54 protein-coding genes and 1 tRNA gene (1 of these 55 cut by a window edge) are annotated in these 55,882 nt (G+C 68.7%); 31 read left to right on the forward strand and 24 right to left on the reverse strand.

Annotation, left to right across the window (positions count from 1 at the left end; translation table 11 throughout):
• On the reverse strand, positions 1 to 232 hold a 232-nt coding region (locus tag AC1DF4_RS00005; protein ID WP_476910980.1), incomplete at its 3' end, for a DUF72 domain-containing protein.
• A 28-nt stretch (positions 233 to 260) separates the two neighbouring features.
• Positions 261 to 650: a hypothetical protein gene (locus tag AC1DF4_RS00010; protein ID WP_476910981.1), complete on the reverse strand. Its 390-nt coding sequence runs from the start codon at positions 648 to 650 to the stop codon at positions 261 to 263.
• 9 nt (positions 651 to 659) lie between these two features.
• On the opposite strand from AC1DF4_RS00010, the gene AC1DF4_RS00015 reads away from it, so the two are divergent.
• The 5 genes from AC1DF4_RS00015 (at position 660) to AC1DF4_RS00035 (ending at position 4,849) form a co-directional block, all read left to right on the forward strand.
• Positions 660 to 2,453, forward strand: coding sequence for a glycoside hydrolase family 15 protein (locus AC1DF4_RS00015; protein ID WP_476910982.1), 1,794 nt, complete (start codon positions 660 to 662; stop codon positions 2,451 to 2,453).
• Between the two features lie 107 nt (positions 2,454 to 2,560).
• A complete protein-coding gene (locus AC1DF4_RS00020; RefSeq protein WP_476910983.1) occupies positions 2,561 to 2,869 on the forward strand; it encodes a YegP family protein in 309 nt (102 codons plus the stop codon).
• Positions 2,870 to 2,912: 43 nt separating this feature from the next.
• Complete coding sequence (locus tag AC1DF4_RS00025; protein WP_476910984.1) at positions 2,913 to 3,623, forward strand: HAD family hydrolase; 711 nt, start codon at positions 2,913 to 2,915, stop codon at positions 3,621 to 3,623.
• 28 nt (positions 3,624 to 3,651) lie between these two features.
• Entirely contained in the window at positions 3,652 to 4,023 is a 372-nt protein-coding gene (locus tag AC1DF4_RS00030; protein ID WP_476910985.1) for a hypothetical protein, read from the forward strand.
• Positions 4,024 to 4,087: 64 nt separating this feature from the next.
• On the forward strand, positions 4,088 to 4,849 hold the full coding sequence (locus AC1DF4_RS00035) for an SDR family oxidoreductase (RefSeq protein WP_476910986.1): 762 nt from the start codon (positions 4,088 to 4,090) through the stop codon (positions 4,847 to 4,849).
• A gap of 18 nt (positions 4,850 to 4,867) precedes the next feature.
• Here AC1DF4_RS00035 and AC1DF4_RS00040 read toward each other — a convergent pair whose 3' ends face one another.
• Positions 4,868 to 5,275: a sterol carrier family protein gene (locus AC1DF4_RS00040; protein ID WP_476910987.1), complete on the reverse strand. Its 408-nt coding sequence runs from the start codon at positions 5,273 to 5,275 to the stop codon at positions 4,868 to 4,870.
• Between the two features lie 459 nt (positions 5,276 to 5,734).
• Here AC1DF4_RS00040 and AC1DF4_RS00045 point away from each other — a divergent pair, with 459 nt between their 5' ends.
• The 4 genes from AC1DF4_RS00045 (at position 5,735) to AC1DF4_RS00060 (ending at position 11,507) form a co-directional block, all read left to right on the forward strand.
• Entirely contained in the window at positions 5,735 to 7,015 is a 1,281-nt protein-coding gene (locus AC1DF4_RS00045) for a glycosyltransferase (RefSeq protein WP_476910988.1), read from the forward strand.
• Positions 7,012 to 8,874: a right-handed parallel beta-helix repeat-containing protein gene (locus AC1DF4_RS00050; protein WP_476910989.1), complete on the forward strand. Its 1,863-nt coding sequence runs from the start codon at positions 7,012 to 7,014 to the stop codon at positions 8,872 to 8,874. Before AC1DF4_RS00045 ends, AC1DF4_RS00050 begins: the two co-directional genes overlap by 4 nt.
• Positions 8,871 to 10,025, forward strand: a complete 1,155-nt coding sequence (locus AC1DF4_RS00055; protein ID WP_476910990.1) for a right-handed parallel beta-helix repeat-containing protein — start codon at positions 8,871 to 8,873, stop codon at positions 10,023 to 10,025. Before AC1DF4_RS00050 ends, AC1DF4_RS00055 begins: the two co-directional genes overlap by 4 nt.
• A 72-nt stretch (positions 10,026 to 10,097) precedes the next feature.
• Positions 10,098 to 11,507 carry a UDP-glucose dehydrogenase family protein gene (locus AC1DF4_RS00060; protein WP_476910991.1) on the forward strand — a complete coding sequence of 470 codons (1,410 nt, stop codon included), beginning with the start codon at positions 10,098 to 10,100 and terminating at the stop codon, positions 11,505 to 11,507.
• 27 nt (positions 11,508 to 11,534) lie between these two features.
• On the opposite strand, the gene AC1DF4_RS00065 is transcribed toward AC1DF4_RS00060, so the two are convergent.
• The 3 genes from AC1DF4_RS00065 to AC1DF4_RS00075 all read right to left on the reverse strand — a co-directional run bounded on the left by AC1DF4_RS00065 (position 11,535) and on the right by AC1DF4_RS00075 (position 15,573).
• Entirely contained in the window at positions 11,535 to 12,680 is a 1,146-nt protein-coding gene (locus tag AC1DF4_RS00065) for a right-handed parallel beta-helix repeat-containing protein (RefSeq protein WP_476910992.1), read from the reverse strand.
• Between the two features lie 173 nt (positions 12,681 to 12,853).
• Positions 12,854 to 13,870 carry an asparaginase gene (locus tag AC1DF4_RS00070; RefSeq protein ID WP_476910993.1) on the reverse strand — a complete coding sequence of 339 codons (1,017 nt, stop codon included), beginning with the start codon at positions 13,868 to 13,870 and terminating at the stop codon, positions 12,854 to 12,856.
• Between the two features lie 35 nt (positions 13,871 to 13,905).
• Positions 13,906 to 15,573 (reverse strand): molybdopterin-dependent oxidoreductase, encoded by a 1,668-nt coding sequence (locus tag AC1DF4_RS00075; RefSeq protein ID WP_476910994.1) that lies wholly within the window; start codon positions 15,571 to 15,573, stop codon positions 13,906 to 13,908.
• Positions 15,574 to 15,892: 319 nt separating this feature from the next.
• Between AC1DF4_RS00075 and purD the strand changes: the two genes are divergently transcribed.
• The gene (gene purD, locus AC1DF4_RS00080; protein ID WP_476910995.1) at positions 15,893 to 17,203 is read left to right on the forward strand and encodes a phosphoribosylamine--glycine ligase; all 1,311 of its coding nucleotides are present in this window, start codon (positions 15,893 to 15,895) and stop codon (positions 17,201 to 17,203) included.
• 2 nt (positions 17,204 to 17,205) lie between these two features.
• The gene (locus tag AC1DF4_RS00085; RefSeq protein ID WP_476910996.1) at positions 17,206 to 18,180 is read left to right on the forward strand and encodes a phosphoribosylaminoimidazolesuccinocarboxamide synthase; all 975 of its coding nucleotides are present in this window, start codon (positions 17,206 to 17,208) and stop codon (positions 18,178 to 18,180) included.
• On the opposite strand, the gene AC1DF4_RS00090 is transcribed toward AC1DF4_RS00085, so the two are convergent.
• A complete protein-coding gene (locus tag AC1DF4_RS00090) occupies positions 18,177 to 19,469 on the reverse strand; it encodes a helix-turn-helix domain-containing protein (RefSeq protein WP_476910997.1) in 1,293 nt (430 codons plus the stop codon). The genes AC1DF4_RS00085 and AC1DF4_RS00090 overlap by 4 nt on opposite strands.
• A gap of 144 nt (positions 19,470 to 19,613) precedes the next feature.
• Here AC1DF4_RS00090 and AC1DF4_RS00095 point away from each other — a divergent pair, with 144 nt between their 5' ends.
• Complete coding sequence (locus AC1DF4_RS00095) at positions 19,614 to 19,856, forward strand: hypothetical protein (RefSeq protein WP_346927190.1); 243 nt, start codon at positions 19,614 to 19,616, stop codon at positions 19,854 to 19,856.
• 142 nt (positions 19,857 to 19,998) lie between these two features.
• Here AC1DF4_RS00095 and AC1DF4_RS00100 read toward each other — a convergent pair.
• The 5 genes from AC1DF4_RS00100 to AC1DF4_RS00120 all read right to left on the reverse strand — a co-directional run bounded on the left by AC1DF4_RS00100 (position 19,999) and on the right by AC1DF4_RS00120 (position 27,368).
• Positions 19,999 to 20,075, reverse strand: a tRNA-Pro gene (locus AC1DF4_RS00100).
• Between the two features lie 125 nt (positions 20,076 to 20,200).
• Positions 20,201 to 22,030, reverse strand: coding sequence for an ABC transporter ATP-binding protein (locus AC1DF4_RS00105; protein ID WP_476910998.1), 1,830 nt, complete (start codon positions 22,028 to 22,030; stop codon positions 20,201 to 20,203).
• Positions 22,027 to 23,859: an ABC transporter ATP-binding protein gene (locus AC1DF4_RS00110; RefSeq protein WP_476910999.1), complete on the reverse strand. Its 1,833-nt coding sequence runs from the start codon at positions 23,857 to 23,859 to the stop codon at positions 22,027 to 22,029. Before AC1DF4_RS00110 ends, AC1DF4_RS00105 begins: the two co-directional genes overlap by 4 nt.
• A 273-nt stretch (positions 23,860 to 24,132) precedes the next feature.
• Positions 24,133 to 25,080 carry a metallophosphoesterase gene (locus tag AC1DF4_RS00115; RefSeq protein WP_476911000.1) on the reverse strand — a complete coding sequence of 316 codons (948 nt, stop codon included), beginning with the start codon at positions 25,078 to 25,080 and terminating at the stop codon, positions 24,133 to 24,135.
• Positions 25,077 to 27,368 carry a transglycosylase domain-containing protein gene (locus tag AC1DF4_RS00120; protein WP_476911001.1) on the reverse strand — a complete coding sequence of 764 codons (2,292 nt, stop codon included), beginning with the start codon at positions 27,366 to 27,368 and terminating at the stop codon, positions 25,077 to 25,079. Before AC1DF4_RS00120 ends, AC1DF4_RS00115 begins: the two co-directional genes overlap by 4 nt.
• A gap of 37 nt (positions 27,369 to 27,405) precedes the next feature.
• Here AC1DF4_RS00120 and AC1DF4_RS00125 point away from each other — a divergent pair, with 37 nt between their 5' ends.
• From AC1DF4_RS00125 to AC1DF4_RS00140, 4 genes are read left to right on the forward strand one after another with little or no spacing between them, the layout of a single operon-like run.
• Positions 27,406 to 27,561 (forward strand): DUF4177 domain-containing protein, encoded by a 156-nt coding sequence (locus AC1DF4_RS00125; protein ID WP_003797879.1) that lies wholly within the window; start codon positions 27,406 to 27,408, stop codon positions 27,559 to 27,561.
• A gap of 2 nt (positions 27,562 to 27,563) precedes the next feature.
• Positions 27,564 to 28,133 (forward strand): RidA family protein, encoded by a 570-nt coding sequence (locus AC1DF4_RS00130; RefSeq protein ID WP_476911002.1) that lies wholly within the window; start codon positions 27,564 to 27,566, stop codon positions 28,131 to 28,133.
• A gap of 16 nt (positions 28,134 to 28,149) precedes the next feature.
• Positions 28,150 to 29,061, forward strand: a complete 912-nt coding sequence (locus AC1DF4_RS00135) for an NUDIX hydrolase (protein WP_476911003.1) — start codon at positions 28,150 to 28,152, stop codon at positions 29,059 to 29,061.
• A gap of 23 nt (positions 29,062 to 29,084) precedes the next feature.
• A complete protein-coding gene (locus AC1DF4_RS00140; RefSeq protein WP_476911004.1) occupies positions 29,085 to 29,486 on the forward strand; it encodes a VOC family protein in 402 nt (133 codons plus the stop codon).
• Between the two features lie 73 nt (positions 29,487 to 29,559).
• On the opposite strand, the gene AC1DF4_RS00145 is transcribed toward AC1DF4_RS00140, so the two are convergent.
• Entirely contained in the window at positions 29,560 to 30,237 is a 678-nt protein-coding gene (locus AC1DF4_RS00145; protein ID WP_011693220.1) for a Crp/Fnr family transcriptional regulator, read from the reverse strand.
• Positions 30,238 to 30,442: 205 nt separating this feature from the next.
• Here AC1DF4_RS00145 and AC1DF4_RS00150 point away from each other — a divergent pair, with 205 nt between their 5' ends.
• Entirely contained in the window at positions 30,443 to 31,627 is a 1,185-nt protein-coding gene (locus tag AC1DF4_RS00150) for a MarP family serine protease (protein WP_476911005.1), read from the forward strand.
• A 33-nt stretch (positions 31,628 to 31,660) separates the two neighbouring features.
• Here the strand turns inward: AC1DF4_RS00150 and AC1DF4_RS00155 are convergent, their stop codons facing one another.
• Positions 31,661 to 32,728: a DUF2332 domain-containing protein gene (locus AC1DF4_RS00155; protein ID WP_476911006.1), complete on the reverse strand. Its 1,068-nt coding sequence runs from the start codon at positions 32,726 to 32,728 to the stop codon at positions 31,661 to 31,663.
• A 2-nt stretch (positions 32,729 to 32,730) separates the two neighbouring features.
• Entirely contained in the window at positions 32,731 to 33,204 is a 474-nt protein-coding gene (gene aroQ / locus AC1DF4_RS00160) for a type II 3-dehydroquinate dehydratase (protein ID WP_476911007.1), read from the reverse strand.
• A gap of 198 nt (positions 33,205 to 33,402) precedes the next feature.
• On the opposite strand from aroQ, the gene AC1DF4_RS00165 reads away from it, so the two are divergent.
• Entirely contained in the window at positions 33,403 to 34,380 is a 978-nt protein-coding gene (locus AC1DF4_RS00165; protein WP_476911008.1) for an SMP-30/gluconolactonase/LRE family protein, read from the forward strand.
• Positions 34,381 to 34,497: 117 nt separating this feature from the next.
• On the opposite strand, the gene acs is transcribed toward AC1DF4_RS00165, so the two are convergent.
• Complete coding sequence (gene acs, locus AC1DF4_RS00170; RefSeq protein ID WP_476911009.1) at positions 34,498 to 36,528, reverse strand: acetate--CoA ligase; 2,031 nt, start codon at positions 36,526 to 36,528, stop codon at positions 34,498 to 34,500.
• A 297-nt stretch (positions 36,529 to 36,825) separates the two neighbouring features.
• Here acs and AC1DF4_RS00175 point away from each other — a divergent pair, with 297 nt between their 5' ends.
• The 5 genes from AC1DF4_RS00175 (at position 36,826) to AC1DF4_RS00195 (ending at position 41,187) form a co-directional block, all read left to right on the forward strand.
• Positions 36,826 to 37,491: a hypothetical protein gene (locus tag AC1DF4_RS00175; protein WP_476911010.1), complete on the forward strand. Its 666-nt coding sequence runs from the start codon at positions 36,826 to 36,828 to the stop codon at positions 37,489 to 37,491.
• A complete protein-coding gene (locus AC1DF4_RS00180; protein WP_476911011.1) occupies positions 37,488 to 37,973 on the forward strand; it encodes a hypothetical protein in 486 nt (161 codons plus the stop codon). Before AC1DF4_RS00175 ends, AC1DF4_RS00180 begins: the two co-directional genes overlap by 4 nt.
• Before the next feature lie 204 nt (positions 37,974 to 38,177).
• Positions 38,178 to 39,545 (forward strand): hypothetical protein, encoded by a 1,368-nt coding sequence (locus tag AC1DF4_RS00185; RefSeq protein ID WP_476911012.1) that lies wholly within the window; start codon positions 38,178 to 38,180, stop codon positions 39,543 to 39,545.
• 176 nt (positions 39,546 to 39,721) lie between these two features.
• Complete coding sequence (gene nth, locus AC1DF4_RS00190) at positions 39,722 to 40,492, forward strand: endonuclease III (RefSeq protein ID WP_476911603.1); 771 nt, start codon at positions 39,722 to 39,724, stop codon at positions 40,490 to 40,492.
• A complete protein-coding gene (locus AC1DF4_RS00195; protein ID WP_476911013.1) occupies positions 40,489 to 41,187 on the forward strand; it encodes an NUDIX hydrolase in 699 nt (232 codons plus the stop codon). The genes nth and AC1DF4_RS00195 overlap by 4 nt, the downstream gene beginning before the upstream one ends.
• On the opposite strand, the gene AC1DF4_RS00200 is transcribed toward AC1DF4_RS00195, so the two are convergent.
• Together AC1DF4_RS00200 and AC1DF4_RS00205 are read right to left on the reverse strand one after the other, a co-directional pair.
• Positions 41,176 to 41,370 carry a YegP family protein gene (locus tag AC1DF4_RS00200; protein ID WP_441406437.1) on the reverse strand — a complete coding sequence of 65 codons (195 nt, stop codon included), beginning with the start codon at positions 41,368 to 41,370 and terminating at the stop codon, positions 41,176 to 41,178. The two genes, AC1DF4_RS00195 and AC1DF4_RS00200, sit on opposite strands and share 12 nt — an antisense overlap.
• 140 nt (positions 41,371 to 41,510) lie before the next feature.
• Positions 41,511 to 43,235 carry a bifunctional 3'-5' exonuclease/DNA polymerase gene (locus tag AC1DF4_RS00205; protein ID WP_476911014.1) on the reverse strand — a complete coding sequence of 575 codons (1,725 nt, stop codon included), beginning with the start codon at positions 43,233 to 43,235 and terminating at the stop codon, positions 41,511 to 41,513.
• 230 nt (positions 43,236 to 43,465) lie between these two features.
• Here AC1DF4_RS00205 and ssd point away from each other — a divergent pair, with 230 nt between their 5' ends.
• From ssd to AC1DF4_RS00240, 7 genes are all read left to right on the forward strand, one after another.
• Positions 43,466 to 44,485 (forward strand): septum site-determining protein Ssd, encoded by a 1,020-nt coding sequence (gene ssd, locus AC1DF4_RS00210; RefSeq protein WP_476911015.1) that lies wholly within the window; start codon positions 43,466 to 43,468, stop codon positions 44,483 to 44,485.
• The gene (locus tag AC1DF4_RS00215; protein WP_476911016.1) at positions 44,482 to 45,840 is read left to right on the forward strand and encodes a TadA family conjugal transfer-associated ATPase; all 1,359 of its coding nucleotides are present in this window, start codon (positions 44,482 to 44,484) and stop codon (positions 45,838 to 45,840) included. The genes ssd and AC1DF4_RS00215 overlap by 4 nt, the downstream gene beginning before the upstream one ends.
• Complete coding sequence (locus AC1DF4_RS00220; RefSeq protein WP_476911017.1) at positions 45,837 to 46,664, forward strand: type II secretion system F family protein; 828 nt, start codon at positions 45,837 to 45,839, stop codon at positions 46,662 to 46,664. Before AC1DF4_RS00215 ends, AC1DF4_RS00220 begins: the two co-directional genes overlap by 4 nt.
• 26 nt (positions 46,665 to 46,690) lie before the next feature.
• Complete coding sequence (locus AC1DF4_RS00225) at positions 46,691 to 47,278, forward strand: type II secretion system F family protein (protein WP_476911604.1); 588 nt, start codon at positions 46,691 to 46,693, stop codon at positions 47,276 to 47,278.
• Between the two features lie 198 nt (positions 47,279 to 47,476).
• Entirely contained in the window at positions 47,477 to 47,785 is a 309-nt protein-coding gene (locus tag AC1DF4_RS00230) for a DUF4244 domain-containing protein (RefSeq protein WP_476911605.1), read from the forward strand.
• Between the two features lie 107 nt (positions 47,786 to 47,892).
• Positions 47,893 to 48,276: a TadE family type IV pilus minor pilin gene (locus tag AC1DF4_RS00235; RefSeq protein ID WP_476911018.1), complete on the forward strand. Its 384-nt coding sequence runs from the start codon at positions 47,893 to 47,895 to the stop codon at positions 48,274 to 48,276.
• A 167-nt stretch (positions 48,277 to 48,443) separates the two neighbouring features.
• On the forward strand, positions 48,444 to 48,737 hold the full coding sequence (locus AC1DF4_RS00240; protein ID WP_476911606.1) for an Rv3654c family TadE-like protein: 294 nt from the start codon (positions 48,444 to 48,446) through the stop codon (positions 48,735 to 48,737).
• 112 nt (positions 48,738 to 48,849) lie between these two features.
• On the opposite strand, the gene AC1DF4_RS00245 is transcribed toward AC1DF4_RS00240, so the two are convergent.
• Positions 48,850 to 51,237, reverse strand: coding sequence for a DEAD/DEAH box helicase (locus tag AC1DF4_RS00245; RefSeq protein WP_476911019.1), 2,388 nt, complete (start codon positions 51,235 to 51,237; stop codon positions 48,850 to 48,852).
• Between the two features lie 59 nt (positions 51,238 to 51,296).
• A complete protein-coding gene (locus AC1DF4_RS00250; protein WP_476911020.1) occupies positions 51,297 to 51,989 on the reverse strand; it encodes a GNAT family N-acetyltransferase in 693 nt (230 codons plus the stop codon).
• Between the two features lie 194 nt (positions 51,990 to 52,183).
• On the opposite strand from AC1DF4_RS00250, the gene trhO reads away from it, so the two are divergent.
• Positions 52,184 to 53,077: an oxygen-dependent tRNA uridine(34) hydroxylase TrhO gene (gene trhO / locus AC1DF4_RS00255; RefSeq protein ID WP_476911021.1), complete on the forward strand. Its 894-nt coding sequence runs from the start codon at positions 52,184 to 52,186 to the stop codon at positions 53,075 to 53,077.
• Between the two features lie 49 nt (positions 53,078 to 53,126).
• Here trhO and AC1DF4_RS00260 read toward each other — a convergent pair whose 3' ends face one another.
• The 4 genes from AC1DF4_RS00260 to srmL form a co-directional block, all read right to left on the reverse strand.
• Complete coding sequence (locus AC1DF4_RS00260) at positions 53,127 to 53,660, reverse strand: DUF6023 family protein (protein WP_476911022.1); 534 nt, start codon at positions 53,658 to 53,660, stop codon at positions 53,127 to 53,129.
• Positions 53,661 to 53,732: 72 nt separating this feature from the next.
• Positions 53,733 to 54,308 carry a hypothetical protein gene (locus AC1DF4_RS00265; RefSeq protein WP_476911023.1) on the reverse strand — a complete coding sequence of 192 codons (576 nt, stop codon included), beginning with the start codon at positions 54,306 to 54,308 and terminating at the stop codon, positions 53,733 to 53,735.
• 63 nt (positions 54,309 to 54,371) lie between these two features.
• Complete coding sequence (locus tag AC1DF4_RS00270; protein ID WP_476911024.1) at positions 54,372 to 54,833, reverse strand: hypothetical protein; 462 nt, start codon at positions 54,831 to 54,833, stop codon at positions 54,372 to 54,374.
• Positions 54,834 to 54,899: 66 nt separating this feature from the next.
• Positions 54,900 to 55,882, reverse strand: partial view of a PheS-related mystery ligase SrmL gene (gene srmL, locus AC1DF4_RS00275; protein ID WP_476911025.1) — the 3' portion only. The gene runs 175 nt beyond the window's last position; 983 of the gene's 1,158 nt are visible here — the last part of the coding sequence; the start codon falls outside the window, past its right edge — the gene reads right to left on this strand; the stop codon is at positions 54,900 to 54,902.

The following is a 55,882-nucleotide window of genomic DNA, read 5'->3' on the forward strand; positions in this document are numbered from 1 at the left end:
CCTTGACGGACAGCAGGAAACCATTCGGAAGCCGTTGACGCCAGCCGGCGAAGGAGGTGTCGCGGGGCCAGCGGTAAAAGCTGGCGTTGAGCTCCAACGTGGTGAAGCGGGCAGCGTAGTGCGCCAGCCGATCCTTCGCCGGCAGCCCCGGCGGGTAGAGCACATTCTCCCAGTGGTCATAGCTCCACCCGCTGGTCCCGATGTGCACTGTTCCGTGGTGGCCGTTGTCCATCTCGTCCGTCCCGTCTGGCTTTGCCTGCCTAGACTTCCCCCGCCCACACTCCGGCCCGCGGGGCGAAGGCGTTCTCCCAGCGCGCCCGCTCAGTGACCGGCAGCGGTCCGCGCTCGACGGCGGCTGCCGCGGCCTCGAGATTCGCGGTCCGGGAGGTCCCCACAATCGCCGTGCTCACCCCGGGGGTGAATGCCGAGAAGCGGAGGGCGGTTCCCTGCCAGTCGTCGGACTGCATGGCAACTAAGACTCCGGCGCTGGCCGCCCAAGCGAGTGCCTCGTTCGCGCCGCTGTAACCGGGGACCCGGACTTTGCCGATGTGCCCGGCGCCGAAGCCGAGGGCCGAGACTTGCAGGGACGAAGCTCCGAAGTGCGTATCAGCATCTACGGATCCTAGTCCCCAGGGAATCGGGTGTGGCACTGTAAGCCCATGGCGCGCATTGAGGATTACGCACTGGTCGGCGATCTGCACACCGCGGCCCTGATCAGCACCGGGGGCTCGATCGATTGGCTCTGCCTGCCGCGGTTCGACTCGCCGGCCTGCTTCAACGCCCTGCTGGACACGCCCAGGGCCGGGCGCTGGCTGCTGGCGCCGGAGGGCGGCGGTGAATGCACCCGCAGGCACTACCGCAAAGGCACTCTGATCCTGGAAACCGAGTGGGAGACACCCTCCGGAAAGGTCAAGGTCATCGATCTCATGCCTCCACGCGACGGAGTGGCGGACATCGTGCGGGTTGTGGTGGGCATCCGAGGAACAGTCAGGATGCGCGGTGAGCTGATCCTGCGTTTCGACTACGGCCACATCGTGCCCTGGGTCCGCCACGACGAGCACGGGATCCACGCGGTGGCCGGCCCCGATGCCGCGTACCTGGTGACCGAAGCGCCCCTGCGGGGCGAACGCCTGCAGACCATCAGCGACTTCACCGTCAAAACAGGGGACCGCGTGCCGTTCGTCCTGACCTGGACCCCGAGCCACCTGGGCCGTCCCCGCGCGGTGGACCCGGAGCAGGTCCTGGCGTCCACCGAGGCGTTCTGGCGGCACTGGTCAGCAAAGTGCACAGTCACCGGGCCTTACCGTGCGGCCGTGCAGCGCTCCCTGATCACGCTGAAAGCGCTGACGTTCGCCCCCACCGGAGGAATCGTGGCGGCCGTGACGACCTCCCTGCCGGAGGAACTGGGCGGCGAACGTAACTGGGACTACCGCTTCTGCTGGCTCCGCGACGCCACCCTGACGCTCCAGGCGCTGCTCGCGGCGGGGTACACGGAGGAGGCCGCCTCCTGGCGCGACTGGCTGCTGCGGGCAGTGGCGGGAGACCCCAAGGATCTGCAAATCATGTACGGCATCCACGGCGAGCGCCGCCTGCCCGAGATGGAGCTGCACTGGCTGCGGGGATACGAGGACTCCGCCCCGGTCCGGATCGGGAACGGCGCGGCCGGACAGCTGCAGCTTGATGTCTGGGGGGAGGTGCTGGACTGTTTGTCCCTGACCCGGAATTCGCTACTGACCAGCACCGACGAGTCCTGGGACGTGCAGCTGGCCTTGATGGACCACCTGGAGACCGCCTGGGAGGAGCCCGACAACGGGCTCTGGGAGATGCGCGGGCCGCGGCGGCACTTCACCCACTCCAAGGTGATGGCGTGGGTGGCAGCCGACCGGATGGTCAAGGGCGTCCGGGACTTCGGGCTGCCCGGACCGGCGGACCGCTGGGAGGAACTCCGGGACACCATCCACGCGGACGTCATGGCCAAGGGCTTCGATGCCGCACGAAATACGTTCGTGCAGTCTTACGGGCGGCCCGAGCTCGACGCGAGCCTGCTGCTCATCGCGCGCGTCGGGTTCCTGCCCCCGGATGACCCGCGCATGCTCGGCACGATTGACGCAGTTCAGCGTGAACTCACCCACGACGGATTCCTGCGGCGCTACAAACCGGCCGAATCCGACGACGGCCTGCCCGGCGGGGAGGGGGTGTTCCTCGCCTGTTCGTTCTGGCTCGTCGAGGCCCTCCTGGGGGCCGGCCGGCACCACGAGGCCCGCGAACTGTTCGAGCGGCTCCTGGCGCTACGCAACGACGTCGGGCTCCTCAGCGAGGAATGGAGCGTCGAGGACGGAAGGCAGCTGGGAAACACCCCCCAGGCCTTCAGCCACTTCGCGCTCGTGATGAGCGCGCTGGAACTGCATGAAGACGGCGCACGCCGCAGCGACACACCGCTCCCGGGCCGTTGACCAGAAGGCTGCGCGGGCAGTTGAAGCTTACGATGGTGTTCGTCCAGACCTTAGATAAGTATACTTACTAATATCCCAGCGTGGGGTAGAGGATAGAGGAGTGTGCGATGGCTGGATATTTCGAACTCGTGGACGCGCCCGACGGCGGCTACCGGATCCGCATGCTTGACGGGGCAGGCACCCTGATGGCTGTCACAGTCACCTTTCCCACCAAGAGGGCAGCCGTCGCCGGTATCGCCCAGGCCCGCGAAATTGCCGGCACGGGGCTCATCCGGGACCGCAGCGCCGGCGGGCAGGCCGCACCCGCGGGATTCCTGACGAGGATGAACCGACGGACCGCGGGAGGCACCAGCCGCGGAACCACCCTGTCCGGCGGATCGCTGGCCGCCGGAAAGCGGGCGCGGGCTCATCACTGACTCGAATCCGGACGGCCCCCTCGGCGCGGGCCCCGCAGACTCTATGACCGCCACGACACCCCGCTCCGGACGCAAGGGCGCCGTGCTCTTCGACGTCGACGGCACCCTGGTCGACTCGACGTACCTCCACACCATGGCCTGGTTGCAGGCCTTCCGGCAGGCCGGGTACGACGTTCCGATGGCGAGCATCCACCGCTCGGTCGGGATGGGCGGGGACAGGATACTCGCCAAACTGCTGCCCGCCGACCGGGACACCGGCGAGGACAGCACCATCATGACCTCGCACGCCGCCGTGTTCTCCACCTTCTGGCCCGCCCTGCGCCCGCTGGACGGCGCCCGCGAACTGCTGGCTCGCTGCCACGATGGCGGGCTCGCCGTCGCGCTGGCATCCTCCGCCCGGGAACGCGACCTTGAAGTGCTCCGCGCCACGATCGGCGCCGATGCCTTCATAGACGCCGCCACCTGCTCTGCTGACGCGAAGGAGAGCAAGCCGGCACCGGACATCCTCGTCGCCGCCCTCGCCGCCGTGGGTGTGCCGGCCGCGGACGCCGTCTACGTAGGCGACGCCGTGTGGGACGTCTATGCCGCCGGCAAGCTCGGCGTCCCCGCCATCGGCCTGACCTGCGGTGGCACCAGCGAGGCGGAACTGCGGGACGCCGGCGCCGTCGAAATTTATCCGGGTCCGCGGGCGCTGCTGGAGAACCTCCGGGACAGCGTCATCGGACAGCTCGCCGCCCGCGTCCAGCGGAGCTAGCGGGGCCGCCGGCGGTTACAGTGTTCCCATGAATCCATCGGGGGACGATGCAGCAGGGGACGTCCCAGTAGGGGACGGTCCGGCAGGGGACAGGCAATCCGGGCCGTCGCGCGCCACACGGCTGGCCCGGGTGGCTGTGCCGCTCGTGGCCCTGGCCCTGATGTTGGCGGGAGTCGTCCTGTTGTCGGTGCCCGTCCGGCAGGAGAGTTTCGGCTGGTTTGCCTACGCCCCGCTGTCCCAGCAGACCTTCGTCCCGCAGGGCATGCTGATCATGGACAGGGAGAAGTGGACGGGCGTGGTGCTGACCGGAGTGGGCCTGTTGGTGCTGGCGTTCTGGTCGGGCTTTCGTGCCGGCCGCCGTACCCCTCGGCGCGGGCACGGCCAGACCTCCGCGAGATGACACTTGGCCGCAATGTTGGCGCGGAACACTGCCGTGAAATGCGAACTCGGCATACGCTAGCCGCATGACACGACAGCACCTGCCCGGCCGCGTAGCCATAGTCACCGGCGCCGGATCGGGGATCGGCCGGGCGGTAGCCCGGCTCATGCTCGCCGACGGGTACAGGGTGGTGCTGGCGGGCCGGCGGGAAGCGCAGCTGCTGGAGACCGGCGCGGGACATGCCCAGGCGCTCGCCGTGCCGTGCGATATCACCGTGCCCGACGACGTCGAGCGGCTTTTCGCCGCGGCCCTCCAGCACTGGGGCCGTGTGGATGTGCTCTTCAACAACGCCGGTGTGTTCGGTCCGGCCGCCTCCGTGGACGAGATCAGCCTCGCGGACTGGGACGCCACCGTGGCGGTGAACCTGACCGGCTCCATGCTGTGCGCCGCTGCCGCCGTACGGGCCATGAAGGCGCAGTCGCCGCAGGGCGGGCGGATCATCAACAACGGATCGATCGCCGCGCACTCACCCCGGCCCCGGACCGTGGCCTACACAGTCACCAAACACGCCATGACGGGGCTGACCAAGAGCATCGAACTCGACGGCCGCGGCTTCGGCATCACGTGCGGGCAGATCGATATCGGCAACACGGCCACGGAGCTGATGGACACGATCGGCGTCGGCTCCGGGGCCGTTCAGGCCGACGGCAGCAGCCGTGTTGAGCCGACCTTCCCGGTGGACGACGCCGCCCGCGCGGTGTTGCTGATGGCCGGGATGCCGCCGTCCGCCAGCGTCGGGTCCCTAGTGATCACGGCCGCCGGGATGCCGTTTATCGGACGCGGTTAGCCGGGGAGGCCGGCCCGCTCACAGCGGCAGCAGCCCGGACAGGTCGGCGCGCAGCCCCGAGGCGGCCACGCGTCCGGCGTCGACGGCGTCTGCCCAGCTCAGGTGCCCGCTGACCATCGCGAGCCAGGTGGCGGCGTCGCACTCAATGACATTCGGGGGAGTGCCGCGGGTATGTCGCGGGCCCTCCACGCACTGGGTCACGCCGAAGGGCGGAACCCGCACTTCCACCGAGTTCCCGGGCGCCCGCGCGGTGACCTCCTCCAGGGTGTAGCGGACCGCCGTCGCAAGAGTGCTGCGGGGGACAGATGCGCCCGTTTCCGGGGCATCACTTCCGGCGGAATCCGGCACGCGGGTATTGGCTGCCTGCCACGCTGCGAGGGCCGCGCGGCCCTCATCGAGGGCTATCCGGCGGCGTTGTACAACCATTAATTTGCCTCCTGTCTGTCGCAAAGCAGCTAACGCGGCCGACGCCTCTGTTGAGGGCCGCCGGGCGGTTGCCTATTCCACCCTACCCCTCACGCAATTCACAACCTGTAAACACCCTTGACAACTATTCGGCCATTAGTAGCAGTGAAAGCGAGTAGCTACCCTCAATTGGACCTAGGTAATGCCCCACGCAAATACCAGTAGGGCGCCCTGCTAATCGCGTACGTAAATCCCTAGCGTGGCTTGCCGCCGTAAGCCCATGCTCGAAGTGCAGCCAGCCGAAGTGACGGCGGCAAACGGACGGCGCGGACGGGGCCACAAAGTGGTTCGTCGGGCGCGGCGCAGGACACCTGGCCGGAAGTAGTGGCACTTATTGCATCGAACGGCGCATCGAACGACATTGGGGGGCAATAGTCTTTAGCGTCCCTTCTCTCATTCGCACCGCAGTGAAGGCCGATTATGCGTTCTTTTAATATTCCGCAAAATCAAACCAAAACCACATTCGATTGGTCCGCCCTCAGCGATTTCTACACCGAGGCATCACCATACTTTCCCGTGGCCGTGGCCGGAGCCATTGTCTGGGGCCTGTGGCTGTACCGCTTAATTCTCTCGCACCGGGCCCGGCCGGTGGTGAACGATTTCGAGGCCACGACCTCCGTGATCGTCCCGTCCTTCCACGAGGATCCCGACATCCTCATGAGCGCCCTCGAATCCTGGCGTCAGCAGCGGCCTGACGAGATCATCATTGTCCTCGACGTCGAGGATCTCGAGGCGTACCGCCGCATCACGGCGCTGGGGGACAAAACCATCAGGCCGGTGCTGTTCCACCACGTGGGCAAGCGGTCAGCCCTGGGCGCCGGTGTGCGGCTCGCCCAATACGACCTCCTGGTGCTCACGGATTCCGACACCTGGTGGAAACCGGACCTGCTCCGGAACGTCCAGATGCCGTTCGCTGATCCCCGGGTCGGCGCCGTCGGCACGCACCAGAACGTCTACCAGCGGGACACAAGCATCTGGCGGCGCATCGCGGACTGGATGGTCAACCTCAGGTATCTCGACTACGTGCCGGCGATGGGCCGCGCCGGGGCGGTGCCGTGCATTTCGGGCCGGACGGCCGTCTACCGCCGTGAAGCCGTGATGCTGGTCCTGGAGCATCTGGAAAACGAGTACTTCATGGGCCGCCGGTGCATCTCCGGCGACGACGGCCGCCTGACCTGGCTGGTCCTGGCCTCCGGGTACAGGACGGTCCACCAGTCCACCGCGCAGGCACTGTCCATGTTTCCGTCGACCTTCGGCGCCTTCGTCAAGCAGCGGGTCCGCTGGAGCCGGAACTCCTACCGCTGCTACCTGACGGCGATCGCCATGGGCTGGCTGTGGCGCGTCCCGTTCGTCACCAAAGTGACAGTGCTGCAGATCCTCTTGACGCCCGTGACCATGGGGCTGACGGTCTTCTACCTGGTCTTCAACCGGCTGGACCCGACGCCGCTGGGTTTCGCGGCCGCCGCGTGCTGGCTGCTGCTGGGCCGGGGCATCCGGGGCATCTCCCACCTGCGCCGGGAGCCAAAGGACCTCCTGATCCTGCCCGTCTTCGCCCTCACAGTGATCCTGGTTGCGCTGCCCATCAAGGTATACGCCTTCGCCACGATGAACAGGCAGGGCTGGCTCACCCGGCACACGGACCAGGTCGGCGGCGACGGCCAGGACGCCCGGAGCCTGGCGCCGGGGGCGGCCTCGACATGAGACCCACCAGGCAGGGACTGCTCGTCACCCTCGCCGCCGTGCTCCTCGCGGGGTCCGGCACGCTGATCCTGCAGGCCGACAGGCTGTTCAACCAGCGCCCGCTCGATCCCGTGGGCCGGAACGAGATCGCGGCCAACGGCAACGTCCAGGGCGAAATCTACCCCGGGGATCCGGCCCGCGAAGCGCAGCTCGTTGAACGCGAAGACGAACGGCTCATCTACGTGCGCACCGTCGCTTCGGTCGCCCGGTGGCGGGTGGACGGGCTGGAGGGCGCCTTCCGCCTCCGCACCGGCTCCACCTACACCCTGGTTCTGCCGGCCCGGCCCGAACCGTACACCCTGGCCGATCTCGAGGTCCTCACGCCCAAGGGCTTTGTCCGTCAGCCGGACGGCGCCTACGTCCTGTCCGAGAGCGTCGTCGTCCTGCCGGGGGCGAATCTTTCCCTGCTCGCCCCCGACAGCCCGGAGGGACTCGACATCCGGCTGGAGAGCACCCGGGACCACTTCGTCTCCATTGTTGCCCTGGGCGGGTCCCTCACAGTGGCCGGCTCGGCGACGGCGGACGTCCGCGTCACCAGCTGGGACAGCGCGGAGCAGGCCATCGACACGAGCACCGCTGACGGCCGCGCTTACATCCGAGTCCTTGGCGGACATGCCTCGCTGGCCCGCGCCAACATCTCCAACCTGGGGTTCTGGAGCGGCAACACCGGCGGCCTCTCACTGACCGGAACGGACGACGTCGGGGCGTTCCAAAGCGGTCCGCCCACGGCGGAGCAGGCCACAGAGGCAGCTGCCGCCGGCGGGGCGCAGGTGCTTCCCGAGGACGCCCTGTCCGCCTGGGCCGCCAGGGAACAGGAATACAGCGTGGTGACCGCCGGCATCGATGACGTCACCATCGACGGCAACGCCTTCGGCCTGTTTGTCTCCAACGCCCGGGACATCATCATCGAGGACTCGGCCATCACCGGGAGCCTCGTGGACGGCCTTGTCCTGCACCGCGCCGTCACCGATGCGCAGATCACCCGGACACGATCATCGGACAACGCTGTGGATGGCTTCACGGTGGCCAGCTCCACCACGCGGGTCCTGATGGAGGAGGTCACGGCGGAGCGCAACGGCCGCAACGGAATTTCATTCGACGGCCGGCCCCTCGCAGACGGGCCCAACGCCGTCGGCACTGCCGTGATTCCCTACGGCGGCAACCGCGTGACGGAAAGCTCGGTGGTGGGAAACGCCCGGTACGGGATAGAGCTCAGCGGCGGCAGCAACCTCGACGTCGAGAACAACCGCATTGCTGCCAACGAGGTGGGGGTGGTGGTCAACCACGGCGCCAGCGGCGTCGGCATCAGCCGGAACGAGTTCAGGGACCAGCGGCTCCAGGCCGTGGCGGTCCGGGACGCGCACGCCTCTGCGGCGGTGTACCGGAACACCATCACCGGCGGGGACACCGGAATCTACGTCCGGAACGCCCGGGCCGACATCACCGCGAATACGCTGGGCTCCATATCGAACCACGGAATCACTCTTGTTGGAGAGGTGGGCGGCACCATCGTCGCAGGGAACACGGTGGCCGGCCAGGGCAGTGCGGCCATCTGGGCGGAGGGGGCCGCCGGTGCCGCCGTCACGGAGAACAACCTGCTGGGGTGGGCGCCGGCCTACACCGTGGACAAAGCCGTAGGGTCCATGTTCCAGCCGCTGACCCTGGTGTGGTTCGCGCTCGGCGGCCTGCTGCTGCTCACCGCCGTGGTCCGGAAGAAGAGGACGGCACAGATCCGGAGCCCCTACGAAGAACGGGTGCCGCTCACCACGCTCAGCCGGGGATTCGTGGTTCCCGACGACGCCGCAGGACTGCGGCAATGAAGCCGGCCATGACCCCGGCCCGCCCCTGGCTGATGGCCCTTGCCCTGCTGGCTGCCGCGGTGATCGGGGCAGCGACCTGGCTTGCCGCGGGCAACATGGCAGGTTCCTCCGGCCCAGGCGGCGTTGAGAGCGGTGCCGACTCCGGGCGCGGCACCGTATCGCCTGGGCCGCCGGGGTCAAGCGGGCCGCCGGGGTCAGCCGGGCCGCCGGGGCCAGCGGGGCCAGCGGGGCCGCCGGGGCCCACCGCCGCGCCGCCCGGCGGGGACTGCCCGGCGGCCACCGTCACCGTGGCGAGCGCGGCGGAACTTCAGGCAGCCCTGATGAACCCCGCGCCCGGATCCGTCATCGGCCTCAGGCCAGGTGTCTATGCGGGCAACTTCACCGCCACCGGAAACGGGGCGGAAGGCCAGCCGGTAATGCTCTGCGGCACGGCTGGCAGCATCCTCGACGGCGGACGGCTCGACGACGGCTACGTGCTCCACCTCAACCGGGCATCCCACTGGGTGCTCCAGGGTTTCGCCGTACGCAATGGGCAGAAGGGCGTGATGGTCGATGAAACGACGCACTCAGTACTGCGGGGCCTCGATGTCAGCAGCACCGGCGACGAAGCCATCCACCTCAGGAAATTCAGCACCGACAACAAAGTTTTGGGGAATTCGATCCGGGACACCGGGTTGCGGAAACCGAAATTCGGTGAAGGGGTCTACGTCGGCTCGGCGGAAAGCAACTGGTGCGACATCAGCGGTTGCGGGCCGGATAAAAGCGACCGCAACGAGGTCGCTGGAAATGACATTTCCGGGACTTCCGCAGAATGTGTTGACATCAAGGAAGGAACGTCCGGGGGCATCGTTCGCGACAACCGCTTCGACGGTTCCAGTATTGCCGGCGCCGACTCCTGGGTGGATGTGAAAGGCAATGACTGGACCATCGACAATAACTCCGGCCGAAATTCACCGGTGGACGGATTTCAGACCCATGAGATTGTCGACGGCTGGGGCACCGGGAATGTGTTCCGGAACAACACAGCCGAGGTCAATGGACCCGGCTTCGGCTATTCGCTGACTCCGGTGCGCGGCAACGTCGTCGAATGCAGCAACAGCGCCTCCCAGGCCGGAAAGGGCGTCTCGAACCAACCCTGCAAAACCGCCTAGAAAAACCGGTCCGGACGCAATCGCGCCGGCCGACGCCAGCCAGGGTGCTTTCCCCTAGGAAGAGAGAAGTCAATGTGCCACCCTCCGTCCTCCGCTGTGCCCAATCCCAGGGTCACCGTCACCGGCACGGGATACCTCGGAGCCACGCACGCCATCTGCATGGCGATCATGGGCTACGAGGTGCTCGGCGCCGACGTTGACCGGAACAAGATCGACATGCTCTGCGCCGGCTGTGTCCCTTTTTTCGAACCCGGCTTGCCCGAGAAACTTGACGAGGCCCTCGCCTCGGGCCGCCTGCACTTCACCACCGATTTCGACGAGGTGGCGCAGTTCGGCGACGTCCACTTCCTCTGCGTCGGCACGCCGCAGGCCGCCGGGTCGGGAGCCGCGGATCTGAGCTACGTCGAGGAGGCTTTCAGTTCCCTGGCCGCGCGCATTACCCGCAAGGCCTTGCTCGTCGGCAAGTCCACCGTTCCGATCGGAACGGCGGCCCGGCTGAGCGGGATGGTCAAGGACATCTCGCCGATCGGGCCTGAACTGGAGCTGGCCTGGAACCCGGAATTCCTCCGCGAGGGATTCGCGGTGCAGGACACCCTCTTCCCCGACCGCCTCGTCTTCGGGGTGGAGTCCGCGTGGGCGGAGGGGCAGCTCCGCACGGTCTTCGCCCCGATCCTCAGTACCGGCACTCCATTGATCGTGACCGACCTGTCCACCGCGGAACTGGTCAAGGTGGCCGCCAATTCCTTCCTGGCCACGAAGATCTCCTTCATCAATGCCATGGCAGAGGTTTGCGAAGCCACCGGCGCCGACGTCAGCCTGCTGGCCCAGGCCCTGAGCCTTGACGACCGGATCGGCCGGCGGTTCCTCAAGCCCGGACTGGGATTCGGCGGCGGCTGCCTGCCCAAGGACATCCGTGCCTTCCGGCACCGCGCCGAGGAGCTGGGCGTGGGCCAGGCCGTCAGCTTCCTGGGCGAAGTCGATTCGATCAACAACCGGCGGCGCGTCCGCACGGTGGACCTGATCCGGGAACTCGCCGGCGGGACCCTCGCGGGCGTGCGGGTGGCGGCCCTCGGCGCGGCCTTCAAACCGAACTCCGACGACGTGCGCGACGCCCCGGCGCTCGACGTCGCGCGGCTCCTGTACCTGGAGGGTGCCGTGGTGACCGTCTACGACCCCCAGGCCAATGCCAATGCCCACCGGCTCTACCCGGACCTCAACTACGTCGCGTCGATGGAGGAGGCGGTGGCCCAGGCTGATGTGGTGGCGCTGCTCACCGAATGGGAGGAATTCCGCCACGCTGACCCGGACTACCTTGCGGGGTTTGTCCGCCGGCGGCTCATTGTTGATGGTCGGCACGCCCTCGATGCCAGCGACTACACCGCGAAGGGCTGGGAGTACCGCGCCCTGGGCCGGCCCTACCAGGCGAGGACGGTCATTCTGCTGGAGGACGCGCGCGACGGCGCTACCGGCACTCCAGCCTGAGCTGCGGGATTGCCCTGGCGGTCCCCGTCAGGGCGTGCACGTGATGTTGGTGAGTCCCCGGACCGCAGCGCTCGGCTGGCACCGGACGGTGTTGCCCAGGTCCCCGGACTGGATCCAGACTTCGTAGCCCGGCACTCCGCCCTGCACGGTGTTGCCTGAAAAGGCGTTGTCGCGGCCCCAGCCGTCCAGGACGTTGTGCACCTGCAGGGCGTCGAGCTTGGTGCCTGACCCGGAATTGCCGGTCACGGTGTAGCCGTTGCCCTTGACGTCCACCCAGGAATCGGCGGAGTTGGCGCCGGAGAATCCCGCCTCGGAAAAGCTGTTTCCGGTGACTCTGCCGCCCGTGGTGCCCTCCTTGATGTCGATTCCTTCGGCAGCCGTCCGGGAGACGCGGTTGTTGCTGATCAGGGCCCGCTCCGAACGGTCAGGGGTCGTGGCGGACCCCATCACGGTCTCCCAGTTGCTCTTGGCGCTGCCCACGTAGATGCCCTCGCCAAAGCCAGGCTTGGCCAGGCCCGTGTCGTGGATCTCCGAGTCCCGGATGGTGCAGTCCGTGCTGTTGGCGCGGAAGTGCACTGCCTCGCTGCCGATACTGCCGACGTCGACGTTGCTCAGGACGGTGTGGGCGGATCCGTCCAGGACTATTCCCTTGGCGGACTGCGCGACGGACAGGCCCGAGACCTGCCAGTAGCTGCCGGTGATGTGCAGCCCGTAGCCGGATTTCAGTGACCCGGAGCTGAGGACGGCAGCGCGGGAACCGGTCAGGGCTATGGGAGCCGCGTCCGTGCCGGATGCTGCGGCCACGAATTTTCCGGTGTAGGCGCCGTCGTTGAGCCGGATGGTCTGGCCCGGACGGGCCGCCGCGAGGGCTGCGCTGAGTTCGGCGGCGGTGGAGACGGTCACCGTCCCGGCGGCGGGGCTGGATGCCGCGGGTGGCTCGGGTGGAGGTGCCGTGGATGTCGGCGTGACGGCCGGCGCGCCGGCGTCGGGCGGTTCAGTTCCCTCAGCCGCCGGGGTGGAAGGCACCTGGGCGGGGAGTTGCCCGGCTGTCGGGGCGGCGGGCAGCGCGGACGGGGAACCGGCGGAAGGGACGGCGCCGAGAACCAGCAGCGTCAGGCCGGCGGCCAGGAGCGGCAGGAGCCGCGGCGCCGGGGGCTGGCCGGAAGTCACCATGCTGCTCCGTTCGGTAGCAGGGTCCGGGCGTGCAACCGGAGCGAACGTCCGGAACCATCAAGACTGCCCGATCCGGAGGGCCTCGTCCAGCAATCGGTCCGCAAACCGCGTCAGGGCAGCGCGCCCGGAGGCCCTGCCTCGTGAGGCGGGCGGCTCCGCCGTCGGCCTCCGCGTCAGTCGAGCAGCGCCGAGACGGCGTGGCCGAGCCGGATCTTGCCCACCGGCCGGCCGCCGCCGAGCACGGGGGCAACAACTTTGTCCAGGACGCTGGCCACTTCCGGGACGTCGACGGCGCCGGCGGCCGCCAGCAGGGTCAGGCCGACGAGCGTGGTGGCCCGGATATTGCCGTCGAGGACCTTTATGGCGACGGAGGCGCCGGTAGGCGTGGCCATCACCAGCACGCCCTCGGCGCCGATCTTCGCGAGGATGCCGAGATCGTCCATGACGATGGTGTTGCATTCGCCCTTGCCCTGCACCGCCCATGGGTAGTCCAGCATCGAGGTGGCGATCGTGGCGGCGCGGGCGTTGGAGTTCTTGTCCCCTGGGGCCTTGGCGAGTTTGGAGAAGGCGCGGGCCAGTCCGGTCAGGGAGACGGCAGCTACGGGGGCGCCGCAGCCGTCGATGCCGAGGTGGGCGATGTTTTCGCCGCAGTATTCCTCGATCACGGAGCGGATGCGCTGCTGCAGCGGGTGGTTGGGCTCGAGGTAGCTGTGGGTGTCCCAGCCGTTCTCGGTGCAGGCCCAGAGGAACGCGGCGTGTTTCCCGGAGCAGTTGAAGGCGAGCTTGGACATGCCCCGGTCGGAGCGGACCAGCCAGTTGCGGGCCGTCTCATCCTCGGGCCAGGCGGCCGGGCACAGGAGCTGCTCTTCCTTGACGCCGGCGGCCTTGAGCATTCCCTCGACGACGTCCATGTGGTCCAGCGAGCCGACGTGGCTGCCGCAGGCGATCGCTGCCTGCGCGCCGCGCAGCGGGACGCCGGCCTGCATGGAGGCGAGAGCCTGCAACGGCTTCAGCGTGGACCTGGCGTAGATCGGGGTGGTGATGTCGCCCAGTTCGGTGACGACTGTGCCGTCCCCGGAGATAAGGACGGCGGAGCCGATGTGCCGGGACTCCACAAAGCCGCTGCGTTCAACGACGGCCAGTTCGACGGCGGACTCGACGGTGAAGGTGGCATGCGAATTCAAGGGCATGCAGCAAGTCTATGGTGCCCGGCAGTGATACCCCGTTATTCCACGGTCACCATCAGCGACTGCCAGCCCGAGGCGCCGTCGGGCACCGGATCCGCCCGCTTGTCCGTCTGGACCTCGCCGGTTCCGTCGGTGGCGCGGGCCTTGATGTAGTGCGGGCCCGGGGTGGCGTCCCAGTCGAAGGACCACTGGCGCCAGGTGATGAGTGAGGCCTCATCGGCGAGGGTGGCTTCGGTCCAGGGCCCGTTGTCAATCTGCACCTCAACCTTGGTGATGCCGCGGGTCTGGGCCCAGGCGGTGCCGCCGATCGCGACCCGCCCGGCCGGGACCCTGGCGAAGGACTTCGGGACCTCCACCCGGGCCATGGTCTTGATGGGGCCGCGCTCGGACCAGCCCCGCTGCGTCCAGTAGGCCTTGCTGTCCGCAAAACGGGTGACTTCCATATCCACCACCCATTTGGTGGCGGAGACGAAGCCGTACAGGCCGGGGACCACCATGCGCACCGGATAGCCGTGTTCCAGCGGCAGGGCTTCTCCGTTCATGCCGATTGCGAGCATGGCGTCGCGGTCGTCCTGGAGGACCTCGAGCGGGGTTGAGGCGCTGAAGCCGTCGATCGAGGTGGAGAGCACCATGTCCGCGCCCTCCTTGGGCCGGGCCATCTTGAGCACGTCACGAATGGGCATGCCCAGCCATTTGGCGTTGCCGGCCAGGTTCCCGCCGACCGGGTTCGACACGCACGTCAGCGAGACGTGGGACTCGATCAGGTCCGCGTCGAGCAGGTTCTGGAAGCTGAGCCGGACTTCCTGCTCCACGAGGCCGTGGATGCGCAACTCCCAGTCCTGGGCGTTGACTTCGGGCACGCTCAGGGCGGTGTCAATGCGGTAGAAGTCGTTGTTGGGCGTCAGCCACGGCGTAACCCCCGGCGCCTTGGACTGCACCCCGGCGGGGACAGCGGGGGCCGCCTTGGCCGGTGCCGGGAGCTGCAGGGATTCGCGGGCCTGGGCGATGTTGCTGCGGGCTGAGCTGAGCATGCGCCCGCCGGTCGCGGCGATGGCTGAGGCTGCGGCGGTGACTCCGCTCGCGGCGAAGAAGGCGCGGCGGCTCGTTGCGGGACGTTCCGGATCCTTGGCTGCCAGGTCCGCGTCCATCTCCGGCCACTCCTGCATCCGCCACAGCCGCGTGATCAGGAAGCGGAGCGCAATGAGCCCGGCCACGGTGCCGATCAGCGTGGGAATCGCATCCAGCGGCCTCACGCTGGCCCGGGTCACCACGCTCGCGACGATCACGGCGCCCATCAGCAGCACACCCGCGACGCCGAGGGCCCACTTGCGGTATGCCACGATGCCCAGGACGCACGCGAGCAGCAGGATGGTCACGGCCATGCCGACGAACAGGGCGAGCTTGTCGTTCGTGCCGAAAGTGGCGATCGCGAAGTCCTTCATCCACGACGGCGTGAAGTCGATGAAGGTCGAGCCCAGGGCGATCACCGGCGTCGCCCGGGCCGTGAAGAATGCGCCAACCAGCTCCGCCACGGACAGCACGACGGCGGCGGCGGCCACCCCCGCCAGCGCGGCAAGGGCTGTGGGTCCGGACAGCCGTCTGGCGGCCGGGCGCTGGCCGGGCCGGGGCCGGGCGGGCTCCTTGATGCTGAGTTCTTCCGCGCGGGGTTTTTCTGCGCGGGGCGTCTGCGTGCTGGGCTTGTCCATAACAGGTCTTCGTAGCCGACAGTTCCGCGGATTGCCCGCCGGGCGGGGGACATGCCCTCCCCTAGAGCGCGGGGATGGACATGTTGGCATGATGTCCAGTGGTTGCGGCGAGGACTGGGCATGTCCCGCGGGTCGGGTGCCGGGATTGAGGGGACATGCCCTCCCCTAGAGCGCGGGGATGGACATGTTGGCATGATGTCCAGTGGTTGCGGCGAGGACTGGGCATGTCCCGCGGGTTGGGGTGGGACCAAGACTGGGCATGTCCGGCGGTGGTCACAGCTTAGGAGCCTGCCGGGTCCACAAAGTACCCTTGGGAACTGTGAAGGTACTTGTCATCGGCCCCGGCGGCCGCGAACACGCCATTGTCCGATCCTTGCTTGCAGACCCGAACGTGTCCGAGGTCCATGCGGCCCCGGGCAACGCCGGCATCAGCAAACTGGTCCCCGCGCACGCCATCGACGCGAACGATCCGGCCGCCGTCGCCGCCCTGGCCACCAGGCTCACCGTCGACCTCGTGGTGGTCGGCCCCGAGGCGCCCCTGGCCGCTGGCGTGTCCGACGCCGTCCGTGCCGCCGGCATCCCGGTGTTCGGCCCCAGCAAGGCCGCGGCCCAGCTTGAGGCCTCCAAAGCGTTCGCCAAGGAAGTCATGGCCGAGGCCGGGGTCCCCACTGCGATGGCCCGGGTTGCCGGCAACGCCGGGGAAGCCGCCGACGCGCTCGATACCTTTGGCGCCCCCTACGTCGTCAAGGACGACGGGCTCGCCGCAGGCAAGGGCGTCGTCGTCACCAGCAACCGGGCCGAGGCCCTCGCCCACGCCCAGACCTGCTTCGACGCCGGCGGCACGGTGGTCATCGAGGAGTTCCTGGACGGCCCCGAGGTCTCCGTCTTCGTCCTCTGCGACGGCCGCAACACCGTGGCGCTTTCCCCGGCGCAGGACTTCAAGCGGATCTTCGACAACGACGAGGGCCCCAACACCGGAGGTATGGGCGCCTACACCCCGCTGGAATGGGCCCCCGAAGGCCTCGTCCAGGAGGTCCTGGACCGCGTCGCCCAGCCCACGGTCAACCAGATGGCCCACCGCGGCACCCCGTTCGTCGGTGTGCTCTTCGTCGGACTGGCGCTGACGTCCCGCGGCACCCGGGTAATCGAGTTCAACGTCCGCTTCGGCGACCCGGAAACCCAGGCCGTCCTCGCCCGCCTCAAGACCCCGCTCGGCGGGCTGCTCATGGCAGCCGCCAAGGGCGAGCTGGACAAGATCCAGCCGCTGCGCTGGTCCAAGGAAACCGCCGTCGCCGTCGTCGTCGCCGCCGAAAACTACCCCGATACTCCGCGCACAGGCGACCGCATCCGCGGGCTCAAGAAAGTGGAGTCGATCGAAGGCGTCCACGTGATCCACGCCGGCACCAGGCTCGACGACGAAGGCAAAGTGGTCTCCGCCGGCGGACGGGTCCTCGCCGTCGTCGCGCTCGGCACGGACCTCGTCGAGGCCCGCGAACGGGCGTACGACGGCGTCGAGCTCGTCCAGCTGGACGGCAGCCAGTTCCGCACCGACATCGGCGGAAAGGCGGCCCGCGGCGAGATCAAAGTGCAGTCGCCCGGCGCCCCCGCCGCCACGAAAGCGAAGGCCTGAGCATGAGCCGCCCCGAATCCTCCCTGCCGGCTGCCGGTCCCGCATCGTCTGCGCCGAAGGGAGGCTTGGACACCGAGACGCTGGACCTTCCCGGCTGGAAGCACATCTACTCCGGCAAGGTCCGCGACCTCTACGTTCCGGTGGACGAGTCCATCACGGAGCGCATCGGCCAGGAATGCGTCCTGGTGGTCGCCAGCGACCGCATCAGCGCCTACGACCACGTGCTCGCCAGCGAGATTCCGGACAAGGGCCGCATCCTGACCCAGCTGAGCCTGTGGTGGTTCGAACAGCTCGGCGTGGAACACCACGTGCTCGCGTCCACGGTCGACGCCGGCGTGCCCGCGGCCGTCGAGGGCCGGGCAATGATCTGCAAAAAACTGGACATGTTCCCGGTCGAATGCATCGCCCGCGGCTACCTCACCGGCTCCGGTCTCCTCGAGTACCGGCAGTCCGGCACCGTGTGCAGCATCCCGCTGCCGGAAGGCCTGGTGGACGGGTCCCGGCTCGAGGAAGCGATCTTCACCCCCTCCGCGAAGGCCGAGGTGGGCGAGCATGACGAAAACATCACCTACGAGGCCGTCGTCGGCACCGTGGGCGAGGACATCGCCGCACGGCTGCGCGAACTCACGCTGGAGATCTACACCAAGGCCGAGGAGATCGCCCGCGGCCGCGGCATCATCCTCGCCGACACCAAGGTGGAATTCGGGTTCGACGCCGCCACCGGCGTCATCACGCTCGGCGACGAGGTGCTCACCCCGGATTCCTCACGGTTCTGGGATGCCGCCACGTATGAGCCGGGCAAGGCCCAGCCCTCCTATGACAAGCAGTACGTCCGCGACTGGCTGACCTCGGCCGAGTCCGGCTGGGACAAGTCCTCGGACGTGGCGCCGCCGGCCCTGCCGGCCGACGTCGTCGCCCGCACCCGCAGCCGCTACGTCGAGGCTTTCGAGAAGCTCACCGGCCGGACGTTCGCCTAGGCCGTCGCGGAGCGGGCCGCCTCGGCTCCGGGCGAAGCGGCGGCCTGCGCGCGCCGCTGCGCCAGCCGGATCTCCAGCACGGCGTCCATCGCCTGCTGGACCCGGTCCGAGGCGCCCGCCGCGCTGAATTCCTTCTGGGCTTCCTCGAGGTAGATGAGGGCCTCGTCGGATTCGCCCGCGGCCTTGAGCGCCTTGCCCAGCAGGAGGGCCACCTCGCCGGCCACGTGTTTGGCGAGGGCGTCCTTTTCGGCGTGGATCTCCCGCAGCTTCTGGACGGCCGCCACAATGTCGCCGGTCAGGTAGAGCCAGCGGGCCCGGATGAACGCCACCTCGAGCTGGTCTGTCTTGTTGCCGCCAACGATCGAGAGCGCCAGCTCTGCCCGCTCGATCGAGGTGAGCGTCTCAGGCTCCACGATCCCTGAGGACAGTCGGACGGCGGCTGACGCTTTGTTGAACCGCGCCCAGAGGTCGATGTCGTTCGCGGGGGAGAGCAGCTGCGCCGCCCGCTCGTGGTACTTGATGCCTTCCGTGTAGTCGTGGCGCATGAAGGCCACGTTGCCGATCACCCAGGCGACCTCGCCGGCGAGCTGGGTCATGGAATGGTCATCCATCTGCTCGTTCATGGCCTGGCAGTATTCCCAGGCCTCGTCCAGCCGGCCGCTTTCGGCCAGTGCACCGATCAGGGCGCGCAGCGCACCAATGATCAGTGTGGAGCCCTTGGGCAGTTCGGCGCAGAGCCGCACCGCCTCCTGCGCGTGCCCGACGGCGACCGTCAGCTGCCCCTGGCCGTGGCACACGGCCGCGAGCATCTGCCGTGCCCGGACGCCCAGGCCCGCCGATTCGGCGGCCATCGGGTGGTCCAGCAGCCGCTGGACCAGGTCCTGGCATTCCTTCAGCTGGCCCTGCTTCATCAGGCACTCGGCCTGCATGTAGCTCATGTTCCACCAGGCGCTGGTGTTCTTGGCTTCGAGGGCGATCTGGGCCGCCGACGCGGCGTGGGTTGCCGCCAGGGCGTAGTCCCGCAGGTCCCAGGCCTGGCGCGCGTACAGGCCGGCCAGCACGTATTCGGCGTCGCTGACGGACACTGGCTGGCTCCACGCTTCCAGCGCTTTGGGCGCCAGTTCGAGCCGCCGGGCCAGTTCCTCAATGACATCGGCGGTCGGTTCGCGGCGTCCGGTCTCCAGCAGGGAGATGTAGCTGGGCGAGTACAAGTCCCGTCCCAATTCCGCTTGCGTCAGGCCGCGTTCGAGCCGTTCCGCTCGGAGTTTCTCCCCGAATCCGTTCCCCACGGGTTCCTCCTAATTCCGGACAGTCTTTGTACTAAATGCTTGACAGTCTCTGTGCAAGCCATTTTACAATGTATGTCAACAAGGGCTAGTGCTCGCTTTGTAATGTATCCGAATCGCGTTTCCGACTCGTATTGAGGAACCCACATGTTCAAGAAGATTGCAGCTTCCGTCGCCTTGGCAGGGGCGCTGGCCTTCTCCGCAGCGGCTCCCGCAGTCCTGTCCGTAAGTGCCATCGGTAACTGGCCGGACCCCATGGGCACTACGCTGTCCATCGGCAACTGGCCCGACCCCATGAGCTCCAGCCAGGGAAGTCTCTCGGCCATCGGCAACTGGCCGGACCCGATGACTTTCTCCACCAACATCGGCAACTGGCCGGACCCGATGTAAGCATTGGCTCTTTGATAGCTCCGGGACATGCGCGAACCATGTCCCGGAGCTATTTTTTGCCCGAAACGGCGGCGGGGCGGCGGCATCGCCGGCTGGCAGGAAACAAAAAGAGGGCCTTCCGAATGGAAGACCCTCTTTTGATTGGTCGGGATGACAGGATTTGAACCTGCGACCTCGTCGTCCCGAACGACGCGCGCTACCAAGCTGCGCCACATCCCGATCCGTTGCTTCAAAAGCAACTTCACAAGAGTATCGGATGGGGCTCCGGATGTGAAATCGGGCAGCCGTCATCCTTGCAACAGAAGCCGCAAGGAACGCCTTAAGGCGCGCACGGCCCCTGGTTGTCAGACCAGCGAGTCCTTCCAGGCGCCGTGCAGCTGCGCGAACCGGCCGCCGCCGCCGATCAGCTGCTCCGGGGTGCCGTCCTCGACCACGCGCCCGTCATGGACCACAAGGACGCGGTCCGCGGTCTCCACCGTCGACAGGCGGTGCGCGATGATGAGGGCGGTCCGGCCGCTGTCGGCGTCGATGCCCTGCAGCAGCCCGGCCAGGCCGGTCTGCACCAGCCGCTCGGACGGGATGTCCAGCGAAGACGTGGCCTCGTCCAGAATCAGGACCGCGGGCCGGGCCAGGAAGGCCCGGGCGAAGCTGATGAGCTGGCGCTGCCCGGCGGAGACCCGTCCGCCGCGCTTGTTGACGTCGGTGTCATAGCCGTCCGGCAGTTCCGTGATGAAATCGTGCGCGCCCACGGCCCTGGCGGCGTCCTCAATCTCCTCGCGCGAGGCTTCGGGCCGGCCGAGGGCGATGTTGTCCGCGACGGACCCGCTGAACAGAAAGGCCTCCTGGGTGACCATGACGACGTTCCGCCGCAGGTCCGCCGTCGCAAGCTCCCGCAGGTCTACGCCGTCGAGCGTGAGGGAGCCGGCGGAGACGTCGTAGAAGCGGGCGATCAGCTTCGCGAGGGTGGATTTGCCGGCGCCGGTCTGGCCCACAAGCGCCACCGTCTGGCCGGCGGGGATGTGCAGGTCCATGGCGGGGATGATGACCGGCCCGTCGCCGTAGCGGAACTCGACGCCCGTGAAGTCGATGGCTCCCTTGGCGTCGCGCAGGGCTACCGGGTTCTTGGGCGGCCGGACGGTGGGGACCTCCTCGAGCAGCCCGGAGACCTTCTCCAGCGCTGCCTGGGCGCTCTGGAACGAGTTGTAGAACATGGCCATCTGGTCCACCGGCTGGAAGAAGCGTTTGGTGGACAGGATCAGGGCCAGCAGCACACCGACGGCCAGATCGCCGCTGAGCACGCGGAAGCCGCCAAACAGCAGGACGACGGCGACGCAGACGTTCCCGATCAGCACCAGTCCGGGCTGGAAGACGCCGTTGAGGTTGATGGAGCGGACCGTGACCTTGCGGTAGTCCTCGGAGAGCCCGGCGTAGTTTTCGGCGTTTTCGCGTTCCTTGCGGAAAGCCTTGACCGCGCGGATGCCGGTCATGGTTTCGACGAAGTGCACGATCAGCCGGGCCGAGACAACGCGGGACTCGCGGAACGCGATCTGGGAGTGCTTCTGGTACCAGCGGGCCAGGAAGTACATCGGCACGCCGGCGGCGAGGACCAGGAGCCCGCTGCGCCAGTCGAGGGCGAACACGGTGATGGCGGTGAAGACCATAAACAGCATCCCGGAGGCCAGCGAGCTGATCCCTGAGTCCAGGAGTTCGCGGAGCGCCTCCAGGTCCGAGGTCTGCCGCGCGATGATGCGCCCCGAGGTGTACTTTTCGTGGAATTCCAGGCTGAGCCGCTGGGTGTGCCGGAAGACGCGTACCCGCAGGTCCAGGAGCATCGCCTGGCTCAGCCTCGCCGTCGAGGTCACGTACAGGGCGGTGAGGCAGGCCGTCGCGACGGCGGCGGCCAGGTAGGCGGCGCCGGTGAGCAGCAGGGGGAGGTTGTCGCCGGCGGTCAGGGCCGGAAGGGCCCGGTCGATGCCGAAGGCGATCAGCGCGGGCCCGGCTACCCGCGCCGCCTGGGACAGCACGACGGCGGCAATGGTCAGCCAGAACCGTTTGCGGACCGGGCGGATCAGCGAGCCCAGCAGGGCCAGGGAGCGGCGCCGGACGGTCTTGCTTTCGCCCTTGGACAGGTGCGCGTTGTCCTCGTTCGCGGTGCCGAAGGTGGCGCTGCTCATCGGGAAATCTCCTCGGCATTGAGATCTGACAGTTCGGAATCCAGCAGCTCGGAGTCGAGGTCCCGCGGTTCCGGGTCGAGGCTGGCGATCACGTAGCGGTAGTGGCGGTTCTCGGCGAGCAGTTCGGTGTGGGTGCCGACGGCAGTGATGCGTCCGTCCTCCAGCAGCGCCACCCGGTCCGCCAGCGCGACCGTGGACGGCCGGTGGGCCACGATCAGCGTCGTGGTGGCGGTGAGCACCTCCCGCAGCCTGGTCTCGACGAGTTCCTCGGTGTGGACGTCGAGGGCGGACAACGGATCGTCCAGGACCAGGACCCTGGGCCGGGCGGCGATGGCGCGGGCCAGGGCGATGCGCTGCCGCTGGCCGCCGGACAGGCTGAGGCCTTCCTCGCCGATCAGCGTGTCGAGGCCTTCCGGGAGGGAATACGCGAAGTGGGCCTGGGCGACGTCGAGCGCCTCCTCGAGGGCCTCTTCCCGGCGCTCGGCCGGAAGGCCGGCCGGTGCGCCGAGCAGAACGTTGTCGCGGACGGAGCTGGAGAACAGGGTGGTGTCTTCAAACGCGACGGCGACCACCGTGCGGAGCTCCTCGACGCTGAACTCCCGCAGGTCCACCCCGTCGATGGTGATGGAACCGTCGGTGACCTCGTACAGCCGGGGGACCAGCTGGAGCAGTGCACTCTTGCCGCTGCCCGTGATTCCCACCAGGGCCATGGTTTCGCCGGGCTTGATGTCGAGGCTGATGTCTTTGAGGATCGGCTTGTCCGGGGCATCCTCGTAGGCGAAGGTGGCGTTGTTGAAGCTGAGGGCGCCCTTCAGCTCGGCGGGGCGGCGCGGCTGGTCCGGGCTGGTGATGGTGTTCACCGAGTCCATCACCTCGAAATGCCGGTCCACCGCGGTCTTGGCGGTGAGCGCCATGGCCAGCAGCATGCCGCAGAATTCCACCGGGGTGGCGATCACGGCGGCGGTGGCGAAGAAAGCCACCAGGGAGCCGATACTCAGCTCGCCGGTGGAGGCCAGCAGGATGCCGACGACGAGGCCGGCACCGAGGGCCAGCTCGGGCAGGAGGGTGACTACGAGGCTGAAGGTGGCGAGGTGCTTGGCCTTGGCGATCTCAGTCTGCCGGAGTTCCTCGGCCTGTTCGTTGAAGTTCTCCAGTGCCTCCCGGCTGCGGCCGAACGCCTTGAGGACGCGGATCCCGTGGACCGATTCCTCGACCGTGGTGGCGAGGTCGCCGGCCTGGTCCTGGCTGCGGCGGGCCACCTTGCTGAAGCGGGTGCGGAAGCGGAAGCCGTAGATCATGATCGGCACCGCGGCGGCGAGGAAGATCAGTGCCAGCTGCCAGCTCATCGAGAACATGACGGCGACGCCGATCACGACGGTCAGTGTGGTGACCACGAGCATGATGGCGCCGAAGGCCATCCAGCGGCGCAGGAAATTCAGGTCGGTCATGGCCCGGGAAAGCAGCTGCCCGGAGCCCCAGCGGTCGTGGAAGGAGACCGTCAGGTCCTGCAGGTGGCCGTACAGGGACACCCGCATCCGGGTCTCGACCGTGGTGGCGGGGTTGATCACGAACTGCCGGCGCAGGGCCACGAGCCCCGCCTCGGCGACGCCCAGGCCCAGGATGACGAGGGAGGCGGCCCAGACCGCGTCGGTGCTGCCGCCGGGCTGGAGGGACTGGTTCACCAGCACGCGCAGCACCTGGGGGATGGCCAGGGCCACCACGCTGGCGAGCAGTGCGCAGAGCAGGCCCATGACCAGCCGCGGAATGATCGGCTTGACGTGCGGATAGAGACGGCTGATGGAGGAGAAAAATGAGGTCTGCTTGGCCATGCCTGCTTCTTAAAACGCAACTGCGAAATATCTAACGCAACTGGATGTAGTTTCCTGTAGCAACTACCCTAGGGCATCGGGTGACCCGGTTCACATATAAATCGACAGCATCAGGATCTCGCCCAGTAATTACATTCCGCAATGGGATTCCGGCGTGCCGCCGTTAAGGGGACATGCCCAGTCGTGGCCGCGGGGAGGGGACATAGACCCACTATGTCCAACGGTGGCGCACGGGGGTGGGCATGTCCTGTGGGGGCGGGGGAAGCGGGCGGGTTAGGAACGCTCGGTGAGCGTGAGCAGCACTGCCTCGGGTTTGCAGGCGATCCGGACCGGGGCGAAACGCGAGGTGCCGATGCCGCCGGAGACGTTAACCGGCGTCGTGCGTCCCTTGCTTTCCCAGTCGTGCAGGCCCTTGGCCCGCCACGTCGGGAGGTCGCAGTTGGCGACGAGTGCCCCGAAACCGGGGACGCAGATCTGGCCGCCGTGGGTGTGGCCGGCCAGAAGGAGCTCGGCGCCGTCCTCGGTGAAACGGTCCAGGACACGCTGGTAGGGGGCGTGGATCACAGCGACGCGGAGGTGCGGTTTGCTGTCCTGGCCCTTGGTGCCGCGGGGCCAGCCGGCGTACCGCTCCAGGCCCAGATGCGGATCGTCCACGCCCGAAAAGTCAACGCGCAGGCCCTTGATCACCAGCGACTGGCAGCGGTTGGTCAAGTCCACCCAGCCGCCCATGCCAAAACCGGAACGGAGACGCGCCCAGTCCAGCTTGGCCGGGGCCTTGGGCTTCGAGGACGGGCCCAGGAAATACGACGCCGGGTTCTTCATCCGCGGCGCGAAGTAGTCGTTCGAACCTGGAACGAAGACTCCGGGGAACTCCATCAGCGGGCGGAGCGACTCCAGCAGGGGCTGTACCGCCTTGGCGTGGCTGAGGTTGTCGCCGGTGTTCACCACCAGATCCGGCCGCAGTTCCGCCAGCGAGGACAGCCACTCGGCCTTCCGGTGCTGGCCGGGCACGAAGTGGATGTCGCTCAGGTGCAGCACCCGGATTGGGCCAAAGCCCGCAGGGAGTATCGGCAGGGTCTCTTCGCGCAGGACGAACTGGTTCTTCTCCCACAGCCCGTACCCGGTCATGGCGGCACCTGTCACGGCGCCGGCGGCAGCGGTTACGGCGAAGCCGCGCCCGATGCTTCGGACGCGGCTTGCCAGCGGATTGTGTCCGGTCACGGCTTGGGCTGGCCGCCGTTGCCTGGCTGGTCCGACGGCGCCGGCGCCGGCGCCGGCTCACTTGGTGCCGGCTCGCTTGGCGCGCTGGACGGTGCCGGCGTCGCCTGTGTCGACGGTTTGGGCGCGGGAGCCGGGCCGGTCAGCAGGTTCGACGGCGGGGCCGGGAACGGGCTGGTGCCGAACGCCGGTGCCACCTGGGCCATGTACTTCGAGAACTGCGGGCCCGCGATCATGTAACCGTCGATCGCCTTGTAGAACTTGCCGTTCAGGGTCACGTTGCGTCCCGGCCGGTCCTGGCTGCCGAGCGCGTCGCCGAACCAGGACGCCGTCGCCAGGCCACTGGTGAAGCCGACCACCCAGGTGGAGTTGTTGGGGTCGTTGGTACCGGTCTTGGCAGCAATCGGGAAGCTGGTCCGGGTGGAGATCCGCGGCTGGATCAGGGAGCCGGAACCGCGGTTCAGGACTTCCTGCAGCGCATACGTCACGCCACGTGCAACTTCCGGTTTGATCGCATCGCGGCAGCTCGTGGCCTGGGCCGGCAGCTGGGCTCCGGTGGCATCCGTGACCGACTCGATGGCGATCGGCTCGCAGTACTTGCCGTCGTTAGCGAAGGTCGCGAACGCGCTGGCCATGGTCAGCGGCGAGGTCTGGGTGGCGCCGATCAGGTTCGACAGGCGGGTCATGGGAACGGGCTCGTTGGTCTGGCCGGCGTGGATTCCCACGGCGTCGACGATCTTCTGGATGCCGCAGAGGTCCACCTGCGCCGCGGAGGCGAAGGTGATGGTGTTGATCGAGTTGTAGAGGCCCTCGAGGACGGACAGGGGGCGGTACCAGTCCTCTTCGGCGTTCTGCAGGTCAGGAGCCGCGCCCAGACCCACTTCAGCCGTGTTGTAGGCACCATCCACGGGGGAGGGGCAGGTGTTCTTCCACCGGAAGTTCAGCGGGTACTTGCGCACGGCACCGTTGAGGACCGTGTTCATGGACTTGCCCTCGTTGAGCCACTCCGCAAACGTGAACGGCTTCATCGTGGAACCGGGCTGGAAACCGCCCAGGCCGCCGAGGTCGTTGCCCTTGGCGTCCTTCATGTCCACGTTGAAGTTGATGACGTTGTTGAACTTCCCCTCGGCCTCGAGGAACTGGGTGTTCTGGGCCATGGAGACGATCTTGCCCGAGCCCGGCTGCACGGAGACCAGCGAGGCGCCCCACTTGTCCGGGTTCGCCCCGGCGGAGGCTTCAACCTGGGCCTGGGCCACGGCCTGGGCGTTCGGGTCCAGGGTGGTCTTGATGGTCAGGCCGCCACGGAAGACCTTGCGCACCCGGGCGTCGGCGTCGGCGCCGTAGGCCGGGTTGTTCAGCAGCAGGTGCAGCACGTAGTCGCAGAAGTACGGGGCCGTCGCTGAGTAGGCACAGCCCTGACGGGCCGGCGTGACCTTCGTTTCCACCGGAGTGGCCACAGCGGCGTCGTACTCGGCCTGCTTGATCTTGTTCTGGGTCAGCATGGACTGGAGCACCAGGTCGCGCCGGACCTTGGCGTTCTCGGGGTTGGTGATCGGGTCGTAGAAGGACGGGCTGTTGACCAGGCCGGCCAGCAGCGCGGCCTGCGGCAGGGTCAAGTCCTTGGCGGTGGTGCTGAAGAAGAACTTGGAGGCGGCTTCGATGCCGTAGGCGTCACGGTTGAAGAAGACGATGTTGAGGTAGCCCTCGAGGATCTCTTCCTTGGTGAACTTCTTCTCCAAGGCGATGGCGAGCTTCATTTCCCGGAGCTTGTCGCCCACGCCCTTGTTCACACCATTGAGGAGGACCTGGTCGCTCTTGCCCTCGGCCTCGAGGGAGGAGTTGATGACGTTGTTCACGTACTGCTGCGTGATGGTGGACGCGCCCTGCTTGTTGCCGCGGGCCGTGCTGACCAGCGCGCGCATGATGCCGGTGGTGTCCACGCCGCCGTGCTCGTAGAAGCGGCTGTCCTCAATGGCGATGACCGCGTCCTTGACGTACGGCGACATCTGGTCGAGGGAGACTTTGGTGCGGTTCTCCGCGTAGAGGCTGGCGATCACACTGCCGTCGGAGGCCAGGACCGTCGTCGACTGGCTCGGCGGGTCCACCTGCAGTTCGGCCGGGAGGGTGTCGAAGAATTTGATCGATCCGCTGGCCGAGCTGCCGGTAACGGCTGCCGCGGGGACCAGCAGTCCCGCCACCAGGACGCCACAAATGGCGCTCACGCCCAGGAAAAGAAGGATCTTTCCGAGGGTGGTGGCCGTGTCAAATAAAGGGTTCTTACCAGTCGCCATGTTTTCCACTTTACCGGCAAGGACTAGGCTTTAGTTCATGACCAAATGGGAGTACGCCACGATTCCGCTCATTATTCACGCCACAAAGCAGATTTTGGATCAGTGGGGTGACGACGGCTGGGAGCTTGTCCAGGTTGTCCCCGGACCCGACGGAAACGGCCTGGTGGCCTACCTGAAGCGGGAGAAGCAGTAGCCATGAGCACCCCCGCATCCGCCGCCCCGGGCGCCTCAGGGGCTCCCGGAACTCCGGCCCGCAGCACCGCCGGCACCGGCGCGTCGTCCGCCGTCGAGCAGCGCCTCGCCGAGCTCGGACTGACCCTGCCCGAGGTTGCCGCTCCGGTTGCTGCTTATGTCCCGGCTGTGATCTCCGGCAACCATGTCTACACTTCTGGCCAGTTGCCGTTCCTCGACGGCAGGCTCGAAGCGACCGGCAAGGTGTCCTCCGGAACCCAAGGCGCCTCGGATGAGGCCACGGTCTCACCGGAGGCGGCCCAGCGGTACGCCGCCGTATGCGCCGTCAACGCCCTGGCTGCCGTAAAGAGCGTCATCGGGGACCTCGACCGCATCACCCGGATCGTCAAGGTTGTGGGGTTCGTCGCCTCCGACCCGTCCTTCACCGGCCAGCCCGGGGTGATCAACGGCGCGTCCGAACTGCTCGGCAAGGTCCTCGGCGACGCCGGCCAGCACGCACGGTCCGCCGTCGGCGTCGCTGTCCTTCCACTCGACTCACCCGTTGAAGTCGAACTGATCGCCGAATTCGCCTAGAGCGCGGGTCAGTTCCTTGCCTCAGTTAGCCCGACGACTGTTTGCCCTCCCCCCGGATCTTGAGGGGGCGGCCCGCAGCTGGCTTGAACACGGCGAACGGACGCCCCGCGCGGCCCGGTTCGCGTCCTCCGTGGTGCTGCTCCGAGATTCGCCCACCGGCCTGGAGACCTGGCTGGGGTACCGGCCCGGATCCTCGCCGCTGGGTGTACTCGCCTTCCCGGGCGGGTCGCTGGAGGCGTCCGACGACGACGCCGTCGGCTGGCTGGGCCCCTCGCCGCAGCATTGGGCCGAGCAGATGGGAACGGCCGACGTCGGGCTGGCGCGCCGCCATGTGGTGGGCGCCATCCGTGAGCTGTTCGAGGAAACCGGCATCCTCCTCGCCGGGCCGGACCTGTCCACCACCGTCGAGGCGACCTCGACGGCCGAGTGGATGAGGGCCCGCGTGGCCGTGGCGGAGCAGGAGAAGTCCTTCACCGAGGTGCTCGCCAAGCGCGGCCTCTCGGTGCGGACGGACCTGCTCAAGCCTCTGGTCAACTGGCTCAGCCCGGACTTCGCGCACCGCCGCTTCAACACCCGCTACTTCGCGGCCACCGTTCCGATGAACCAGCAGCCGTCGCTGCTGGCCAGCAAAGGCGTGTGGGGCCGCTGGGTGTGCGCCCGGAAGGTTGTTGACGGCCGCAACACCTCTGAGCTCGGCGATGAGGTGGCCCAGGAGAACACCGCCGGGCTCGCGCTCGGCCAGCTTCTGGTTCCCGGCTCGGAAATCATGCTCGAGAAGATGGCTGCCGCCAACGGCTGCATCGCCTACCTCAGCTACAAGCGCAAGGCCCACGTCTACCAGCCGAAGCTAGTCGAGGAAGACGGCCGGCTCATGCTCGAGGTCGAGGCGGCCAAGACCGTCGCCGGAGAGCCCCAGCGCGAACGCTGACTGGGTGTCTGTAGGCTGTGCCCATGACAGCGCTGCAGATCTATGTCACCTTCCCCGGCACGGCACGTGAAGCCCTGGGCTTCTACGCGGACGTTTTCGGCGGAGAGCTTGCCTTGTTCACCTATGAGGAGTTCAGCCGCACTGACGGCCCGCCGGATGCCATCGCCCACGGTCAGCTGAACGGAGCAGTGGCTTTGGCGGGATCGGATGCGGCCGCAGGCGAGCAGAGTGTCCGGTTCGAGGGCCTCAGGCTCTCACTGCTGGGGACCGCGGAACCTGCCGTCCTCCACGAGTGGTTCGACAAGCTCGCCGTGGGCGGCCGGGTGGTCGACCCTCTGGCTCTGAAGCCCTGGGGCGCTTCGGACGGCCAGGTCATCGACCGTCATGGACTTCACTGGCTCATCGGCTACGAACCTGAGTCCTGAGCAACGCCGAAGGCCGGCTCCGTGTATTCACGGGCCGGCCTTCGGTGTGCTGCAGGCGTAATGCCTGCCGGGCTTAGCGGGAACGCTGGCGGAGGCGCTGCATGTCGAGGATGACGACGGCGCGGGCCTCCAGGCGCAGCCAGCCGCGCTGCACGAATTCGGCGAGGGCCTTGTTGACCGTCTCGCGGGAAGCGCCGACCAGCTGGGCCAGTTCTTCCTGGGTGAGCTCGTGGGCCACCAGGACACCGTCAGTCGCGGGACGGCCGAAGCGGTCCGCCAGGTCCAGCAGCGCCTTGGCCACGCGGCCCGGGACGTCGGAGAAGACCAGGTCGGACAGGGAATCGTTGGTGCGGCGCAGGCGGCGGGCCAAGGCCTGCAGCAGCTGTGCCGAAACCTCCGGGCGGGTGCGCAGCAGGGCGTTGAGGCTCTCGTTCTTGAGCCCGGCCAGCCGCGTTTCCGAGACGGCCGTTGCCGTCGCGGTGCGCGGGCTCGGGTCGAACAGTGCCATTTCGCCGAAGAGCTCGCCCGGGCCGAGGATGGCCAGCAGCGACTCCCGGCCGTCGGGGGACGTGCGTCCCAGCTTGACCTTGCCGGAGACGATGAAATAGAGCTGGTCGCCCTGATCGCCTTCCCGGAATACCGAGGCTCCGCGTGAGAGGTCCACCTCTGTGAGTTCGTCCGTCAGCAGACGGAACGCCTCGTCGTCGAGCGTGGCGAAAAGGGGTGCGCGGCGCAATACCTCGATATCCATGAAATCTCCTGACTAACTGTGTCGGCTGGGGCGCTTCAGCCATTGTTTCAGAATTTTGGCCCGTCTGTGACGTACTTGGCACCGAAACGCGCCAAACGTCGTGGCCAGGGGCGCATCTGCCCCGAAATCGGCCCTCCGGACGCCTTCGGCAAACTGTCAGCCGGCGCCGGTAGAATTGGGGTTTTCCTGCCTATAAGGAGCATTGGTGTTCGGCTTGACCATCTTGGACGTGGTGTTGATCGTGACGCTGCTGTCCTACCTGTTCCATGGCTTGCGCAATGGCTTCCTGGTGACAGCCGGAGGCATCGCCGGGTTCGCCGCGGGCGCCGTTGCAGCGTTTGTCTCCGTCCCCATTGTCAGCGGACTGGTGGAGGACAGCGGCTGGCGCCTCACGGCGATTATCGCGACCGCCGTGCTGCTGATGGTCCTTGGGCACGGGCTGGGCACCGCGATCGGGCGCAGGATCCGCAGCGTCGTCAAGATCAGCCCGCTGCGGTCCATGGACCGGTTGGCCGGCGGCGGCGTCAACGTGGTGGTGTCGGCCCTGGTGATGTCGATGCTGGCCTTCAGTATCGGTGCGCTCGGCGTTCCCTTCGTCTCGCAGCCGCTCGCCGAGTCCAAAGTGATCCGCTTCATCGACGGCGTGACCCCGGTGCCGCTGAAGACCTCGATGGCACAGTTGCGCTCCGCGGTAATCGGTGAGGGCATCCCGACGCTGTTCGAGGGCATCGGGCAGGGCCAGCCGGTGGCCATCCCGGACACCAGCACCGACACCCCGGCGCTGAACAGGGCAGCGGCCTCGGTCCTGAAGATAGCCGGCACCGCCTACCAGTGCGGGCAAAGCCAGACCGGAAGCGGTTTCGTGGTGTCCCCCGGCCGGGTGGTCACGAATGCCCACGTGGTTGCCGGCGTGCCGGAACCGGTGGTGGAGATCCCCGGCGGCGGCGCCCTGCCCGGACGTGTGGTGTACTTCGACACCCAGCACGATCTCGCGGTCGTGGCCGTCGACGGCCTCCGCACCGCCCCGCTGCCGCTCAGCTCCGACCTGCCGGCCGGGAGCCCGGCAGCGTTTGCCGGGTATCCCCACGGTGGCCCGTTCCAGTCCAAGCCCGCCACGGTGCAGGACATTGCGACGGTGCTGGTCCCGGACATCTACGGCAACAACCCCGCGCCGGCGGACGTTTACCGGATTGCCGGGGACGTCCAGCCGGGCAACTCCGGGGGCCCGCTGCTGACCAACGACGGCCAGGTGGCCGGAGTGATTTTCGCCAAGTCCACGGGCGGGTCCACGCTCGGCTATGCCATCACCATGACGGATCTGGAACCGGTCGCGGCCCAGGCCCCGGGCCTCGGCAGCGCCGTTTCCCCGGGCCAGTGCATCCAGAAGTAACCGGGGACCGGCCAGGCTCCGGGACGGAACCTGCTACAGCCACTCCAGGCTCTGGCCGTGCGGGCCGGTGATCGCCACCGGGTTGCCGTTGTGAAGCAGCAGGAACCGCCCGCGGAGCCGTTCGTCAGCCATTTCCGGGACCACGCTGGAGCCATCCGCCTGGAGGACCACCATGTGCCCCTCATTGGAGAGCCAGTGGCAGCCGCGTTCGACGGCGAGCCGCGCCATGGTGCCGCGGAACCGGTCCCGGGCCTCCGCGTCGAGGTAGGCCATGACCGCGCTGTGGAAGACCACCAGAGTGGCGTCCGGCGGCGCCTGCGCCACGAGGGCGAGGAGCCGGTCGTTGAGGTCCCCGGCCACGAGCAGCGGCGGGTCAGCCTGGGCGACCGCGATCGCCCGCCGCAGCCTCTCGCGGCGGAAGTCCTGCTCCGGCCAGATCAGGGCCTCCAGCCAGGCAACGTCGTCGGGGTTCCGGACATCGAGCGGGTTGAGGTCGATCCCTGCACGCCACACCACCCGCGGGAGTTCCGCCGGGAGCGGGACCGGGCCGGTGACGGCGCAGCCCAGGACGGGGTAGCTGCCGGGAGGTGCGCCGGCCGGGGCCAGCCGGGTGACCCGGGCGCCGGCGTTGTACTCGTAGCCGTAGCGGTCCGGAAACAGGTTGAGCCCGGCCGAGGCCCCCACCTCGATAAGGGCGAGCGGGCGCCCGCCGGCCGCCGCGATCTGCGCCAGCGAAGGCAGCAGGGTGGCGCAGCGCCCGGTCTCATTGGTCTGCGTGGCGCGGGAGAGCACCGTCCGGGAGACGTCTGCCCAGTGTGAGTCCAGGAACGCGCGGAAGCCCCGGTAGGGGCTGATCCGCGCGCCGAGGAAGCGGGCGGCGGCGAGCATGAGCAGGGGCTGGCGCTTGTTGTGCGGCCATTCGTCGATCCGCCGGAGCAGTTCCGGGTCATCCGCGATCCCCACCGACCATTCGGCGTAGCACTCCGAGTTGCCCGGCGCGTCGATGGTGCCAAAGTGCCGGAACCACGCGGCCGTGCCCGATTCCGCTGGGCCGGAGTCCGCTGGGCCGGAGTCCCCGCGGGCGGGCTCGCCGGGGGACATGCTCAGTCCCGGCCGGCCTGCAGCCCGGCGAGGTATTCGACGGCGAACCGGTAGCCCAGGATCCCGGCGCCGGCAATGACCGCCTTGCTGATGTCCGAGAGGTACGAGTGGTGCCGGAACTCCTCGCGGGCGTGGACATTCGTGATGTGGACCTCGACGGCTGGCAGTTGCACCGCGGAGATGGCGTCCCGGATGGCCACCGAGGTGTGCGTGTAGGCGCCGGCATTGATGACGATGCCGACGGCCTTGCCGCGGGCGGCATGGATGGCGTCCACAAGGGCGCCCTCATGGTTCGACTGGAAGCACTCGACGTCGAGACCGTGCGCCTCGCCCGCGTCCTTGGCGAGCTGTTCGACGTCGGCCAGTGTGGCGGTGCCGTACTTCTCCGGTTCACGGGTGCCGAGCAGGTTCAGGTTGGGTCCGTTGAGGACCAGGATGGTGCCGCGGCCGGCGCCGTCGGGGGTGGCTTCGCTCATGCCTGCCAATGTATCGCGTTGCGTTGCGGGCCGCCGCACCCGGCGGGGGAATCGGCACGCAAATGACAACCCCGGGACGGGCCCGGAGAGGCAGGCCGCTCTGGCCCGCACCGGCCCGCCTGCCTAGACTGAAAGGACCATCGTGCGGAGCGCCCGTACTGGTCAGCCCGCGCGGCAAGCCCGATCTCGGAGCACATCATGCGCACTACTCACACAGGAAAATCCATCCGCCGGCTGGCCGTGGGCGTCCTTGCCCTGGCGGCGTTTCTCGTGCCGGCGCCCCTGGCCTCCGCCTCCGGGGCGGACCGGGACGGCCGCTCCCCGGTGATCCACCTCCCCGGCGCCACCGGGGCTGAAGGGATCGCCGCAGGGGAGGGCAGCACGTTTTTCGCCGGCGACCGGCTCAACGGCAACATCTTCCGGGGAGACATCGACACCGGCAAGGCAAAACTGTTCATCAAAGCGCCGGAGGGCCGCGCAGCCCTCGGCATGAAGGTCGACAGGGACAACGACCTTCTCTTCGTGGCCGGCGGCGGCACCGGCCAGGCCTATGTGTACGATCTGGACACGAAGGAGACCGTGGCCGTGTACGAACTGGCGCCCGCCGGTGCCAGCTTCATCAACGACGTCACCCTGACCCGCGGCGGCGCGTGGTTCACCAACTCCCGGGCCGGTGAGCTCTACCGGGTCCCGATCAGCCGCGACGGGCAACCGGAGGACGTCCGGACCTTGTCGCTTAAGGCCCCCGCCGGCACTGTTGACGAAGGGTTCAACCTCAACGGAATAGCCGCCGCCGATGATGGCCACAAGCTGATCGTCGCCCACACGGGCCGCGGCGCCCTGTACACCGTCGACCCGGCCGACGGATCCAACAAGAAAATCGACGTCACAAACTCCGCCGGGGTTACGGTCGCCCTGACGAACGTCGACGGCATCGTCGTCCGGGACGGCACCCTCTGGGCCGTCCAGAACCTCCTCAACCAGGTCAGCCGGGTCGACCTGAACGGGCGCCTCAGCTCAGGTGAGGTCAGGGAGGTCATCACCAGCGGGAACTTCGACATCCCCACAACGGCGGCGCTGTTCGGCGATACCCTCGCCCTCGTCAACGCGAAATTCACCACCCCCGCGGCAACGAGTTTCGAAGCTGTCCTGGTCAAGGCCTGCTCCGGCGGCTGACCGCCCCGGAACAAACGCCCGGGTTAACCGGCGGCGGCGCCACCCACCAATGGTGGGCGGCGCCGCCGTCGAACCGTCCCCGGCCGAACTATGCCTGACTAAACCGGGCCGTACCGCCTACTTCCGCAGCGACTGCGCGATCTGCGCCATCACCGTGTTGTCGGCCAGGGTGGTGGCATCGCCCACCTCACGGCCTTCCGCGACGTCCTTGAGCAGGCGCCGCATGATCTTGCCCGACCGGGTCTTGGGCAGTTCGGGCACCACGAGGATGGTCTTGGGCTTCGCGATCGGCCCGATCTCCTTGCCGACGTGGTTCCGGAGTTCCTGCACAATCGCATCCCCGGTGTCCACGGCGTCCCCGCGCAGGATCACGAACGCGACGACGGCCTGGCCGGTGGTCTCGTCCGCGGCGCCCACGACGGCGGCTTCCGCGACGGCAGGGTGGGACACCAGGGCGGATTCGATTTCGGCGGTGGAGAGCCGGTGTCCGGAAATGTTCATCACGTCATCGACCCGGCCGAGCAGCCAGATGTCGCCGTCGTCGTCCTTCTTGGCGCCGTCCCCGGCGAAGTACATGGTCTCGAAGCGGGACCAGTAGGTGTCCTTGAAGCGCTCCGGGTCACCCCAGATGCCGCGGAGCATGGCGGGCCACGGCTCGCGGATCACGAGGTAGCCGCCGGAGCCGTTTGGCACGGACTCGCCGAGTTCGTCCACGACGTCCACGGCGATGCCGGGCAGCGGAACCTGGGCGGAGCCGGGCTTGGTGGCGGTGACCCCGGGCAGCGGGGCGATCATCTGGGCGCCCGTTTCGGTCTGCCACCAGGTGTCCACGATCGGGGCCGGCGTTTCCTTCCGCTCGCCGTTCTTCCCGGCGTTGCCGCCGATGACCTCGCGGTACCACATCCACGCTTCGGGGTTGATGGGTTCGCCCACGGAACCCAGGACACGGATCGAGGAGAGGTCTGACTTCGCCGGGATCTCCTTGCCCCACTTCATGAAGGTCCGGATGGCGGTGGGGGCGGTGTAGAGGATGGAGACCTTGTACTTCTCCACGATCTCCCACCAGCGGCCCTGATGCGGGGAGTCCGGGGTGCCTTCGTACATGACCTGGGTGGCGCCGTTGATGAGCGGGGCGTAGGCGACGTAGGAGTGACCGGTGATCCAGCCGACGTCGGCCGTGCACCAGTACACGTCGGTTTCCGGGTGCACGTCGAAGACCGCCTTGTGCGTGTAGGCGCCCTGGGTGAGGTAGCCGCCGGTGGTGTGCAGGATGCCCTTGGGCTTGCCGGTGGTGCCGGAGGTGTAGAGGATGAAGAGCGGGTGCTCGGAGTCATGGCCGACGGCGGTGTGCTCGGCGGAGGCGGTCCCGACGGTGTCGGCCCACCAGTGGTCCCGGCCGTCATGCCAGTCGACGTCCTGGCCATTGCGCTTGACGACGACGACGTTCTGCACGGTGTGCCCTGTGCCGTCGCCCTCGTGGGACAGCGCCTCGTCCACAGCCGGCTTGAGCGCACTGGGCTTGCCGCGCCGGTACGTGCCGTCGGCGGTGACCACGAGCTTGGCCTCGGCGTCGTCGATCCGGGAACGGAGGGCTTCGGCGGAGAAGCCGCCGAAGACCACCGAGTGGATTGCGCCGATCCGGGCGCACGCCAGCAGCGTGATGACGGCCTCGGGAATCATCGGCAGGTACACGGCCACACGGTCGCCCTTGGCGACGCCGAGGGACTCGAAGGCGTTGGCGGCCTTCTTCACCTCTTCGGTGAGCTGGGCGTACGTGTAGGTCCGGGTATCGCCGGGTTCGCCCTCGAAGTAGATGGCAACCCGGTCGCCGTGGCCGTTTTCGACGTGGCGGTCCAGCGCGTTGTAGGCGGCGTTGATCTCGCCTCCGACGAACCACTTGGCGAAGGGCGGCGTGGACCAGTCCAGGGTCTGTGTGAAGTCCTTGCTCCAGGTGAGCAGCTCCCGGGCCTGTTTCGCCCAGAAGGCGGGCCGGTCGGCGTCGGCCTCGGCGTAGTCGGCGGCGGTGACCACCGCGTTGGCCGCAAACTCGGGGGAAGGGGCGAACTTGCGGTTCTCCTGCGACAGGTTTTCGAAGGCATCGCCCTGGGGGGCCTGCGTCGTCGTGGAGCCGGGTGTCTGCTGGGACATGGTGAACCTCATCATTCATCGATCCGTGCTGCGCGGGGCGTCCGTTCCGCCGCAGGGCCGTGCCGCGTGCGCGGCGTCGGGCATGGGCTGGTCACGGTCGTACCGCAAAAAGCTGTTCCGAAATACACACTAACGCCTGAGCTGCGCCCGACGTGTGCCGCGTCACACAGCGAACCGTGAGCGGTGTTTGTTAAGCGCCGAATGGCGGTGGGGTGCAGGTCCAGGCTCTGGCGCTGGTGGCCGTCGTTCGCCAGAATGGGCCGGGACGACGCAGCCGCTAATTGGGGGAAGAAGCGCATGAAGTACTGGGATCCGGTGCCGGACAACCCGTGGCCGCAGGGGATGGTCATCCGCGTGGACGACACGCCTCACCACCTGACGCTCCTGCTTTTCATTCGCCACGCCTGGGACATAGCGGCCGACGCCGATGTCCCCCTCCTGGAGCCGGTGCCCGACGCCGGGACATCGAGGCTCCCGGACTCGGCGACGCCGGCCGAGTGGGAAGCCCGCTGGCGCCGGGCCTGGGCCCGGGCGTGGGACTGGTATTCCGTAGAGGAGCCCGACCCGACGATCCACCCGACTCCGGCCCACCTCCGGTTGGTCTCGCAGCCAGGACACGGCCTCGATCCCTTGATTCCGCCGTTCTGGCAGGCGGACCACGGCTGGGCCGGAATCGACGCCGGCGCCTACAACGCCTGGGCAATAGCGTCCGGCCCGCAGGCTGACATCCATCCGGGCAGGAGTGCGGCCGAACTCCCTGAGCCTCAGAGCCTGCCCGCCTTGATCGCCGCCTGGGAGAACGGACTGGACACCGTGATCGTCCTGCCCTACCGGGGATACTTCGCCCGGCGCATCACCGCCCGGCATCTAGCCGTCTCTGCCGCCACACGCAACGAACCGGCCGCCTACACCCGGGCCCTGCACACCTTCGGTTCCGGGCAACAGCCGGGGACCGGTGAGTGATGAACCTGTACCCGGGGAGACGACGCCGGCTGCGGACACTGGCCTGTGCACTCGCCGTCGGCATTTTGCTGGGTATCGCGGCCTGCGCCGGCCCGCCACATGCCGCCGACCGCAGCTACCCCGGCGTGGTGGCGTCGCCCTCCGTCGCGCCCGACGCCTCCCCGGGATCCTCGTCGACGGCGTCCCCCGCATCGCCCCCTGGGATCGGGACGCCGCTGGCGGGATGGGTGGACAAACCCCGGCGGTTCGGCGTCACGCTGTGGGGAAGCTCCAGTTGCCCGGCCGTCCCGACCCGGATTGAATCGGCCGGCAGCGACCGCGTGAACATCACCTTCGAGCAGGCCGGAGACAAGGTCTGCACGGCCGACCTTGCGCCGACGACGCACGAATTCACCGTTCCGGCCGAGGCGGACACCCTTCCGCTGTCCGTGACCCTCGTCGACGGCCAGGGCGGGACAATGCACACCTTCGTGCTGGAATGACACACGCCGGGAGCCGCGGCACCGGGATGCCCGGCATGGTTTCGTGCCGCTGTCCCCGGCTTGTCAGCTAGTGATCGGCCAGCCACTTGACTAGGCTGAGATGAAGTTGTGACATCCGATGGAGGCGACGGGACCGCTCGCGGTCCCTGCTCGGCTGCCGTTAGACGGTGCTGTCCAGAGTGCCGCCGTGCTAAGGAGAACCGAATGAACGAGCAAGCAAACGGGCAGCTCAAGCAGCCCGCCCAGAGCCAGGGCAACGGTGGAGCGGAACGGCCCGCCGGCTACGGGGAAGCGCCCCGCTTCACGGTGGACAAGGCCAACAGCAAGACTGCCGGCAAAAAGAACGAAGCGGTCCTTGGGCCCTTCACCATCCGTGATCTCACCGTTTTCGGCTCGACCCTGATTCTCTTTGTGGCCTCGCTGATCCCGATGTTTGCCGTCCGCTACAACCTGTGGAACCTGGGCAGCCTGTTCTTCCTGGGCCTCGGGATCATCCTCCCGGTGATCGTTGCCGCACTGTTCGTGGCGCGCCGCGTCAGTCCCGCAACGAAGATGCGGGTCGGCTCCCTTTCCGTAGACCAGTTCGGCTCTGTGGTGGCGTCCTTCGCCGTTGCGTTCTTCTTCCTGTCCATCGCGGGCGCATTCGTGCCCAGCATGTTACTGGCCCTTGTCGGGGCCCTCGGGCTCCTCGCGGCCACCGTGCTGGGCCGCCTGATCCCCGTCTTCGCCGGCGACTTCCTGGACCGCGCAGAGGTGCCGGCCCATATTGTGGCCCGTGAATCGGCGGTCCCCGTCCGCAAGCCCCGTGCCCCCAAGGCCCCGAAAGAGGCCGCGGACGAGAAGGCGCCCAAGGCCGCCGGCACCAGCGCCGTCGCAGGCTGGGCGAAGCGGATGACCCCGGGTGGGCAGTCTGCCAAGGACGCGACCCCGCGCGGCTACGAGTCGTTCGGTGCCGCCGCCGGCGCAGCGGGCGCGGCCGCAGCCTCCGGTGCCGCGGCCGGCTCCGCAGCTTCGACGCCGCCTGCGGCCCAGCAAGCACCGGCCCAGTCCGCCGCGCCCAACCCGGTGGTCAGTTCCCCGGAAACCCAGGCCGCCGCCGTCGTGCCTGCAGCGTCCGCCCCGGCGGCACCGTCCGCCGCCGAGCAGACCCAGGCCGCCGCCGTCGTGCCTCCCGCCGCAAACTCACCCGCAGGCGATCAGGCGCCGGACGCGCAGGCCCGGGCCGCCGCTGCTGCCGAGGACACCCGGGCCGCCGAGGTTCCGGCCGCCTCAAGCCACAGCGCCCCCACCACCGTGAACCCGCAGGTGCGCCAGCAGGAGCCGATCGGCGCCACCGTCGACCCCGCAAGCCGACCCGAGGAAGACGACGTCCAGCCGGTCCACGAGGCATTCTGGTTCGCAGTCGCCCAGCCCCGCACCGCCATGGATGAGCACAGCGGAGCAACGGCCTTCGTGATCGAGCCCGGCGGCTGGGTGCTTGCCCTGGAGGACCGGGGCCACGAGTTCCTGGTCCAGCACACCGACGGCCGCGTTGGCGTGCTCCGGGACCTCAGCAACATCGAACGCGGTTAGCCGGCCCGGTGGCCACCGACTCCAGCATTCCGGCCGCCGGCAGCGCAGCGACAGGCGACGCCCCTTCGGACGCTGCACCGGTCGCCAGTCGTGGTGCAGCGCCGGGCGGCGCCAAAAGCACCGGCCGCAAAAGCGCCGGGACCAAGACCGCCGGACCGCGGGCAGCGGGGGAGTCCCTGCTGGGCCTCAAGCGGCGTGCCCGCCGGATCAACAAGGCGCTGGCGGAGCAGTACCCGTATGCGCACGCGGAACTCGATTTCCGCAGTCCGTTCGAGCTGGTGGTGGCCACGGTGCTGTCCGCGCAGACCACCGATGTCACGGTCAACGCGATCACGCCCCTGCTGTTCGGCCGCTATCCGGACGCGCGGAGCATGGCGGAGGCGGACCCGGCCGAGCTGGAGGCCATCATCAAGCCCACCGGGTTCTTCCGGGCCAAGACCAGGAACCTGATGGCGCTGTGCAACCGGCTGGTGGATGAGTACGACGGCGAGGTGCCCGGCAGGCTCGCTGATCTGGTGACGCTTCCCGGCGTCGGGCGGAAGACCGCAAACGTGGTGCTCGGAAACGCCTTTGGCATCCCCGGCATCACGGTGGATACCCACTTTGGCCGTCTCGCCAAGCGCTTCGGCTGGACGGATTCTGAGGACCCGGTAAAGGTCGAGTCCGACGTCGGCGAACTGTTCGAACCGAGGGACTGGACCATGCTCTCGCACCGGGTGGTGTTCCATGGCCGGCGCGTGTGCCATTCCCGCAAGCCGGCCTGCGGGGCGTGTGCGGTGGCGAACTGGTGCCCGAGCTACGGCATGGGCGAGACGGACCCTGAGAAGGCGAAGAAGCTGCTGAAGTACGAACTGGCACCGGGACAGGAGGAGTTGCTGTCGAAGCTCCTCGCAGAGACGCACCGGGCCGCGGAGATCCGAATGGAATCCCAGAGGAAGCCGCGGTGACGGCCCGTCAGGACCTCATCGACCTGGTGGCCGCGGTGGAGGCCGGAACAGCGCCGCCACCTGATCCGCGCTGGCGCGAACTCGCTGTCGAGCCCGGGGACCGCGTCCGCCGGGCGGCCGTGCTGATGCTCTTCGGCTCGCTCGATGATGTCCCGGCGGCCTCGGTCAAGGTCCTTGCCCCGGCTGATCTGGATGTCCTGCTGCTGCAGCGCGCCCAGACCCTGGACGACCATCCGGGGCAAGTTGCCTTCCCAGGCGGTGGCATCGACCCGGGCGAATCCGTCACCGACGCCGCCCTGCGGGAAGCGGAAGAAGAAACCGGGCTGGACCCGGCCGGCGTCGAGGTCCTCGGCGTGATGCCGGAACTGGCGCTTCCGCGCGGCAACTTCCTGGTGACGCCGGTCCTCGGCTGGTGGGCGTCCCAGTCACCCGTTCGCGTGGTGGACTACGGCGAGTCTTCCCAGGTCTTCCGGGTCCCGGTCCGGGACCTGCTGGACCCGGACAACCGCGTGATGGCCACCGTGACCCGGGCCGGGCAGACGTTCCACAGCCCCGCATTCACCGTCAACGACGTGGTGGTCTGGGGCTTCACCGGGATGATTCTCAACCAGCTCTTCGAGCAGCTGGGGTGGGCGGTCCCCTGGGACCGCACCAGCTTGCTCAGCGTCGATACCTGGAGCAGGCTAGACGGCTAAGGCGCGGGACTTGTCGACCACCAGCCCGGTCGCGGCGTTTTCCCGCACGGCGTTGATGCCCGCGGCGGCGCCCTTAATCGTGTTGAACAGTGGTGAAACGGCGACCACCGTTCCGTCGGATGCCGTCAGCTTGAAGAAGTACTTCTTCTCGCCGGCCATGGCGATCTCAAAAATGCCAGCCAAGGTGCTGCCTCCCCAAGAAATGTGCGTCGTTGCACGGCCGATGACTATCGGTTCAAGCACCGGCCTTTTCGAGCGTAACCGCCGTCACACGAGGGCACAACGCTACCGACGGGTACGTTACGTCGGGCGAGTCACAAGCACTATTTGGCGTTGTCGTAGGAGTCCACGACCGCCACGCTGACCGGGAATTCCACCGGGATCCTGCCGAACAGCAGTTCCTTGGCGGCGTTGGCGGCCTCCTCGATGGCCCGGATGCAGTCGGCCACCGCGGCTTCGGGGCAATGGACCATGACTTCATCGTGGAGAAAGAAGACCAGTTCCCCGGCGGGGGTGCCGTCCGCACGCATGGTGCGGAGCCGCCGTCGCAGTTCTGCCAGCCAGCAGGCCGCCCAGTCCGCCGCGGAACCCTGGACCACGAAGTTGCGGGTGAACCGGCCGCGCGAGCGGGCGAGCGAATCGGCGCGGCGCTGTTCTTCGGCGCTGGTCGACTGCTGGCTTTGCAGCCAGCGTCCGGACGGCGGCGGGCTGCTGCGGCCCAGCCGTGACGTGACGGTCCGTCCGGCCTCACCCTCGCGGGCGGCCTGTTCCACGTAGCCCACGGCACGCGGATAGGTGCGGGTCAGCTGCGGCATCAGGCGGCCGGACTCGCCGGTTGTGGCCCCGTAGATGGCCCCAAGCAGCGCCACCTTCGCCTTGGCGCGGTCGCCGCCGAAACCCTGCGCGGCGATGCCCGCATACAGGTCCTTGTCGCGCGCAGCCTCGGCCATCTTGGCATCCTGCGCAAGCGCCACGAGCACGCGGGGCTCAAGCTGGGAGGCGTCGGCGACGATCAGCTTGTGTCCAGGATCGGCATGGACGGCGCCCCGGATCTGGCGCGGAATCTGCAGCGCCCCGCCGCCCCGGGAAGCCCAGCGGCCGGAGACCACCCCGCCCACCACGTACTCCGGCTGGAACCGGCCGTTCTTTACCCAGGCATCAAGCCAGGCCCAGCCGTTGGCGGCGTGCAGGCGGGAGAGCTTCTTGAAAGCCAGAAGCGGGTCGATTGCCGGGTGGCTGGATTCCTTCAGTTCCCACTGCCGGGTCGTCTTCACCTCGATGCCGTTCCGGTGCAGCGCGCGCATGAGCTCCTGAGGGGAGTCCGGGTTCAGCGCGGGCGAATTCAGCAGCTGCCGCAGCTCGGCGGTCAGCGCTTCCAGCTTGGCCGGGCGGTGCCCCTGGGGAGGCCGGGGGCCGAGGTAATCGGCCAGGATCTGCTCATGCAGTTCCTCCCGCCACGGCACGCCGGTGTGCTGCATTTCGGCGGCGATCATGGCGCCGGCGGACTCGGCGGCGAGCAGGAGCTGGAGGCGCTGCCTGCGGTTGTCGCTGTGGCGTTCGACGCCGGCCCCTCCCGCCTGGCTGAGGGCGTCCTGCTGGGCGGCGTATTCGGCGCGGAGGTCCTCGGGGCTGTGCCGGGGCGCCTTGCGCCAGCCGGGATCATCAAACAGGGCACCCTGGTCGGCCGGCGGGGGTGGGGGCTGCAGCGCGCGGGGCGGCTGCTGCAGTTCGTCGTCCTGGGTCAGTTTCTCCGCGTTCTGCGCGTATGCGGTGTGGGCAGTGAACTCCGAGTGCGCCAGGATCGCCCCACACAACGTGAGGTCGTAGCAGCGTTCCAGCTCCACGCCGGCGGCCAGCAGGGCGGGGTACCAGTCCTGGGTGCGGTGCCAGATCCAGCGCGGCCGCCGCTGTTCGAGTGCGCGCACGACGCCGGCCAGCTCGGCGGCGCTGACGACCTTCAGGCCGGGTGCGCCCGGGTGCGGGGCGCCGTCTGCGGTGAGTTCCTGGAGGGCTGCGCCGTCAGCGTGGGCGGCGAGCAACAGGTACATAGGGTCAATTCTGCCCTGCGGCGCGGAGTGCCTTGTCCATGGACCCGTTCACGGGCTTGTCCACATAGCCGCCGGCACGGGTTATGGCAGGTCAGTGGGACGGGAAGAGTGGCCGCATGAGCAGGCACCAGCTAGCAACTCAAGGGTCTGGCCCGCTGCCAGGCCCTGGGGCCGGGGGCGGGCCAGAGTCCGGGCCGTGGATTCCGGACGGGTCGCCGGAGATACTGCTGGTGACGGGGCACGGGCTGCTGCGCGGTGAGGTGGAGCGGATCGTGGCGGCGTCCGGCGGCCAGCTGCGGACGGTCGGGACCATCAGGGAGGCGGCGCAGTTCTGGGACACGGCCGCGGTGGTGCTGCTCGGCAGCGATATCCACGAGTTGCCGCCGCGGGGACGGTCGCCGGCTGTCCTCGTTGGACTCAATGGAGACGGCGACCGCCTGTGGCAGCTGGCGGCTGCCATCGGAGCTGAACGCGTCGCAGTGTTGCCGGAGGCCGCTACCTGGCTCGCGGAGTATCTCAGCCGCGCCCGGACTCCCGAGCCGGGCGGGCTGGTCCTTGGGATTGTCGGCGGCTGCGGCGGCGCCGGGGCCAGCACGGCCGCTGTCTGGCTGGCCCATGCCGCCGCCCGGGAGGGTGTGCGGGTCCTGCTCGTGGACGGAGACCCGTGGGGCGGGGGACTGGAACTGGCGCTCGCCGCCGAGGAAACGGCCGGGCTCCGCTGGCCGGACCTGGCCGACGCCAGCGGCACGATCGATCCCCGCCAGCTCGCCGATTCCCTGCCGCTTGCCGGGGGATTCCCGTTCCTGTCCTGGCCCGGGAACAAGGAGCGCCACAGCGGAGTGGACCACGCCGTCGTGGCCGGAGTGCTGGACGCCGCCCGGCGCGGCTACGAGCTGGTGGTCGTGGACATCGGCCGGGGACGTGAAACGCTGCGGACTTTCGCGTGGGACTGCGACCGGATGATCGTCGTTGCCCCCGCTCTGCTGCGGGCGACCGTGGCAACGGCCCGGCTCCTGCAGGACCTTCCTCCGGTGGACACGGTGCTCGTGGTGCGGGGCAAATCCGGGGCCTCACTGGATGCAGGGCTGATAGCCGAGTCTGTCGGGCTGCCCCTGGCCGGGATCGTGCCGGACGTCCGGCGGGCCGCAGCCGCCACGGAGGCCGGGAGGCTGCTCGACGCCGGACGGCAGCGCAGCGTGCGGCGGTTTGCCGGGATGGTCCTCGACTTCGGCGCAGGACCCACACCATGAGCGCCGCCCATTCTGCGCCGGGACCCCCGGACGCCGGGGCCGGCCCAGGCATCCCGCGGTACCGGGCACCGGCCCGCGCCTCCGTTGACGCGCGGCTGCTGGAGTCGGTCCGGGAATCCGTGATGTCCGATGCGGGCCCGGTGACGCCGTCGCGCGTGGCTGCCGCAGTCCAAGCGAGTGGACGCCTGCTGGGGACGGCCGGCGCGCTGGCCGCCGTCGAGGGCATCAGCGCGGAATTGAACGGCCTGGGACCACTGCAGGTGCTGGTCCGGGACCCTGCGGTGACAGATATCTTCGTGAACGGCCCGGGTGCCGTCTGGCTGGACCGCGGGGACGGACTCGAAAAGGCGCCTGTGTCGTTCTCCGGCGAGCCGCAGGTCCGTGCGCTGGCGGCGCGGCTGGTGGCAGCCGGCGGGCGGCGGCTCGACGACGGTTCGCCCTGCGTCGATATCAGGCTCGACGGCGGCTTCCGGGTCCATGCCGTCCTGCCGCCGATTTCCACCGCGGGGACACTCCTGAGCATCAGGATCCGGCGTGAACGGGTCTTCTCCATGGACCAGTTGCGGCGGAACGGAATGTTCGGGGCACTGGTGCAGGCCGTGCTGGAACGGATGGTCGCACACCGCTTGAGCTTCCTGATCAGCGGCGCCACCGGGTCGGGGAAGACCACGCTGCTCGCCACGCTCCTCGGCCTGTGTCCGCCGGGCGAGCGACTGGTCCTGATCGAAGACGCCGCGGAGCTGAACCCCGTCCACCCGCACGTTGTCTCGCTGGAGGCGCGGCACGGCAACCTTGAAGGTGGCGGCGTCGTGGACCTGGGCGAGCTCGTGCGGCAGTCACTGAGGATGCGGCCGGACCGGCTGGTGGTGGGGGAGTGCCGCGGTGCCGAAGTACGGGAACTGCTGGCCGCCATGAACACGGGCCACAGCGGAGGCGGCGGAACCATCCACGCCAACACCGCTGCCGACGTGCCCGCACGGCTGGCCGCGCTGGGGGCGCTGGCGGGGATGGGGCAGGACGCGGTGCGCCTGCAGGCGGCCAGCGCCCTCGACGCTGTGGTCCACGTGGAACGGCTGGACGAGGGGCGGGCTGTGGCCGGCATCGGCGTGCTGGAGGACGGCCCTGCCGGGCTGGTGGTCGGTTCGGCGCTGGACATCTGCGGCGGGGCCGTCCGGGCTGGGCCGGCCTGGCCCCTGCTGGCGGTCCGCCTCGGGTTGGACCCCGGCAGAGTGGCTCACGACGGGCCGGGTCCCGGCAGGCCGTCTGCCGACGGGATGGACACACCCGGCGTCGCCGGATCAGCACGGCTTTCGAAAGAAGCGGTGCGGAAGGATCCGGGCGGGGGAATGGCATGACGGCCGCCCTCGTGTGCGTCCTTGCGCTCGCGGTGTTCCTGGCGTTTTCGCGGGCGGGTGCCCCACGACACCGGATTCGCGTGGCGTTGACTGGCGCACGACGTGGGGCTCCAGCCGGCCCGCCGGCAGGAACCGGCCTGGTGTACCGATGGCGACGCCGGAAGGCTCCGGCGGTTTCGATGAACGTGCTCGTGCAGCAGTTGGCGGCCCTGCTGAAGGGCGGCCGCACTCCCGCGCGGCTGTGGGACGAGCTGTGGCTCCTGCATGTGGCCGGTCCCGCCGCGGCCTTGTCCGGGGAGCCACTGCCCGGCCGGGCCCCGGTGCTGGCGCCGGGATCCGTGCGGATGCTCGCGGCAGCCCGTGCGGCCGCGATGCGCGGGTCTCCCGTGGGAGCCGCCATCCGCTCTGCCGGTGCGGCTGCTGCCGGCCGCGCAGCCGGGGCGACCCAGGACAGGGGTGCGGGCCAGGGGGTGTCCGAGCGACGTGTCTGGTTTCAGCTCGCCGCATGCTTTGATGTTGCCGAAGCCACCGGCTGCCCGCTGGCGGACGTGTTGACAAGATTCGCCGCCCAGCTTGAGGCGGAGGACGACGCCGAGGCCGCGCGCCAGACGGCACTGGCCGGCCCCCGCGCAACCGTGCGGCTGCTGACATGGCTGCCGTTCCTCGGTCTTGGCCTGGGTTTGCTGCTCGGCGTGGACCCGGCCGAGGTCTTGCTGGCAAACCCCTGGGGTGTGGCGGCGCTCGTGGCAGGCCTGGCACTCACAGCGGCGGGTCGGTTCTGGTCGGCGCGGCTCGTCCGGGCGGCGGAGGGACTGCAGCCGTGACGGCAGTCGCCGCGGGCTGTGCGGTGATGGCGATCCTGGCGATCGCAGCCTTCACTGCGTTCTCCGGCCGCGGCATCGCCAGACGGCGGCTCAGGCGCCGGGCGCTGCCTGCTCCGGACGCCGGCATATTGAACGGTACACAAGGCGGTGACGGGCCATCCGGGGAACCCGGCGTGCCCGGGACCGGGCTCCGTGATGTGGCAATGATGCTGGAACTGATCGGCGCAATGCTCGACGCGGGAGCCGGTCTTGGCCGTGCCCTGGCACTGACTGCAGAGCTGGCAACCCCAGAGGTCCGGGGTTCGCTGCGGCCGGTCGTGGCGGCGCTCGCCATTGGTGCCGACTGGGACACAGCCTGGCGCGGCTCCGGCATCCGGTCGCCGGGACTTCTTGCCCTGCGTGATGCCCTGGGGTTTGCCGCGCTCACAGGAGCCCCGTCCTCCGCCATCCTGTACGCCCAGGCGGCACGCCTGCGCCGCGAACGGTTCCGGACCGCGGAGAAACAGGCCGCAGCCCTGGGCGTGAAGCTCGTGGTGCCGCTCGGCCTGTGTTCGCTGCCGGCGTTCGTCTGCCTCGGCGTGGTTCCTGTGCTGCTGGCGATGCTGCCGGGCTGATCCTGACACGTCGATCCTGCCGGACGCATCAGGCCGGACGCATCCGGCCGGGCTGATCCTGCAATGGAGCGGTACCCGCTGGCCATGAGCTTTCCCCCACAGGCTGCCTGGGCCGGACCTTTTCCACTTGGCAGGAAGCGCCCCTTACCAGCCGCCCACCCGGCCGGAACAGTGGAGAGTGCCGGCGGTCCCGCCGGAATCCGAGGAAAGGAAAGTCCCATGCCAGCCCAGTACTTTGAGCCCGCCCGCACTGCCCAGATGGTCCACGCCGAACCGGACAACGCTGAGGTCCGCGAAATTTATCCGGGAGCCAGTACTGCCGGCCCGTTCCGGGCGCGAAGGCCGGGAAAGCTGTTTGGCTCCGAGGGAGGAATGGCGACGGCGGAATACGCCATCGCCACGCTCGCCGCCGTCGGGTTTGCCGGCATCCTCGTCTTCATCATGCGCAGTGATGAGGTCCGGGGCTTTCTGCTGAACCTCATCCGCACGGCGCTCGCCCTGCCATGAGCCCCCGTCGGCCGCCGGGGAGAATGGAGCGGGCAGCGGCGGCTCCGCCCGCTGCCGCGAGCGCCCGCGGCCGGCCGGGCGCTGCCGGCGGACCGTGCCGCGGCGCTGTGACGGCCGAATTCGCGGTCGCGCTGCCCGCCGTCCTGCTCCTGCTGGCACTCCTGCTGGCCGGCTCTGCGGCGGGAGTCACGCAGCTTCGCCTGGAGGAAGCGGCCCGGGCCGGCGCCCGTGCGTTGGCCCGGGGTGACGATGCCGCAGCGGTGGACGTGATCGTCCGCCGGCTCGCGGGCAACGCAGCGGCATCAGCCGTGGCGTCCGACGGCGAGTGGCTCAGCGTGACGGTCTCGGACAGGGTTCCCGGTGCCGTCGGTTCGCTCCTTCCCTGGACTCTCTCGGCCCGCGCCTGGGTACGGGGCGAATCGTCCGGCCCTTCAGCGGCGGCCACGGTTCCCCGGACTGGGAGCAATCAAGTGCAGGGCCTCGCCGGATGATCCACCCGCACCCGCGCATACACACTCCGGGCAGGCACCCGGAGTGCTCGGGACACCCGGAAGCCCTGGAGTGCTTGGGGCACCCGGAATCCCCGGAGTGCTCGCACCCGGAACCCCAGGAATCCCCGGAACGCGGCGCCGGAACCGTCCTGGCGCTGGGGCTGGGGATGCTGGTCCTCGCCGCGGCGGTCCTGATCGTGCTGCTGGCACAGTCGGCTGCGATGGCGTTCCGGGCGGCGGCCGCCGCAGATTTGGCGGCCCTGGCCGCGGCCGATGCTGCCCGGGCGATCACACCCGGAGAGCCATGCGCCGTCGCCGCGGACGTCGCGCGCCGGAATGGGGCCAGGGTCCTGAGCTGTCTGGAAGGACCCGGGAGCACAGTGCAGGTCCGCACGGAACTCGATACCCATACGGCCTGGGGCGGGGCCACCGGCCTGGCCAGAGCCGGGCCGCCGCCCTGAGCCGTGCCTGCTGCCGCCGTCTGGCGGTGCCAAACATCCGGGCTGGCCCTTGCGGGCCCCTGGTGCCGGACCGGCGGTCTTCGCCGCGACACCGCTGCGTCCGTTGGCGCGGTTAGGCCTGCAGCGGTGTCCCGGCGTGGTCCGGCAACGCGGTCTGCATCTGGTCTGTCGCGTCCTTGAGCAGCACGTCGATAAGGGTTACGGCGGCGTCCTTGTCGAGGGGGTTGTTCTTGTTGCCGCACTTGGGCGACTGCACACAGGACGGGCAGCCGGACTCGCACTCGCAGGCCTCGATCGCGTCCCGGGTGGCGGCGAGCCAGACCCTGGCCTTTTCGTAGCCTCGCTCGGCGAAGCCTGCCCCGCCGGGGTGGCCGTCATAGACAAAGATGGTCGGCACCCCGGTGTCGGCGTGGATGGCCGTGGACACGCCGCCGATGTCCCAGCGGTCGCTGGAGGCAACCAGGGGCAGAAGGCCGATCGCCGCGTGTTCCGCAGCGTGCAGTGCGCCGGGGAATTGTGCCTCGATCAGCCCCGCACCGGTCAGCGATCGGTTGTCCACGACGAACCACACGGCCTTGGTGAACAGGTCCCGGGCACCAAGCTGAAGCGGTTCCTCCCCGAGGATCTCGTTCGAAATCAGGGCCTTGCGCTGGAAGGAAACCACCTGCGTTGTTACCTTCACATCACCGAAATGCACCGCCACATCGCCCCACTCGGTGGTGCGCAGCGTCTCGAGCACTTCGATCTGGGTCACGTCGCGGGCTGTGGTGTAGTAGTCCGGGTTCGCGCGGCGCACCACCACGCAGTGATCGTCCTCGTTCAGGTCTTCCACTACATAGCTCTCGCCCTGGTGGACGTAGATGGCGCCCGTGTGGGCCTGGTAGTGCGTCTGCGGGGAATCCATGGTCCCGAGCAGTGACCCGGTGTCGGCATCCACAATGCTCACCGGGCCGCCGCCGTCGGCCCTCAGGTTCACCATGGCCGCGGCGCTTTGCGGGTGGGTCCAGAACCATCCGGCAGGGCGCCGGCGCAGGTAGCCCTGGGCCACCAGCTGGTCCAGCAATTTCTCGGACGTGGCGCCGAACAGGTCCAGCTCGGCGTTTCCCAGCGGCAGTTCCGCGGCGGCGGCACACAAGTGCGGGCCCAGCACATAGGGATTGGAAGGATCGAAGACCGTGGCCTCCACCGAGACGTCGAAGATCGCCTCGGGGTGGTTCACCAGGTAGGTGTCCAGCGGGTCGTCGCTCGCTACGAACGCGGCGATGGCATCCTGCCCGGCCCGGCCGGCGCGGCCGATCTGCTGGAACAACGACGCGCGGGTCCCCGGCCACCCGGCCACCAGCACCGCGTCGAGGCCGGAAATATCGATGCCCAGTTCCAGGGCCGATGTGCTGGAGACGCCCAGCAATTCACCGGAGCGCAGCGACTTCTCCAGGGCCCGGCGTTCCTCGGGCAGGTAGCCGGAGCGGTAGGCCGCGACCCGCTGCGGCAGACTGGGGTCCACCTCGTCGAGGAGGCGTTTGGTGATGGTGGCAATGGTCTCGGCGCCGCGCCGGGATTTGATGAAGGCGATGGTCCGCACCCGCGAGGACACCAGATTGGCCAGCAGGTCCGCGGTTTCCGCGACAGCCGTGCGTCGCTCCTTGGCCCCATTCTCGCCGCGGAGCTCGGTCAGGGCAGGCTCCCAGAACGCGACCGTGGTGGCGCCGTGCGGCGAGGAGTCCTCGGACACGGCATTCACCGGAGCGCCGATGAGCCGGCCGAAGGAAGTCCCGGGCTCGGACGCCGTGGCGGAAGCTGCGATGAACACCGGCCCGGACCCGTCCGGGCTGTAGTAGGCGCAGATGCGCCGCAGCCGGCGCATCAGGTTGGCGACGTGGGATCCGAAGACGCCGCGGTAGCTGTGGGCCTCGTCCACGATCACGTAGCGCAGCCGGCGGAAGAACCGGGCCCACCAGGCGTGGTTGGGCAGGATCCCGAAGTGCAGCATGTCCGGGTTGGCCAGGATGAAGTTCGCGTGGTCCCGGATCCACCGGCGGGACGCCGGGTCGGTGTCGCCGTCGTAGGTCTCGGCCCGGACGGTGGGGAGCTGCAGCGCCCGGATGGCGGCCAGCTGGTCCGCCGCGAGGGCCTTGGTGGGGGACAGATAGAGGGTGACGGCTCCGTCGTCGTGGATCTTGCCCGGATCGGCGAGGACGCGCAGCTCCGAGCGGTGGACCGCGTCCAGCGCCGGCAGCTGGTAGGCCAGCGATTTCCCGGAGGCGGTGCCGGTGGCGATCACCACGTGCTCGCCGGCGTGGGCGAGTTCGGCGGCCTGGATCTGGTGGCGGTAGGGCTCGTGGATGCCGAGCGAACCGTAGGCGTTCACCAGATCGGGGTGCGCCCACTGTGGCCATGGCGCGTGCACGGCCTGGCGGGCGGGGATGGTGCGCACATGACGGAGCTGTTCCGGGTCCGGGCCGCGGCCCAGCAAAGGAATCAGGGACTCATGTGGGTTCACTCGTACATTCTTTCACCCGGCCTCAAATCGTCCGGGGAATGGACCCGCCAGCCCAGGCCTCAGCCCACGGACAGGTCGGTGCCCTCATCCGAGGCGGAGAGCATCAGCACATGGCAGACCGTGGTCCAGCCGAGGTGCGAATACAGTTTTTGCCCGTCGAGTGACGCGAGCAGCAGCCCGGATTCGATGTCGTGCTCGAAAGCCTGGGCGGCGAGGGCCCGCATGATGAATCTTCCCAGGCCACGGCGCTTGTATCCGGGCTCCGTGACGATCTTGTCGAAGATCGCGGTGTGGCCCACCACGAACACACGCCCGCTCGCCGCCACCTCGTCTCCGGCGTAGACCACGGCATGGTGGACACCGTCCGTTCGGGACGGCACCCACCGGAGGTCATCATCCGGAAGCCAGGGATCCTCGGCGTCCTGGGTCTCCATGTCCACGATCATCATGGTCTGCGAGGCTGACGTGACATTCAGCCCGTGCTGCTGGGCTAGGAAGGTATACCGAGCCACGTCATTCGTGAGGATCGTGAGGATGCGGGCCGGTATTTCAGCGGTGGTGCCGGCCAGCGCGATGAACTCCGCCTCGGAGGGATCGTGGGCGAAATATTCCCATTCATGAGTGGTGTCCGCCCTGAAGGCCGCAGGGAACCGACCCTCCCGGCGTGTCTCATATCCCCGGCAGCCAGCCCAACCGGAGACCCAGACTTCCAGCAGATGGGTAGTGTCTTCAACCATGGCCTCAAGACTCATGTGATGAGCGTATTCCAGCCCCGCCACAAGCAACAGGGGCCGGGTCCGGGAACAGGCCCTGCTTACGCAATTGTGACCGGACCGCCCCGCAGGAACGGGCGAGGCCGGGTCCGGATCACGGCACCGGCCCGAGAACGAACGGTCCGGGTCCGGGCCCGGCCGCCCTGCTTTGGTCCACCCAGTACCCTTAAAACGTGGCTCTGAACAGAATTGTGCTTTTTTACGGCTTTACCCCTCTCGCGGATCCGGATGCCATCCGGCTCTGGCAGCGCGCCCTCTGCGAGAAACTCGGCCTGACCGGCCGCATCATCATCTCCAAGGACGGCATCAACGCGACTGTCGGCGGCGAACTGAACGCGGTCAAGCAATACGTGAAGACGACGCGGGAGTACAAGGGCTTCCACGGCATCGACGTGAAATGGTCCGACGGCGGGGCCGCGGACTTTCCCCGGCTGAGCGTCAAGGTCCGCGACGAGATTGTGTCCTTCGGGGCCCCGGGAGAGCTCAACGTCGATGCCAACGGCGTCGTCGGCGGCGGGAAGCACCTCCAGCCCGCAGAACTGCACCAGCTCGTGGAAGCGCGGAAGGAGTCCGGCGAGGAGGTCGTCTTCTTTGACGGCCGCAACGGCTTCGAAGCCCAGATCGGCAAATTCAAGGACGCGATCGTCCCGGACGTGGCCACCACCCACGACTTCATCAGGGAACTCGACTCGGGCAAGTACGACGCGCTCAAGGACAAGCCGGTGGTCACCTACTGCACCGGCGGCATCCGCTGCGAGGTGCTGTCCAGCCTCATGGTGAACCGCGGTTTCAAGGAGGTCTACCAGCTCGACGGCGGGATCGTCCGCTACGGCGAAACCTTCAAGGACCAGGGCCTCTGGGAGGGGTCCCTCTACGTGTTCGACAAGCGCATGCACCTGGAATTCAGCGAGGACGCTAAGACCATCGGCGAATGCGTTCGCTGTTCGGCGCCCACCAGCAAGTTTGAGAACTGCTCCAACGCGTCCTGCCGCACGCTCACGCTGTACTGCCCGGACTGCGCCGCCAGCCCGGAGACGCTCCGCTGCCCGGACGGCTGCGCGGTCTGAAACCCTGTGCCCTGGCCGCTGCCGGGGCTGAGGGCCGGGCCGTGAAACTTCAGATCCGGCTCACGCGGTACGCGAAGTTGGCGCCCGCCTTGGCTTCCACTTTGATGGTGAGCGTGACGTCTGCGGGCAGATAGACCACGTTGACGCGTGACGTCCCGCACCGCAGGTTCAGATCCACCAGTTCGACGTCGTCAAGGCTGACGCTGAACGAGACCCGGCGCGGACTCCGGCAGGCCAAGGTCAGGGCGTAGCTGCCCTCGGGCAGGTTCGCCGTGGTCTCTTCCCGCTCTTCCTCGGCCTCCAGGATGCCGAAGTTGGTGTGCAAAACCTGCCCCTCGGATTGTGGAAGTACCTGCGCCACCCACGCGTCCAACTCTGCACCGGAGACGGGCTGGTTCACGGCGGGATCCCGCGGCAGCGCCGGATCGGTGAAAGCCGGGGCGGAGGCGGGCGCCGTCCCGCTGGCTGACCCGTCGTCATATTCGTAGGCGCAGCCGGCCAGCGCCAGCATCAGCACAAGGAGAATCCCCACGGCGGATGCCGTGCGGGTCCGGGGCACGCCCGACACCGGAACTGTGGGCATAGCCTGACGGTAACCCTCCACAGGGCCGGGCGCCAGAGTCCAACGGCCCAGCCGGCAGTTCGGGTCCGGCGCCTACTGCCCGGGGCCGCTGAAGCCGATCCGGATCCCCGCGACGGCCCCGGTTCCGGGCACTGGGGCGCCTCTGCCATAGTGCACGAGGTGTGCCGAGACGGACCCGGGTACCAGGTCCACCAGCGCTTCCGCCGCGCTGCCGCAGTCGAGGTTGAGCTCCAGGAGGGTGCCGCCCTCCCGGGCCCCCTGGATGACGGACAAATGCGCATCCGGGACCCCCACGCAGGCCGCCGTGACCTTGTACTGTCCGGCCTGTCGAACGGGGCCAGACGTCGAGAACCCCGCGCTGCTGGTGCCGCCGATCCCGCCCGATCCGCCGAACAGGTAGTCCTCCGACGAGCCGTCGAGGACGGCTCCGAGTTCCAACAGGTTGCGGGATTCGGCGGCAACGACTGCCGGATCCCGGGTCGGCAGCGGCGCCCTGGCCGGATATGACCGGTTGGGAGCGCTGGAAGCGGCCACCGGCGGTTCGCCGTCGTCCGCGTATTCACACCCGGCCAGCCCCGCGGCGACGGCGGCCACCGCCAGCAACCCGGCGGCGCGGCGCGTCAGGTGCATACCCCCAGTAGCAGACATGCACCGAGCCTAACGGCCGGGGCCGGGGGCGCAAGTCACGGCGTCCTGCCCTTGGCCCGGCTGCTATTCCGCGGGCACCAACTGGTAGGCGTAGATGAGGGGGGCATCAACACTCGAGGTGCTGATCCGGAGCGTCCCGGCCGCGGGAACCTTGATGCGTGCCGTCTCGCGGCTTCCGTTGCAGGCCGCTCCGGCCTCGCTCAGCCGGGTGCCGTCGAGGGAGACATCGAAGAAAGCCTTGCCGCCGCCGTCGCAGGTTATGGTCAGGACGTAGGTGCCAGGCCCGATCCCGGTTGCCGTCTTGACGATCGGGTCCCGGTTGAGGATCTTTCCCGCCTCTTCGAGCACTATGCCGTCGGCCGGCGGAAGCGCCGTCGCCTTCCACGCCGGCACATCGGCTGACTCGATCGAAACGGCAGGAGAGCACGCGGCGGCGGCCAGGACGACGGCGGCGCCCGCCGCGGCGCCAAGTGCGCGCTGCCGGACGGCCCGGGCGCGGAGGTGGCTGGTGAGACGGAAGAGCATTCCTCAAACTTACCGCTGTTGCCGGCGCCCCCGGACCGCGCCCACCGCGGACCGCGTCCCCGCGCCCTACCCGCTGATCAGCTCCATCACGCGGCCCCGGTGCAGGGCAAGGCATACGCGGTCCCGGATGAGGTTGGCCTCCTCATCGGTCAGCGTCCGGTCGAGCGGCTGCAGCACCATCCGCAGCAGCACGTTCACCTGCTCCGGAGCGAGCCGGAGCCGCTCGACGGCGGCGGGCGGTAGCTCCGACGCCGCGGTGACGGCCCGGATCTCCAGTGCAGCCAGCACCTCGGCCTCCGCCCCGAGGGCCGTCCGCGCACGGTCTCCCAGCAGCTCGACGTCGGCCTCCGCCGCGGAGCCGAGCACCAGGGACAGGTCACGCCTGACTTCCGGCATGACCGAGACCGGCCGGTAGGGGCTCAGATCCAGCAGCTGGGCCTGGACGTCGGGGTTTTCCGAGCGAAGCAGCCGGATGTCCCGGATGCCCTTGCGCAGCATCAAGGCACGGTCCAGCCCCAGTCCCATGGCGAGGCCGGCCCAGCGGCGCGGATCCAGCCCGGAGCCGCGGAGAACCTGCGCGGCGACGAGGCCGCATTCGGCCAGTTCCAGCCATTCCCGCGTGCCGTCCGGCTGGGTGACGAGCACGTCCAGCTGCCTGCCCGTGTCCGTGTAGCTGTGGGTTGCGGGGGTTGCGCGCCACTCCACGTCCGGATGCAGGGAGGCAGGAAGGACCGCCTCCACGACGGCTGCCATCATCTCGTGCAGCGCGGCCGTGCCCAGCAGGCCGCGCGCCTTGACTCTCCACAAATCCACCTGGTGCGGGGCGCCGACATGGGTGCGGTCGATCGAGTCCCGCCGGTACACCAGGCCGGGCATTGCGTGCAGCCGGTCGTAGCGGCCCATGTCCTGGCGCAGCGCGTCCAGCAGCGCAGGAACGCCCGCCGAGGTGTGGCTCCGCAGCATCACCGTGGGACTGACATGGCGTGAGTAGCGCGAATCGCGGGTGACGTCGTCGGGGGAGTAGCCCAGGCGGTCGTAGTTATCGGCGG

It is taken from the genome of Arthrobacter sp. 05N429 (assembly GCF_056397045.1).

Coding starts and splice junctions, on each gene's coding strand:
- AC1DF4_RS00015 (WP_476910982.1), top strand. CDS start 660: ATGGCGCGCATTGAGGATTACGCACTGGTCGGCGATCTGCACACCGCG.
- AC1DF4_RS00020 (WP_476910983.1), top strand. CDS start 2,561: ATGGCTGGATATTTCGAACTCGTGGACGCGCCCGACGGCGGCTACCGG.
- AC1DF4_RS00025 (WP_476910984.1), top strand. CDS start 2,913: ATGACCGCCACGACACCCCGCTCCGGACGCAAGGGCGCCGTGCTCTTC.
- AC1DF4_RS00030 (WP_476910985.1), top strand. CDS start 3,652: ATGAATCCATCGGGGGACGATGCAGCAGGGGACGTCCCAGTAGGGGAC.
- AC1DF4_RS00035 (WP_476910986.1), top strand. CDS start 4,088: ATGACACGACAGCACCTGCCCGGCCGCGTAGCCATAGTCACCGGCGCC.
- AC1DF4_RS00040 (WP_476910987.1), bottom strand. CDS start 5,275: ATGGTTGTACAACGCCGCCGGATAGCCCTCGATGAGGGCCGCGCGGCC.
- AC1DF4_RS00045 (WP_476910988.1), top strand. CDS start 5,735: ATGCGTTCTTTTAATATTCCGCAAAATCAAACCAAAACCACATTCGAT.
- AC1DF4_RS00050 (WP_476910989.1), top strand. CDS start 7,012: ATGAGACCCACCAGGCAGGGACTGCTCGTCACCCTCGCCGCCGTGCTC.
- AC1DF4_RS00055 (WP_476910990.1), top strand. CDS start 8,871: ATGAAGCCGGCCATGACCCCGGCCCGCCCCTGGCTGATGGCCCTTGCC.
- AC1DF4_RS00060 (WP_476910991.1), top strand. CDS start 10,098: ATGTGCCACCCTCCGTCCTCCGCTGTGCCCAATCCCAGGGTCACCGTC.
- AC1DF4_RS00065 (WP_476910992.1), bottom strand. CDS start 12,680: ATGGTGACTTCCGGCCAGCCCCCGGCGCCGCGGCTCCTGCCGCTCCTG.
- AC1DF4_RS00070 (WP_476910993.1), bottom strand. CDS start 13,870: ATGCCCTTGAATTCGCATGCCACCTTCACCGTCGAGTCCGCCGTCGAA.
- AC1DF4_RS00075 (WP_476910994.1), bottom strand. CDS start 15,573: ATGGACAAGCCCAGCACGCAGACGCCCCGCGCAGAAAAACCCCGCGCG.
- AC1DF4_RS00085 (WP_476910996.1), top strand. CDS start 17,206: ATGAGCCGCCCCGAATCCTCCCTGCCGGCTGCCGGTCCCGCATCGTCT.
- AC1DF4_RS00095 (WP_346927190.1), top strand. CDS start 19,614: ATGTTCAAGAAGATTGCAGCTTCCGTCGCCTTGGCAGGGGCGCTGGCC.
- AC1DF4_RS00105 (WP_476910998.1), bottom strand. CDS start 22,030: ATGAGCAGCGCCACCTTCGGCACCGCGAACGAGGACAACGCGCACCTG.
- AC1DF4_RS00110 (WP_476910999.1), bottom strand. CDS start 23,859: ATGGCCAAGCAGACCTCATTTTTCTCCTCCATCAGCCGTCTCTATCCG.
- AC1DF4_RS00120 (WP_476911001.1), bottom strand. CDS start 27,368: ATGGCGACTGGTAAGAACCCTTTATTTGACACGGCCACCACCCTCGGA.
- AC1DF4_RS00125 (WP_003797879.1), top strand. CDS start 27,406: ATGACCAAATGGGAGTACGCCACGATTCCGCTCATTATTCACGCCACA.
- AC1DF4_RS00130 (WP_476911002.1), top strand. CDS start 27,564: ATGAGCACCCCCGCATCCGCCGCCCCGGGCGCCTCAGGGGCTCCCGGA.
- AC1DF4_RS00140 (WP_476911004.1), top strand. CDS start 29,085: ATGACAGCGCTGCAGATCTATGTCACCTTCCCCGGCACGGCACGTGAA.
- AC1DF4_RS00145 (WP_011693220.1), bottom strand. CDS start 30,237: ATGGATATCGAGGTATTGCGCCGCGCACCCCTTTTCGCCACGCTCGAC.
- AC1DF4_RS00155 (WP_476911006.1), bottom strand. CDS start 32,728: ATGTCCCCCGGCGAGCCCGCCCGCGGGGACTCCGGCCCAGCGGACTCC.
- aroQ (WP_476911007.1), bottom strand. CDS start 33,204: ATGAGCGAAGCCACCCCCGACGGCGCCGGCCGCGGCACCATCCTGGTC.
- AC1DF4_RS00165 (WP_476911008.1), top strand. CDS start 33,403: ATGCGCACTACTCACACAGGAAAATCCATCCGCCGGCTGGCCGTGGGC.
- acs (WP_476911009.1), bottom strand. CDS start 36,528: ATGTCCCAGCAGACACCCGGCTCCACGACGACGCAGGCCCCCCAGGGC.
- AC1DF4_RS00175 (WP_476911010.1), top strand. CDS start 36,826: ATGAAGTACTGGGATCCGGTGCCGGACAACCCGTGGCCGCAGGGGATG.
- AC1DF4_RS00185 (WP_476911012.1), top strand. CDS start 38,178: ATGAACGAGCAAGCAAACGGGCAGCTCAAGCAGCCCGCCCAGAGCCAG.
- AC1DF4_RS00205 (WP_476911014.1), bottom strand. CDS start 43,235: ATGTACCTGTTGCTCGCCGCCCACGCTGACGGCGCAGCCCTCCAGGAA.
- AC1DF4_RS00215 (WP_476911016.1), top strand. CDS start 44,482: ATGAGCGCCGCCCATTCTGCGCCGGGACCCCCGGACGCCGGGGCCGGC.
- AC1DF4_RS00220 (WP_476911017.1), top strand. CDS start 45,837: ATGACGGCCGCCCTCGTGTGCGTCCTTGCGCTCGCGGTGTTCCTGGCG.
- AC1DF4_RS00225 (WP_476911604.1), top strand. CDS start 46,691: ATGGCGATCCTGGCGATCGCAGCCTTCACTGCGTTCTCCGGCCGCGGC.
- AC1DF4_RS00240 (WP_476911606.1), top strand. CDS start 48,444: ATGCTGGTCCTCGCCGCGGCGGTCCTGATCGTGCTGCTGGCACAGTCG.
- AC1DF4_RS00250 (WP_476911020.1), bottom strand. CDS start 51,989: ATGAGTCTTGAGGCCATGGTTGAAGACACTACCCATCTGCTGGAAGTC.
- AC1DF4_RS00260 (WP_476911022.1), bottom strand. CDS start 53,660: ATGCCCACAGTTCCGGTGTCGGGCGTGCCCCGGACCCGCACGGCATCC.
- AC1DF4_RS00265 (WP_476911023.1), bottom strand. CDS start 54,308: ATGTCTGCTACTGGGGGTATGCACCTGACGCGCCGCGCCGCCGGGTTG.
- AC1DF4_RS00270 (WP_476911024.1), bottom strand. CDS start 54,833: ATGCTCTTCCGTCTCACCAGCCACCTCCGCGCCCGGGCCGTCCGGCAG.